The sequence below is a fragment of the Mesorhizobium sp. AA22 genome, from assembly GCF_001672375.2.
In the GTDB taxonomy this organism is placed as follows: Bacteria; Pseudomonadota; Alphaproteobacteria; order Rhizobiales; family Rhizobiaceae; genus Mesorhizobium; species Mesorhizobium wenxiniae.
Map to the genome: position 1 here is coordinate 2971738 of NZ_CP048406.1, position 57671 is coordinate 3029408.

Here is a 57671-nt window from a genome sequence, read left to right on the forward strand (position 1 = left end):
TACCGGCCGTTATGGACTTCTCCTGCACGGTCATGCCTGGCGAAGCGATGGGCATCGTCGGCGAATCCGGCTGCGGCAAGTCGACCGTGTCGCTCGGCATTATGCGCGACCTCTCCAACATCGGAAAGATCGTCGGCGGTCGGATAAAGTTCCAGGGCAAGGACATGGGCGAGCTGTCCGACGAGGAACTGCGCGCCATCCGCGGCAACAAGATCGCGATGATCTACCAGGAGCCGATGGCCAGCCTGAACCCGGCGATGAAGGTCGGCCAGCAACTGATGGAAGTGCCGCTGATCCATGATAAGGTGTCGAAGGAAGAGGCTTATAGACGCGCGCTGGAAATGGTGCGCGCGGTCAGGCTGCCCGATCCCGAGCGCATGATGCGCTCCTTTCCGCACCAGCTTTCCGGTGGCCAGCAACAGCGTATCGTCATCGCCATGGCGCTGCTGTCGAAGCCGGCGCTGCTCCTGCTCGACGAGCCGACGACGGCGCTCGACGTGACGGTGGAAGCCGGCATCGTCGACCTGGTCAAGGGGCTCGGCGAGAAGTTCGGCACCTCGATGATCTTCGTGTCGCATAATCTCGGCCTGATCCTGGAAACCTGCGACCGCATTACGGTGATGTATTCGGGCGAAGCGGTGGAGACCGGCAAGATCAAGGATGTCTTCGACCGGATGCGCCATCCCTACACGCAAGGCCTGTTCCGCTCGATCCCGCTGCCCGGCGCCGACAAGAATTCGCGGCCTCTGATCTCCATACCGGGGCAATTGCCGCTGCCGCACGAGCGGCCGAAGGGCTGCAATTTCGGCCCCCGCTGCCACCATTTCGTCGAGGGCGTCTGCAACGCCGCCGAAATCCCGATGATCGCGGTCGACGGCCATGAAGGCCATTTTTCGCGCTGCGTGCGCTTCAACGAGATCGACTGGGAAGCGCTGCCGCCCGGCGCCAAGAAGGTCAACGAGCGCGTCGAGCCCGGCGCGCCGGTGCTCAAGATCGAGGATCTCAAAAAGTACTACAAGGTCGGCGGCAGCGAGGTGTTCGGCTCGAGCGAGGGCCGCGTCGTCAAGGCCAACGAGACGATCTCCTTCATGGCGCGCGAATCCGAGACCGTCGCCATCGTCGGCGAGTCCGGTTGCGGAAAGTCGACGCTGGCCAAGGTGCTGCTCGGACTTGAGACGGCAAGCTCGGGCAGCGTGACGCTCGGCAACCAGCAAATCCAGTCGACCGGCGTCGAGAAGCGCAGTGTCGAGACGGTGTCGTCGATCCAGATGGTGTTCCAGAATCCGTTCGACACGCTCAATCCCAGCCATACGGTCGGTTCGCAGATCATCCGCACGCTGGAAAAGTTCAATGTCGGCAACACGGTCGCCGATCGCCGTCAGCGCATGCTGGAGCTTCTCGACCTGGTGAAGCTGCCGCGGGCGTTCGAGACCCGCAAGCCGCGCCAGCTCTCAGGCGGCCAGAAGCAGCGCATCGGCGTGGCGCGGGCCTTTGCCGGCGACGCCAAGGTGGTGGTGGCCGACGAGCCGGTTTCGGCGCTCGACGTGTCGGTGCAGGCGGCGGTGACTGAGCTCCTGATGGACATCCAGCGCAAGAACAAGACGACGATGCTGTTCATCAGCCACGACCTGTCGGTGGTGCGCTACATCGCCGATCGTGTCGTCGTCATGTATCTCGGCTATATCGTCGAGCAGGGCACGACCGACCAGATATTTTCGCCGCCCTATCATCCCTATACCGAGGCGTTGCTGTCGGCGATCCCGATCGCCGACACCAGCGTGATCAAGAAGCACATCGTGCTGGAGGGCGACATTCCGTCGGCGATGAACCCGCCAACCGGCTGTCCGTTCCAGACGCGTTGCGGCTACAAGAAGCTGGTGCCGGACAATCTTTGCGAGACGCAGGTGCCGCCGGTGAAGAATCTCGGCGACGGTCATTTGAGCCTGTGCTGGCTTGCCGACGACGTGCTGGCGAAAATGGAGCCGGTGATCAAATTCGACAAGGAGCATGCCGCCCATGAGGGGTTGCCGGACGACGTGCCGCAAGGCATCGGTCCTGGTTTTGCCGGCGCTCCGCCCAAGCGTCCGCGCGGCAAAAGGCCGAAGCTGACGGATGGCTAGATCCTTGGCTTCATCAACGCGCGCATTGGCGTAGCTGCGCGGCATAATCCCGAGCCATCTTCTCGGTGGCTCGCGCATAGCGCTGCACGCCGGCATCGCCGCGATTCCCGCGGCCATAGGCCGTCCAGCCGAGATAATAGGCCAGATAGAGGTTGTAGGTGTCGTTGCGGGCGACGCCGAGCGTGTCTGATGTCTTTGAATGATACCAGCCGACGAAATCGACGGCATCGGCAAAGCTGGTGCGGCGCGCCGCCCAGCTGCCGGTCTCGCTTTGATACTGCGCCCAGGTGCCGTCGAGCGCCTGCGAGAAGCCGGTGGCGCTGGAGACACGTTTCCAGGGAATGAAGCCGAGAAGCTTGGTGCGCGGCGGCCTGGCGTTGCTCTTGAAACCAGATTCCTTCCGCACCGTCGCCATCAGCACGGGAACCGGCACGCCGTGCTTCTGTTCGGCGCGTTCGGCCGCCGCCTGCCAGTTGTCGAACCAACCGTCATTCTGGTCGAACACGGCGCAGACATCGTTGATATGGCGTGGCGGCGTCGCGCAGGCCGACAGCGCCAGCGACACGGTAACAGCTATAATTTTACTAAAACTCGACTTACCCATTGGAACAGGATTAGGCCGAAAACATAAAAGGAATCTTGCTGCGTTCCTTAATGGCCCATCGGCCGCTTTGGTCGCGGCAGAGCGAGGATAGATATTCCGACGTTTTATGTCGCTTTTGTCGGCGTGAAATTCCCGATATGCCGCCTTGGCTAAAATCACGCCCGCGGGTGGCGGATTTCTGACAGCCCGATCCTCGGGCCGGCGCTTTGATGCCCCGCATGAACGAACCGAGACGCAAGCGCGGCGCCGAGCGAACCAGCAACCGGGGACTGGCCGCCATTCCGCAACTGCCGTTGCGCCGCGTGACAAATCCCTATCCGCCAATGGCGATGCTCTCGGCCGACCAGATCGAGGCTATCCACCAGGCGTCGATGCACATTCTGGAGAATTTCGGCATCGAGGTGATGAGCCGGCGGGCGCTTTCGCTGTTCGAGAATGCCGGGGCCAAGGTCGATCAAGCGTCGATGACCGTCCGCATCGACCGCGGTATGGTCGACCAGGCACTGCGGACGACGCGGTCGAGCTATACGCTGACGCCGCGCAACCCGGACCGTACCGTTCATCTCGGCGGCAACACCATCAATTTCACACTGGTCGCCGGGCCGCCCAATGTGCATGACATGGAACGCGGCCGCCGCGCCGGAAACCTGCGCGACTATTGCGATCTCACCCGGCTGGCGCAGCATTTCAACTGCATCCACATGCTGGGCAATCAGGTCTGCGCTCCGGTGGAGCTGCCGGCCAATTCACGCCACCTCGACACCTATTTCGCCAATCTGACGCTGACCGACAAAAGTTTTCACGTCTCGGCGATCGGCCGCGGCAGGGCGCTCGACGGCATCGAAATGATGGCAACCGCGCGCGGACTGACGCTTGATGAGATGCGCGACGACCCCGGCGTCACCACCATCATTTCGGTCAACTCGCCGCGCCGCTTCGACGAGATGATGGCCGAAGGGCTGATGACCATGGCCGAGTTCGGCCAATCGGTCGCGGTGACGCCGTTCACGCTGATGGGGGCGATGAGCCCGGTGACGCTTGCCGGCGCGCTCGCCCAACAGAACGCCGAGGCGCTGTTCGGCGTGCTCTTGACGCAGCTTGTCCGCCCTGGCGCCCCGGTCATGTATGGCGCCTTCACCTCCAATGTCGACATGAAGTCCGGTGCACCGGCGTTCGGCACGCCGGAGAACACCAAAGCCAACATCGCCTCCGGGCAGCTGGCGCGGCGCTATGGACTGCCCTACCGGACGACGCCGGGCTCGGCCTCCAACGCCGCCGACGCGCAGGGCGCCTATGAGACGCTGATGGCGCTGTGGGGCGCGGTGCTCGGCCACGGCAATCTCGTCTACCACGCCGCCGGCTGGCAGGAGGGCGGGCTGACCGCGTCGTTCGAAAAGTTCATCATCGACGTCGAGATGATCCAGCACATGATGGAGTTTTTGCGCCCGATCGAAGTCAACGAGGCCGAACTCGCCGTCGAGGCATTGGGGGCGGTGCCGACCGGCGGCCATTTCTTCGGCGAGCCGCACACGCTGGAGCGCTACGCCACCGCCTTCTATCAGCCGATGCTCTCCAATTGGCAGAATTACGAGGCCTGGCAGGAGGCCGGCGGGCTCGATGCCACGGCGCGTGCGACGCGGCTGTGGAAGAAAGCGCTGGAAGATCATGTCGAGCCGGCGATGGATATTTCCGTGCGCGAGGCGCTGGAGGCGTATGTGGCAAAGCGCAAGGAAGCGATCGGGCAGGGCGAGCCGTGATGTTGTGTCCTGCGTCCTCGAGAACCCCCTCTGGCCTGCCGGCCAGAGGGGGTGATTTAGCTCCTTCCATCCCGATTCACGTCACCCGTCCAACCCACTGAAATAAACGAGAAAATCCATGAAATCGCATGCAAAGGTCGTGGTCATTGGCGGAGGCGTCGTCGGCTGTTCCGTGCTGTTCCATCTCGCCCGTCACGGCTGGACCGACATTTTGCTTCTGGAGCGTGACGAGCTGACCTCCGGCTCGACCTGGCATGCGGCCGGCGGCATGCATACGATCAATGGCGATCCCAACGTCGCCAAGCTGCAGAAATACACGATCTCGCTCTATAAGGAGATCGAGGAGCTGTCCGGCCAGGCGACCGGCGTGCATCTGACCGGCGGCGTGCTTTTGGCGGCGACCGAGGCGCGGCTCGACTGGCTGCGCGGCGTCGTCGCCAAGGGACGCTATCTCGGCATCGACCTCGAGGAGATTTCGCCGAACGAAGCGGCCGAACTGATGCCGCTGCTCGATCCAAAGCAGTTCGTCGGCGCCGTCCGCAACAAGGAGGACGGTCATCTCGATCCATCGGGCGTCACCCATGCCTATGCCAAGGCTGCGAGAAAACTTGGCGCCGAGGTTGAGCGCTTCACCAAGGTCGAGGGCATCGTGCGCCGCCCCGACGGGCTGTGGCGCGTCATCACCAACAAGGGCGACGTGGTGGCCGAGCATGTCGTCAACGCCGGCGGTCTATGGGCGCGCGAGGTCGGCCGCATGATCGGGCTGGAACTGCCGGTGCTGGCCATGGAGCACATGTACCTGATCACCGAGGACATGCCGGAAGTCGCCGCCTGGAACCAGAAGACCGGCACGGAGATCATCCACGCGGTCGATTTCGACGGCGAGCTCTATCTGCGCCAGGAGCGCGGCGGCATGCTGATGGGTACCTATGAGAAGGCCAATAAGCCATGGTCCGAATTTTCCACGCCGTGGAATTTCGGCCACGAACTGCTGGAGCCCGACATCGAGCGCATCGCGCCGTCGCTGGAAGTCGGCTTCAGGCATTTCCCGGCCTTCCAGAACACCGGCATCAAGCAGATCATCAACGGTCCCTTCACCTTCGCGCCGGACGGCAACCCGCTGGTCGGACCGGTGCGGGGCCTGCCGGGTTTCTGGGTCGCCTGCGGCGTCATGGCGGGTTTCTCACAGGGCGGCGGCGTCGGCCTGGCGCTGGCGAACTGGATGATCGAGGGCGATCCCGGCGCCGACATCTGGGCGATGGATGTCTCGCGCTACGGCGACTGGGCGACGATGGCCTACACCAACGCCAAGGTGCGAGAGAATTATTCGCGGCGTTTTTCCATCCGCTTCCCCAATGAGGAGCTGCCTGCCGGGCGGCCGCTCAAGACCATGCCGGTCTATGACCTTTTGTCGGCCAAGGGCGCGCAATGGGGCGTGGCCTATGGGCTGGAAGTGCCGCTGTGGTATGCGCCCGAGGGCGTTAAGGACGAGTTCTCGTGGCGGCGCTCGAGCAATTTCCAGCATGTCGCAAAAGAGGTGAAGACGGTGCGGACACGTGTCGGCCTGTCGGAAATCTCGTCATTCGCCAAATACAGGGTGACGGGCGAGGGCGCGGCGGGCTGGCTCGACCGCCTGCTTGCCTGCAAGCTGCCAAAACCCGGCCGCATGACGCTGGCGCCGATGCTGAAGGAAGACGGCAGGCTGATTGGCGACTTTTCGCTGGCCAATCTCGGCAGTCCCAATTCCAACGGGGAGGACTGGTTCCTCGCCGGCTCCGGCATTGCCGAGCAGTATCACATGCGCTGGTTCGAGGCGCATCTGCCGCAAGATGGCTCGGTCCGTATCGAGGCGCTGGGGGCGAAGCTGACGGGCCTGTCGATCGCAGGACCCAAGGCGCGGGACGTGTTGGCCAGAGTTACGCGGGCGGATGTGTCGAATGCGGCATTTCCGTTCATGGCTACGGCCAAGATGGATGTCGGCATGGCGCCGTGCCTGGTCGGCCGCGTCAGCTACACCGGCGATCTCGGCTACGAGATCTGGGTGGCACCGGAGTATCAGCGTGCCGCGTACCAGACCTTGATGGCGGCGGGCGAAGAATTCGGCATCGGCCTGTTCGGCTCACGCGCGCTCAACGCGCTGCGGCTTGAGAAGAACTACGGCTCGTGGGCGCGCGAATACCGGCCGATCTACGGGCCGCTCGAAGCCGGCCTCGACCGTTTCGTCGCCTATGGCAAGGAGGCCGATTTCATCGGCAAGGAGGCTGCAGTGGCCGAGCGCCAGCAAGGCGGCAAGCTGCGGCTGCGTACCTTTGTCGTTGATACGGCAGACGCCGACGTCATCGGTGACGAGCCGATCTGGTTCGACGGCGCCGTGCGCGGCTGGGTCACGTCAGGCGGCTACGCGCACCATTCGGAGACGTCTGTGGCCATGGGCTATGTCCCGAAGGAAATCGCCGATGAGGCCGACGGTTTCCAGATTGAGCTGTTGGGCAAGCGCTTTCCCGCGCGCGTGCAGCCGACACCGCTGTTCGACGCGAATCTCGAGCGGATGCGGGGGTAAAGGCGCCGCTGGTGGCGGCTCAAGCACTGCGGCGGTTGTCCAGCGCCAAGGCGCCGGGACCGGCGAACACAAGATAGAGGAAGATGAAGCAGAAGGAGATTGCCGCATCGCCGCCATTGTTGACCGGGAAGAAGTCACGCGGCATGTGGGCCATGAAATAGGCGATCGCCATCTGGCCGCTGAGAAGGAACGCGACCGGCTTGGTGAACAGCCCCAAAACCAGCAGGATGCCGCCGACGAATTCGAGGACGCCCGCGGTGAGCGATAGGCCGCTCAGGGTGCCGGCATGATCGCTGACCGGCAAATTGAACAGTTTCTGGGTGCCGTGCTCCATAAACTGCAGCGCCGTCATGATGCGCAATGCCGCGAGAGCCTGCGGCTGGTATCTGGCGAGACCGTCAAAAAACTTCAAACCCCTCGGGATCGGCCATAAATTATGGCCAGGCAATGGACCACTCACTTGCCATGGCCTGCCATCAACAATCGGTGATTGGAAATGATTTACCTCATATATTTTTTCTCTCTATGGTTGCATTTATATCTCTGTGGTTGTATTGATGTGTAGCTCCAAACCATGCGGGTTACCTTTGCCATGAAAAAAGTCGTCGTCAGCCTATTTGCAATCCTTGCAGGCACGAGCGTCGCCATAGCCGACAACGCCAGCTGTGCTGCTTTCAAATGGCCGGTGACGCGCGAGCAGGCCCTGTTTGCGGCAGCGCCCGCCGCGCAGTCCGGGGCTGACCTTTCGGTCGGCGAGGCTGCAGATGTGGCGTTGGCGCCGGTCGACACGATCAGCTTCACAGTTCCGCCGGAACGCGCGCCGGCAGCCGGTACATTCGGCGCGACGGCAAGCGTAGCCGTGCCCCCTGAGGGAGAGCTCCAGATCAGCCTGTCTGATGAGGCCTGGGTCGATGTCGTTCAGGACGGCAGGGCCGTGAAGTCGGCGGCTTTCAGTCGTATGAAGACCTGTCCGGGGATTCGCAAGAGCGTGCGCTTCAAGCTGGCCGCCGGTCCGGCCACCGTGCAGTTCAGCGGCGCGAAAAAAGAGACCCTCAAGGTCGCGGTGCTGACGCCGGAGTAATTCTCGAAGGGGCCGGAAGGACAGGGCTCCTCCTTGTCCTGCCGGACATCTCCCCCAATTGGGGGAGATCGGCCACTGCTGCCGACGTTGTTACCGCACCGGCGCCGTTAGCGCGAAATGGGCGCCTTGCGGGTCCGTGCACATTACGATCCAGCTTCCACCCGGAACCTCCATCGGGCCCACCAGGATTTGACCGCCATTGTCGGTCACGCGCTTGGCCGCCGCGTCGATGCTAGGTACATTGAAATAGAACTGCCAGACCGGCACGGGGATCTGCTCGGGCTTGTTCATCATGCCCCCAATAGGTTCGCCGCCGGCGGTAAAGAGCTGGTAGATGCCCATCGGCCCCATATCCATGGCATCGCCCGTTTCCCAGCCGAACTGGTCGGAGTAGAAATCGAGGGCCGCCTTCCAGTCTGATGTATAGAGCTCATGCCAGCCGATACTGCCAGGAGTGGTGGCCGGCAGGGCAGGTTGGTCCGGACCGTCGGGCTGCAGGAAATTGAACACCGCGCCTTGCGGATCGGCGACGACGGCAAAACGACCGACACCGGGGATGTCGTCGGGTTCGCGGTGAACAGTGCCGCCCGCCGCCTTCAACGACTTCGTCGCAGCGTCGACATCCCTGGTATGGATGTAGCCGACCCAGGCCGGCGGCATGCCCGTCTTGCGCACTTCTTCTGGCTGCGCCATCAGCCCGGCAACGCCGCGCTCGCCGACATTCATGACCATGTAACGAGGCATGCTTGGCGCCCCGTCGAAAACCTGCGCTTTCCAGCCGACCACATTCGTGTAGAAGGCCTCGGCAGCGTCGAGATCGGTGGTCATTAGCTCGTACCAGAAGAAGGGCATGGGGGTTTCTGGCATCGTCGTGCTCCTTGCGTTTCTGTCGTTGATCGTGTGCGATCCATCCTAGGACGATCTTCGCGACGTGAATCCGACACTTGGGTCAAGAACCGACCGAGGCAAGGCACCGCCGTTCAAGTCTTGCGTACTTCGCGGTTTTCGCCTTTCCTTTGGTCAACGAGGGGTGTTGGTCCATGCGCCGGATGTCGCTCACTTCAGAGCTTGTCGCGCTATGCCATCGGGAGGAGGCCGATCCCGGTCCCGATGGAAGCTGGACGCAACTGAACGATGAGGATTTCCAGACCCTCGCGTCGCGGCTATCGAGCGAAGCAGGCGCGCGCCCCTTGTGGGTGTTCGCCTATGGCTCGCTGATCTGGAAGCCGGCTTTCGAGTCCGTCGAACGACAGCGCGCTACCGCTTTCGGCTGGCACCGGTCCTTCTGTCTCGACATTGCCCGCTGGCGCGGCAGCGCTGCGCAGCCGGGACTGATGATGGCGCTCGAACGAGGTGGCCGATGCGATGGTGTGATCTACCGCTTGCCGGAGGGGGAAAAGCCGCTGCAGATCGAAAAACTGTTGCGGCGCGAGATCGACGATCACGAGAGTGTCGGCTCGGTCAGGTGGCTTCCGGTGCGTACGGCTCAAGGCACGCTCAGCGCGCTGGGCTTCTGGGTCGGCGTAACCGGCAGGGGGCACCTCGCTCAATCAGCCCTTGGAAAATGTGGCGCGGGTGCTGGCCAGGGCATGCGGGCATGTCGGGTCCGGCGCCGAATACCTCTACAACACCGTAAGTCACCTGGAAGAAATTCGGCATTCGTGACCGCAATTTGTGGCGGCTGCAGGAACTGGTCGCGGACGAGATCAGGTCGATCCATGGCCGCACCCCCGGGAAGGGCCTCCTCTCCACACAGTGATCGCGTGAAATCTCGATAACATGAGTTATTTTATCATATTTTATTGTGGGTTTTCAGCGGCTTGCGTCGAAAATTGACCAATTGATAAAAAAACAAAACGTGTTAGCCTTCCTCAAAACCACAAGAATGGGGAGCGGAATGGCGACTGGTCATTTCAAGCAGGGCATTGCCGGCGGCCGGCTTTCGCCCGAACAGTATGCCGATAATTTTTCCGACCTGCATCCGCCGCTCGATGATCACGAGGCGCTGGTCGAGTCCGATCGCTGTTATTTCTGCTACGACGCACCCTGCATGAACGCATGCCCGACCTCGATCGACATCCCGCTGTTCATCCGCCAGATCTCGACAGGCAATCCGATCGGCTCGGCCAAGACGATTTTCGACCAGAATATTTTGGGCGGCATGTGCGCCCGCGTTTGCCCGACCGAGACGCTGTGCGAAGAGGTCTGCGTGCGCGAAGTGGCGGAAGGCAAGCCGGTGCAGATCGGCCGCCTGCAGCGCTACGCCACCGATGTCGCCATGGCTGAGAATAAGCAATTCTATGCGCGCGCCGCCCCGACCGGCAAGACGATCGCCGTGGTCGGCGCCGGACCGGCCGGCCTTGCCGCGGCCCATCGGCTCGCCCGCCATGGTCATGACGTGACCATCCTGGAAGCCCGCCCGAAAGCCGGCGGTCTCAATGAATACGGCATCGCCGCCTATAAGAGCATCGACAATTTCGCCCAGGCCGAGGTCGATTATATCCTGTCGATCGGCGGCATCGACATCCAGAACGGCAAGGCGCTCGGCCGCGACTACCAGCTGTCGGACCTGACCAGGAATTACGACGCGGTGTTTCTCGGCATGGGGCTTGGCGGCGTCAACGCCCTGCGCGCCGACGGCGAGGAGGCGCAAGGCGTCACCAATGCGGTTGAGTTCATAGCGGAGCTTCGCCAGGCCAGCGATCTTGCCAGCCTGCCGGTCGGCCGGCATGTCGTCGTCATCGGCGGCGGCATGACGGCGATCGATGCGGCGGTGCAGTCGAAGCTGCTCGGCGCCGAAGAGGTGACGATCTGCTACCGGCGCGGGCAGGAGCACATGAACGCTTCCGAATTCGAGCAGGATCTGGCTGCCGCCAACGGCGTCGTCATCCGTCACTGGCTGCAACCGAAGCGGGTCATTGCCGAAGGCGGCAAGGTGTCGGGCATCGAACTCGAATACACGGCGATGGATGGCGACAAGCTCGTCGGCACCGGCGAGCGGCTGACACTGGTCGCGGACCAGGTGTTCAAGGCGATCGGCCAGAGCTTCGTCCCGGCTGCGCTCAACGGCAGCGGTGCCTTGCTTGCTTTGGAGGGCGGCCGCATCAGGGTCGATGTCGAAGGCCGCACTTCGTTGCCAAACGTCTGGGCCGGCGGCGACTGCATCTTCGGCGGCGACGACCTGACAGTCTCCGCCGTCGCACAGGGCCGCGACGCGGCCGAATCGATCCACCGGGCACTGACCTCAAACGGGAGGGCATGAGCATGGCAGATATCAGAAACAATTTCGTCGGCATCAAATCGCCGAATCCGTTCTGGCTGGCTTCGGCGCCGCCGACCGACAAGGCCTACAACGTCATCCGCGCCTTCAAGGCGGGTTGGGGCGGCGTAGTGTGGAAGACGCTCGGCGAAGAGGGGCCGCCGGTGGTCAACGTCAACGGTCCGCGCTACGGTGCGATCTGGGGCGCCGACCGCCGCCTGCTCGGCTTGAACAACATCGAGTTGATCACCGACCGCGACCTGCAGGTCAATCTGCGCGAGATCAAGCAGGTCAAGATGGACTGGCCCGACCGCGCCATCGTCGTCTCGCTGATGGTGCCTTGCGAGGAGCATGCGTGGAAGGCCATCCTGCCGGTGGTCGAGGAGACGGGGGCCGACGGCATCGAGCTCAATTTCGGCTGCCCGCACGGCATGTCGGAACGCGGCATGGGCTCGGCGGTCGGCCAGGTGCCGGAATACATCGAAATGGTGGTGCGCTGGTGCAAGGCCAACACCCGCATGCCTGTTATCACCAAGCTGACGCCCAACATCACCGATGTGCGCAAGCCGGCGCGTGCCGCCCTTGCCGGCGGCACCGACGCGGTGTCGCTGATCAACACCATCAATTCGATCACCGGCGTCAATCTCGATAGTTTCGCACCGGAGCCGACAATCGACGGCAAGGGTTCGCATGGCGGCTATTGCGGCCCGGCGGTGAAGCCGATCGCCATGAACATGGTGGCCGAGATCGCCCGCGATCCGGAAACGCACGGGCTGCCGATCTCCGGTATCGGTGGCATCACCACGTGGCGCGACGCCGCCGAATTCATGGCGCTCGGCGCCGGCAATGTGCAGGTGTGCACGGCGGCGATGACCTATGGCTTCAAGATCGTGCATGAGATGATCGCCGGCCTGGAAAACTGGATGGACGAGAAGGGCCATGCCTCGCTGGACGACATTATCGGCCGCGCCACGCCCAACGTCACCGACTGGCAATATCTCAACCTCAACTACGTCGCCAAAGCGCATATTGACCAGGACGCCTGCATCAAATGCGGCCGCTGCCACATCGCCTGCGAGGACACTTCGCACCAGGCGATCACCGCAATCGTCGACGGCGTCAGGCATTTCGAGGTGATCGAGGCGGAATGCGTCGGCTGCAACCTCTGCGTCAATGTCTGCCCGGTCGAGAACTGCATCACGATGGAGCCGCTGGCGGCTGGCGTGATGGACCAGCGCACCGGCAGACCGGTGTCGCCGGTCTACGCCAACTGGACGACGCATCCGAACAATCCGATGGCCAAGGTGGCGGCGGAATAGGGCGCAGCCTGTTGTGGAAAGCGGCGCCTGCGGGCGCCGCTTTTCAAATCGCTATTGCAGATAATAAATATCCACGATAATATGTATCCATGAATTGGAGATCAGCACAATGAAGCTGGGCGAGGGCGTCGAAGCGGCCATCCACTGTGCCGCGATGCTTGCCGGCATGGAAGGCGAGGCGACCATGCCGGGTGCTGCCATGGCGGAAGCGTTCGGCCTGTCGCCGAGCTATCTCCTCAAGCATCTCAACGCGCTGACGGCGTCGGGCATTCTGGAATCGGTGCCGGGGCCATCGGGCGGTTACCGACTGGCGAGGCCGGCCGCGCGGATAACGCTGCTCGACATCGTGCTCGCCGTGGAAGGAGGCGAACCGGCCTTCCGCTGCGGCGAAATCCGTCAGCGCGGGCCGGTCAGGCTCGATGCCTCGGTCTATGTCAAACCCTGCGGCATCAACGTCGCGATGCTGAAGGCTGAGCGCGCCTATCGCGCCGCTCTTGCCGAGGCGAGGCTGTCCGACATCGTGGCGGGATACATGAGCGATGCCGATCCTCGTTCAGTCGCCGCAAACTGCGCCTTTGTCGAGCGCCATCAACGACCGCAGAAATCGAGTGCAACCAAGCAAGCATGAAAGGTAAAGCGATGAAACAGAGGCTGCAATTTTTCGGTGCGGCGCCGGCGATCATGAAAGCGGTGTCGGCGCTCAACAAGACGGTCGACGAATGCGGGCTCGAGAAAAGCCTGTTGCACCTGATCAAGCTGCGGGCGTCGCAGATCAATGGCTGTTCGTATTGCGTCGAGATGCACAGCCGCGAGGCGCGCCATGACGGCGAGACCGAACAGCGGCTTTATCTCGTCTCCGCCTGGAAGGAATCGCCGCTGTTTTCCGCGCGCGAACGCGCTGCCTTCGCCTGGACCGAAGCGGTGACGAAGATCGCCGATAACGGTGTCTCGGACGAACTCTATGCGCGGACGCTCGAGCATTTTCCGGAAGAGGAACTGGTCAAGCTGTCTGTCGCGCTTGGCATGATCAACACCTGGAACCGGCTTTGCATCCCGTTCCAGGCTATTCATCCGATGCCAGCGGCGAACGCCGCCTGAGCGGTCGAACCGGCGCGCGGCCTTGCGCCGCGTGCCGTTTTTGTTTGGAGATCAATAAGATGTTGGCGAATTTTGAGAATGAGATTCTGTTTGCCGCCCGCCTGCTGCTTGGCGGCGCGTTCGTCTTTGCCGGTCTGCGCAACATCCAGAATGCAGGCTTCCTGACCAAGTTGATGGCGACGCGCGGCGTGCCGCAGGCGCGGCTGATGCTGTGGCTGGGGATCGTCCTGCAGATCGTCGCCGGAGTTCTGGTGTTATCAGGTGTCTGGACCGCCGCCGCCGCTCTGTGCCTGGTGCTGTTCCTTGTCATCGCTACGCCGATGTTCCACAATTTCTGGGATCATCAGGGGCCCGAGCGCGCGTCCCGCATCAACGGCTTTGTCGGCAATGTCGCGCTGACCGGAGGATTCCTAGCGCTGATGGGCCAGGCGCTTTAAGGAGAATCGCCCAGCCGATATGGTATGAATTGGCATCTGCGCATTAATCGCTCCGTTGCGATTGGCTCGTATGATTGGCTCAGTTTCGCTTGTCGGAGCCTTTATGGAGCAAAGCTGGAATAGCTTCTGGGGAAGCGTTTCGCAGGCCTTTCACCTCGCGCTCTCGCCGCTTCGGGCGCTTGCCGAAACATTCGGCTATTTTCCGAGCGATATCCAACTCTGGTGCTTCGTCTGCGGCCTCTTTTTCCTGGTGCTTGTCGTACCCCACACCTATGGCGATCTCGTGCTTCGGCACCGTCGCGTCTATGTGACAGGCAAGGTGGTGGAGATAAAGATGTCCGACGACTCGCCCAGAACGCCGACCATCGAATTCGCCGATCGCCTCGGCAAGATCTGGCGCTTTGAATCGCATTTGCCGGTCAATAACACGACCGGTTCGGTCGGAGCGGCGGTAAAGGTCATGTATGACCCCCTGCATCCGAACCGGGCACGGGAAGTGGGGCGGCCGATCATGACGGCAACCCATACGGCGGTCTGGTATGCCATTATCGCCGGGCTAATGGCGCTTGCCTTCTGGCCCGGCCTGACATCCGACTGAGCCATTTCGAACAGCGTTCCATACCGCTTGTTTTTGCATGTCGTTATCCCAAACCGCTGCCCACCCTCGGGTCAAAGCCCGACGGCAGGTTTGGGCGACATGCACTATGCGGCAAATCGCAGGCTGGCCCCGCCAAGGCTGCGCCATGCCCCCTTGAGCCGGTGATGGTCACCTTCATACCCGGGCCAAGCAGCTTCCGCGCCGAGGCTGATGCTGGACGAGCCGCCGACGATCACGGCATTTCTCAGTCATGAATGCCCTTCCTTCATATCGGGGAGGGGCGCCCGACGAGGTCAAGGCTCAGTGTCCGCAATTGTTGTCTTGCCTTTGCGTCATAGGCTTGCGCGTTGGCGCGAGATTCATTCTGGCCGTCGAAATAGAGGCCGCTCCGCTCTTCGAGCGCTGGCGATGTCGCGAGGTTGAGGATAGCGTCGGCGCCCGTCTCGACCGAGTTCCACGGCGTGATGCCTGCCTGCCGGACCATGGTCGTGTTCATGTAGCTTGCGGGATGCAGGCTGTTGACGGTCACATTGGTGCCCTTCAGTTCCTGCGCCAGATCGATGGTGAACATGATCTGCGCCAGCTTGCTCTGGCAGTAGGCGCGGACGCTGTCGTAGTTGCGGGTCAGCATGACATCGTCGAAATCGATCGCCTGCTGGCCGGCCGAGGCGACGTTGACGATGCGCGCCGGCGCGCTCGCCTTGAGCAGCGGCAGAAGCTCCGATGTGAGCAGGAAGCCGGCGAGATAGTTTACGGCAAAGCGCAGTTCGTAGCCGTCGGCGCCGACTTGTCGTTTGGTGCCTGCGGTGCCAATGCCGGCGTTGTTGATGACAATGTCGAGTCGGTCAGTCCTGGCGCGCACGGCCTCGGCGAGGCGGCGGACCTCGACCAGGGACGAGAGGTCGGCGACGAGAAGCTCGGCCTTGCCACCAGCGGCTTCGATCTCGGCGACCGCCGCCTGGCCCCGTGTCGCATCGCGACCATGCACCAGGACCCGCGCGCCGCCGGCGCCGAGCCTTTGCGCGACCAAGCGGCCGACGCCGTCGGTCGATCCGGTGATGAGGACGGTCTTGTCTTTCAGTTCCATGCTCGGAGCCTCCATGTCATTGCTCTGAGTGGAAGATGGGACGTCCGGCACCGGTCAAACAGGTCAAACTTTATCCTGGTATCGATACTGCCTATATGCCGATGGGTCCCCCGACGCATTCAGCCGATGCTGGCCGCAGCCCGTCAGCTTCGTCATCCTCAGGCGCAGCAAGGAGCGGAGCGACGCAGCGCAGACCCCAGGATGGCGAAACGAGAGTTAGCCCTTCGGCTTCAGCCCGTCGACGAACAATTGCTCGAGAAACCTTGCCGCATCCTCGAAGCGGCCGTCGCCGCCGCGGTCGGGGCCGAGCACGGCGCGGACCTGAACGTCGAAATCGGCGTAGTGCTGCGTCGTCGCCCAGATCGAGAAGATCAGGTGCCAGGGGTCGGTGCGGGCGATCTTGCCGGCGCGCATCCAACCCTTGATGATGGCGGCCTTCTCGTCGACCAGAGTCTTCAGCTCGCCTTCAAGCATCGGCATGATGCGCGGCGCGCCCTGCAGGATCTCGTTGGCGAACAGCCGGCTTTCCCTAGGAAAATCGCGCGCCATTTCGAGTTTGCGCCTGATGTAGCTGCGCAATTCGGTCAGGGGATCGCCGATGTCGTCCAGTTCGCGCAACGGCGCCAGCCAGGTGTCCAGAAGCCGCTGCATCAGCGTCCCGTGGATATCCTCCTTGCGGCGGAAATAGTAGAGCAGGTTCGGCTTCGACATGCCGGCGGCTTCGGCGATCTGGTCGATGGTCGAGCCGCGAAAGCCATTGGTTGAGAAGACCTCGAGCGCCGCCTCCAGGATGAGCTCGCGCTTTTCCTGCTGGATGCGGGTGCGGCGCGGGGCAGGGGTGTCCATGCCTGTCGTCATCCCCGCAGGACATTGCCGCGAGGGTCATCTGGACCAATTCTCTGGACCAGTTTTTCTCCGGCCTGTGGAGCGCGCCTCAGCTGCCGCATTTCCGCTAGTAATCCTTGACCGCCGACAGGGCGGTGCTAACGTTTGTCCGATCGGTCAAAAATTTGCGTAGCACGAAAACGCAGCAGAGACCAAGTGTCGGGAAGACCAAGCGTTAGCCGCACCGAAACAGGTTACAAGGGGAAGTCTTGGTCATGTCCAACCGGCTGAAAGTCACGCCGAACGATCTCAGCGCATTCTGGATGCCGTTCACGGCGAACCGGCAATTCAAACAGGCGCCCCGCATGATGGTGTCCGCCAAGGACATGCATTACACGACCAGCGACGGGCGCAAGGTTCTCGACGGCACCGCCGGCCTGTGGTGCGTCAATGCCGGCCACTGCCGGCCGAAGATCACCGAGGCGATCCAGCAACAGGCCGCCGAACTCGACTATGCGCCGGCCTTTCAGATGGGCCACCCGATGGTCTTCGAACTGGCGAACCGTTTGGTCGACCTCGCGCCGAAGGGCATGGACCACGTGTTCTTCACCAATTCCGGATCGGAATCGGTGGAGACTGCGCTGAAGATGGCGATCGCCTACCATCGCGCCAAAGGTGAGGGCTCACGCACCCGCCTGATCGGCCGCGAGCGCGGCTATCATGGCGTCAATTTCGGCGGTATCTCGGTCGGCGGGATCGTCACCAATCGTAAGATGTTCGGCACGCTGCTCGGTGGCGTCGACCACATGCCGCACACGCATCTTCCCGAGAAGAATTCGTTCACCAAGGGCGTGCCCGAGCATGGCGCGGAATTGGCCAACGAGTTGGAGCGCATCGTTGCGCTGCATGATGCCTCGACCATCGCGGCCGTCATCGTCGAGCCGGTGGCCGGTTCCACCGGCGTCATCCTGCCGCCGAAGGGCTATCTCGAGAGGCTACGCGAGATTTGCACCAAGCACGGCATCCTGCTGATCTTCGACGAGGTCATCACCGGCTTCGGCCGCCTCGGCACGCCGTTTGCCGCCGACTATTTCGGCGTCACCCCCGATATTATGACGACCGCCAAGGGCGTCTCCAATGGCGTCATCCCGATGGGCGCGGTGTTCGTCAAGAAGGAAATCCACGACGCTTTCATGACCGGTCCCGAGCATATGATCGAGTTCTTCCACGGCTACACTTATTCGGGCAATCCGATCGCCTGCGCGGCAGCCCTCGGCACGCTCGACACCTACAAGGAAGAGGGCCTGCTGACCCGCGGCGAGGAACTGGCGCCGTATTGGGAAGACGCGCTGCATTCGCTGAAGGGCGAGCCGAACGTCATCGATATCCGCAACATCGGCCTGATCGGCGCGATCGAGCTGGCACCCATCCCCGGCAGTCCGACCAAGCGTGCCTTCTCGGCCTTCGTCAAGGCGTTCGAGCGCGGCGCCCTGATCCGCACCACCGGCGACATCATCGCGCTGTCGCCGCCGCTGATCATCACCAAGGGCCAGATCAACGAATTGATCGATCATGTGCGTGAAGTGCTGAGGGCGGTGGACTAGATACTCCACAACGTATAGGGCGGCGACGGGAACCGTCGCCCTATACGTGAATAGATGAGAGGAACTTGAATGGCCGCTCCGGGCGAGAATCTGCGAATCAATTCAGACCGTTTGTGGGATTCGATAATGGAGATGGCGAAGATCGGCCCTGGCATTGCCGGCGGCAACAATCGCCAGACGTTGACCGACGAGGACGGCGAGGGGCGGCGTCTGTTCAAGCGCTGGTGCGAGGCAGCCGGCCTCGAAATGGGCCTCGACGAGATGGGCACGATGTTTGCCCGCCGCGAAGGCACTGACCCTGATCTGCCGCCGGTCTATGTCGGCAGCCATCTCGATACTCAGCCGACCGGCGGCAAGTATGACGGCGTGCTCGGGGTACTCGGCGGGCTGGAGATCGTGCGCTCGCTCAACGAACTCGGCATCAAGACAAAACATCCGATTGTCGTCACCAACTGGACGAACGAGGAAGGCGCGCGCTTTGCGCCAGCCATGATGGCGTCCGGCGTCTTCGCCGGCGTGCTCGATCAGGCCGACGTCTACTCGCATGTCGACAAGGACGGCAAGAAATTTGGCGAGGAGCTCGAACGCATCGGCTGGAAGGGCACCGAGAAAGTCGGCGCGCGCCAAATCCACGCCTTCTTCGAGCTGCATATCGAGCAAGGTCCGATCCTCGAGGACGAAGGCATCGACATCGGCGTCGTCACCCATGGCCAGGGACTGAAATGGCTGCAGGTGACGTTGACCGGCAGGGAGGCGCATACCGGCTCGACGCCGATGCCGAAGCGCCGCAACGCCGGGCTCGGCATGGCGCGGGTGATCGAGCTGGTGCACGAGATCGCCATGGACTACCAGCCCGATGCCGTAGGCGCGGTCGGCCACATGGAAGTCTATCCGAACTCGCGCAACATCATCGCCGGACGCACCGTCTTCACCATCGACATCCGCTCGCCGGAAAAGGAGGTGCTCGACGCGATGGACGCGCGCATCCGCGAAGGCATCGACACGATCTGCGAGGCGCTCGATATCAAATATCAAATCGAGCAGGTCGGCCATTTCGATCCGGTCGCTTTCGATGCGGGCTGCGTCAAGGCTGTGCGGGATGCGGCGGAGCGCCTGGGTTATACGCATCGCAACATCGTCTCCGGCGCCGGCCACGACGCCTGCTGGATCAACCGCGTCGCGCCCACCGCAATGGTGATGTGCCCGTGCGTCGACGGGCTGTCGCATAATGAGGCCGAGGAAATCACCAAGGAATGGGCGGCGGCCGGCGCCGACGTGCTGTTCCACGCGGTGGTGGAAACAGCGGTGATTGTGGAGTGAACTAGAAACCAAGCTTCCGAACGCCGCTCACCAAGAAGCGCGAGAAAAACAAGGGAACAAAAATGACCAAAGTCATCAAGAACGGCACCATCGTCACCGCCGACCGCACCTGGAAGGCCGACGTGCTGTTCAAGCACGGCAAGATCATCGCCATCGGCCCGGACCTGCATGGCGACCACGAGTTCGATGCCACCGGCTGCTATGTCATGCCAGGCGGCATCGATCCGCACACCCATCTCGAAATGCCGTTCATGGGCACCTATTCGGCCGACGATTTCGAGAGCGGCACGCGCGCCGCCCTTGCCGGCGGCACCACCATGGTCGTCGATTTTTGTCTGCCGGCGCCGCAGCAGTCGCTGCTCGAGGCCTTGCAGATGTGGGACAATAAAACCTCGAAGGCCTCCTGCGACTATTCCTTCCATATGGCGATCACCTGGTGGGGCAAGCAGGTGTTCGACGAGATGGCCACCGTCGTCGACAAGGGCATCACCTCGTTCAAGCACTTCATGGCCTACAAGGGCGCGCTGATGGTCGACGACGACGAGATGTATTCGTCGTTCCAGCGATGCGCCGACCTTGGCGCGCTGCCGTTGGTTCATGCCGAGAATGGCGATGTGGTGGCGGCGCTTTCGCAGAAGCTTCTGGCTGCCGGCAACAACGGCCCGGAGGGGCATGCCTATTCGCGCCCGCCGGAGGTCGAAGGCGAGGCGACCAACCGCGCCATCATGATCGCCGACATGGCCGGCGTGCCGCTCTATGTCGTGCATGTCTCCTGCGAGCAGGCTCACGAAGCCATTCGGCGGGCGCGGCAGAAAGGCATGCGCGTCTTCGGCGAGCCGCTGATCCAGCATTTGACGCTCGACGAGAGCGAATATTTCAACAAGGACTGGGATCATGCGGCGCGCCGCGTGATGAGCCCGCCCTTCCGCAACAAATTGCATCAGGATTCGCTGTGGGCCGGCCTGCAGGCCGGATCGCTGCAAGTGGTGGCGACAGACCATTGCGCCTTCACCACCAGCCAAAAGCGCAACGGCGTCAGCGATTTCACCAAAATCCCGAACGGCACCGGCGGACTCGAGGACCGCTTGCCGGTGCTGTGGACGACGGGCGTCAACTCCGGCCGGCTGACGATGAACGAATTCGTCGCCGTGACCTCGACCAACATCGCCAAGATCCTCAACATGTATCCGAAGAAGGGCGCCATCGTTGAAGGTGCGGACGCCGACATCCTCGTCTGGGACCCGAAGCGCAAGAAGAAGATCACGGCCAAAAAGCAGCAGTCGGTGATCGACTATAACGTCTTCGAAGGTTTTGAGGTGACCGGCCTGCCGCGCTATGTCTTCTCGCGCGGCGAACTGTCGATCCAGGAAGCTGAGGTCAAGGCGAAGCCCGGCCATGGGGAGTTCGTCGCTCGCGAGCCGAATGCAGCGGTCAACCGGGCGCTGTCGACCTGGAAGGAAATTTCCGCACCGCGCAAGGTGGAACGCACCGGCATTCCGGCGACCGGGGTGTGAGCTTGGCGCGTTCGGCAGCGATCGCCTCACTGGTTGTGGCGAGCATTACCGGCGTACCGGCAGCGGCTGAGGTTCTTGCCGGTTCCTATGGCAATGATGTCGGTTGTGCCGGTGCATGGCTCGGCTATCAGGACAGCGATGCCTATGTCGTGCTGACCGCCGACGGCGTCGAAACCTATGGCAGCGGCTGCCGGTTCGCGCGGCAACTGGTGACGGCGCCTGGTACGCAGTCGTTGAGCTCGACCTGTTTCGCTGAAGGCGAGGAGGGAACGAAGACTGAGACCGTCAAGGTCACCAACAAGGGAGCTGACGGTTTCTTCGTCACCATTCCCGGCCTTGAAGAGATAGGGCCGTTGAAATCATGTTCGTGACGGTGCCGATGATGGCCTCTCCGCCGATGCCGACCTCAGGCGACCAGCCCATCCAGTTCCGGCAGCAGGACGACACTTTCCTGTTCGTTGGGATCGGTGCGGGCGATGACAGCCGAGGCCGAACTGTCGCTCAGATTGGCCGGCAGATGCGGCACCCCGGCAGGAATGTAGAAGAGGTCGCCGGCCTTGACCACGATCTGCTGTTCGAGTCGGTCGCCATACCAGGTATGAACCTCGCCGGAGAGCACATAGATCGCCGTTTCATGGCTTTCGTGCATATGCGCCTTGGCGCGGGCACCGGGCGGCATGGTCAGCAGGTGCATGCAGATGCCGGTCGAGCCGACCGTCTCGGCGGCGATACCGGTGAAATAACTCAGTCCCTGCTTGCCTTCATAAGAGCTTTCAGGGCGGATAAGATGACAAGTGGGTTTGGACGACATCTGGGATGCTCTGGGCGTCGATCGAGTGGGAACTCTCAGTCGGATAGGACGGGGCGAGTGGAAAGCAATATCGCGGCAAAATCAACCGGATGCCGCCCGGCGCAGCAGCGGCGTGAAAAGGCAGGCTGCGGCCTATGACGGGAACAGCGCCAGCCGTCGTTTCGGCAAGCAAGCTCGGCCTGACCTTCCAGACCAATGACGGCCCGGTGCAGGCGCTGTCGAATGTCGACCTGACCATCGGCAAAGGTGAATTCGTCTCCTTCATCGGGCCGTCCGGCTGCGGCAAGACGACCCTGCTGCGGGTCATCGCCGATCTGGAAAAACCGACATCGGGAAGCATCTCCGTCAACGGCATGACGCCGGAGCAGGCGCGCCAGAGCCGCGCCTATGGCTATGTCTTCCAGGCGGCGGCGCTTTATCCGTGGCGTACGATCGAGCGCAACGTGGCGCTGCCGCTGGAAATCATGGGCCTGTCGAAGGCAGAGCAGGCGGCGCGGATCAAGCGCACGCTCGACCTCGTCAACCTGGGCGGCTTCGAGCAGAAATACCCGTGGCAGCTTTCCGGCGGCATGCAGCAGCGCGCCTCGATCGCGCGGGCGCTGGCCTTCGACGCCGATCTCCTGTTGATGGACGAGCCGTTCGGCGCGCTGGACGAGATCGTGCGCGACCATCTCAACCAACAGCTTCTGGAGCTTTGGGAACGGACCAACAAGACCATCTGCTTCGTCACCCATTCCATTCCCGAGGCGGTCTACCTCTCGACGCGGATCATCGTCATGTCGCCGCGTCCGGGCCGCGTCAGCGACGTCATCGAATCGACGCTGCCCAAGCAGCGACCGCTCGACATCCGCGAGACACCGGAGTTCCTGGCGATCGCGGCACGCGTGCGCGACGGGCTCAGGGCAGGACACAGCTATGATGATTGAGGTGAAGCGGCACTGGCTTGCGCCTTCAACGCAGGAGGTGCATCGCCGTAGCGAGGCAGACGCTAACCGTGCTTTCGTCATCCTAGGGCGGAGCCGCCGCGAAGCGGCGTGCGCAGACCCTAGGATCCATTCCGTGACTTCGGCCGAAAGGCCCAAACGGTTCAGAATGTCCGCCACGCAGGCGACGACGGCTGACGTTTTCTTCAGGTCGGGAGCATTGTTCGGCACCGTTGCGGAGCGCGAAAGTTACGGCATGGATCCTAGGGTCTGCGCCGCGTCGCTTCGCTCGTTGCTTCGCCCTAGGATGACGAAGGCGTGGTTGGCCGCTCCCTCTACGCACGCCGCTTTCCGGCTCCGCCCTAGGACGACGAAGAACAGGCATGGCCACATACGCTGCAGCGCTGCCAGCAGAGGGTGGTTGGCGGCGTTGCAGCCGAAGTCACCCGACCTCCGCTTCGCTCCGGCCACCCTCTCCCCGTTGGGGAGAGGAGGGGGCCAACCTCGCGAGGATCGCTAGATGGACTCCTTCCGCGACAAGATCGTTCCGGTGACCTCGATCCTCGCGGGCGTGGTGGTCTTCTGGTATGTTTTCGCCGTCATCCTCAACGCGCCGTTCCAGCGCGATCTCGACCGCCGTGCCGGCGAGACGCCTGATGTTGTGGAATTCATCGGCAAGACGATGTCGCAGCCGAAGCCGACGCTGCCGGCGCCGCATCAGGTGGCTGTGAATTTCTTCGAGAACACGTTTCTGCGCAGCGTCACCAGCAACCGCAGCCTTGTCTACAATGCCTGGGTGACGTTGTCCTCGACGCTGCTCGGCTTTGCCTTCGGCACGGCGCTCGGCATCGTGATTGCCGTCGGTATCGTGCATGTGGCGACGCTCGACCGCAGCCTGATGCCTTGGATTATCGCCTCGCAGACCATTCCGATCCTGGCGGTGGCGCCGATGATCATCGTCGTGCTGGCGGCGATCGGCGTCACCGGGCTGATCCCGAAGGCGCTGATCTCGACCTATCTGTCGTTCTTCCCGGTGGCTGTCGGCATGGTCAAGGGTTTGCGTTCGCCCGAGCTCACCCATCTCGACCTGATGCACACCTACAATGCCAGCCCCTCGCAGACCTTTTGGAAATTGCGCGTGCCGGCGTCGGTGCCGTTCCTGTTCACCTCGATGAAGGTGGCGGTCGCCGCCAGCCTGGTCGGCGCCATCGTCGGCGAACTGCCGACCGGCGCCGTCGCCGGCATCGGCGCCAAGCTGCTTGCCGGCGCCTATTACAGCCAGACCATCGACATCTGGTCGGCGCTGGTTGCCGGCTCGGTCGTGGCAGCCCTGCTGATTATGGTGGTCGGCATGGCCGGGCGCATCGTCGACCGCGCCATGGGCGGGAGGCCGGCATGAGCGATCTCCTCAGCCTTTCGTCGATCACGCCTCGTTCCTGGCAGGGGTATGCCGCGCTTGTCCTTCTTGCCGGAGCGCTGCTTCTTTGGCCGCTTGTCAATGCCACGCCCGGCTATGCTGTCGCCACCGTGGCTTTGATTCTCCTTTTGCTGCTTCTGGCAATCGCGGCCGATAATTTCCCACCGGTGATTGGGGTGGTGTTGCTCTTCCTTGGCGCCCACGGCGCGGCGTGGATGCTGCTCGCCGGCATAACCGGCAATGAGGGGACCGCTCGCGCATCCTTCTATTTGCTGCTTGCCGCGGCATGGCTTCTGGCCTGGCGCTGCGTGACAGGCCTGTCCGCGCTTCGCCCGACCTCGCGCTGGGCGGCGACCGCTTTGAGGCTGATCATTCCGGCGATCTTCGGCGCCTGGATCCTGATCATCTGGGAGGCGGTGACGCGCGGCGCGGGCATCCCCTTCATTCTGCTGCCGCCGCCAAGCGCCATCGGCGTGCGCATCGCCAATTCGCTGCCGGTGCTGGCCGCCGACGTGCGGCAGACCATCTTCAAGGCGGTGATCTTCGGCTATGTGGTTGGCAGCGGCGCCGGCTTCCTCGCCGCCGTCGCGGCCGACCGCGTGCCGTTCCTGCGGCGCGGGCTTTTGCCGATCGGCAACATGGTGTCGGCGCTACCGATCATCGGCGTGGCGCCGATCATGGTCATGTGGTTCGGCTTCGACTGGCAGTCGAAGGCCGCCGTCGTCATCATCATGACCTTCTTCCCGATGCTGGTGAATACGGTCGCAGGCCTTGCCGCCTCCGGCCACATGGAGCGCGACCTGATGCGCACCTATGCGTCGAGTTACTGGCAGACGCTGTTCAAGTTGCGGTTGCCGGCGGCAGCCCCTTTCATCTTCAACGCGCTGAAAATCAATTCGACGCTGGCGCTGATCGGCGCCATTGTCGCGGAGTTCTTCGGCACGCCGGTGGTCGGCATGGGCTTCCGGATTTCGACCGAAGTCGGGCGGATGAACATCGATATGGTCTGGGCCGAAATCGCAGTTGCAGCACTTGCGGGTTCGGTCTTTTATGGCGTGGTCGCTCTTTTCGAGAGAGCCGTTACGTTTTGGCATCCCTCCGTCCGTGGTGGATAGAGCGGTGGCGGGTTTGGAATCAGGAGCGCATTGAAGGTCCTGATCCTAAAGGGTGAACACTTAACTTCAGAGGGTAAAAACATGAAAAGACTTGTTATTTCGATGCTGGCCGGCGCGATGTCGCTTGCCGCGTTCCAGGCGATGGCCGCGGACAAGGTGACGCTGCAGCTGAAATGGGTCACGCAGGCCCAGTTCGCCGGCTACTACGTCGCCAAGGACAAGGGGTTCTACGAGGCCGAGGGCCTCGACGTCGAGATCAAGCCGGGCGGCCCCGATATCGCGCCGGAGCAGGTGATCGCCGGCGGCGGCGCCGACGTCATCGTTGACTGGATGGGCGGCGCGCTCGCCGCCCGCGAAAAGGGTGTGCCGCTGGTCAATATCGCCCAACCGTTCAAGAAAGCCGGCATGCAGCTGGTCTGTCCGAAGGATGGCCCGGTCAAGACCGAAGCCGACTTCAAGGGACATACGCTCGGCGTCTGGTTCTTCGGCAACGAATATCCGTTCTACGCCTGGATGAACAAACTCGGCCTGAAGACCGACGGCGGCCCGGACGGCGTCACCGTGCTGAAGCAGAGTTTCGACGTGCAGCCGCTGATCCAGAAGCAGGCGGATTGCATTTCGGTCATGACCTACAACGAATATTGGCAGCTCATCGATGCCGGCTACAAGCCGGAAGAGCTGATCGTTTTCAACTACTCCGCCATGGGCAACGACCTGCTTGAGGACGGGCTCTATGCCCTGGAGGACAAGCTCAAGGATCCGGCCTTCGAGGACAAGATGGTGCGTTTCGTGCGCGCCTCGATGAAGGGCTGGAAATACGCCGTCGACAATTCCGACGAGGCGGCCGGCATCGTCATGGACAATGGCGGCCAGGACGAGAACCACCAAAAGCGCATGATGGGCGAAGTCGCCAAGCTGATCGACAATGCCGACGGCAAACTCGACCCGGCGACCTACGCGCGCACCGCCAAGGCGCTGCTCGACCAGAAGATCATCACCAAGGAGCCGACCGGCGCCTACACGACTGCCATCACCGACAAGGCGATCAAGTAGGGCAGGGCCATCAATAGGGCGGTCGGGTAGAGGCGATCAACCTGGCCTCTGCAGCCAGCAATTCGGAAGGGGCGGACCGACCGGCCCTTTTTGCTGGGATGTAAAATAGCCGTTACCGGTGGAAACATCCGCTCGCCACAACCGTTGTTCCAGTGCATCCAGCTTCAGCGGATGTCACCGCCACAACGGAGATTCCCATGCGCATGCAATCCTTCTCGCCGAAGCTTTCGGCGCTGGCCGTTTCGGCTTCCGTCCTATGCGCTTCACCGGCTTTGGCCGACATGATGAAGATGAAGGCGACGCTCGATGGCGCTCAGCAGAATCCGCCCATCACCACGGAGGGCAAGGGTACCGCCGCTCTCGTCTTCGACACCGCCACGAAACAGCTCACCTGGAACGTGACGTATTCAGGTCTCAGCGGCCCGGCGACGGCCGGACATATTCACGGTCCGGCGGCAAAGGGTGAAAATGCCGGCGTCGCCGTCCCGTTCAAGGGCGCTCCGAAAAGCCCGTTCAAGGGGGCGGCGATTCTGACCGACGCGCAGGCTGCCGACCTGATGGCCGGCAAATACTACATCAACATCCATACGGCGGCCCACAAGGACGGCGAGATCCGCGGACAGATCGAGAAGGCGGCGACGATGTAGCCAAGTCTTGCGCCAACGGAAAGGGCAGCCCTTCCTATCGGATCACGACCTGTCTCTTATCTGGGTCATCGTGCGGGTTGGCGTGATGGCCTCGGGGTCGAGCCTGATCTCGACAATCGACGGCTTGCCGCTGGCACGCGCGCGTTCGAAGGCCGGCGCGAAATCGGCCGTCTTCTCGACCGTTTCGCCATGGCCGCCATAGGCGCGGGCCAAAGCCGCAAAGTCGGGATTTCGCAGATCGGTGGCGACGACGCGGCCCGGATACTCGCGCTCCTGATGCATGCGGATGGTGCCGTAGATGCCGTTGTTGACGACGATGACGATGATCGGCAGATCGTATTGCACGGCGGTGGCGAACTCCTGCCCGTTCATCAGGAAGCAGCCGTCGCCGGCAAAGGCTATCACATCGCGCTCGGGGAACAATTCCTTGGCTGCGACCGCTGCCGGCGTGCCATAGCCCATCGAGCCGGAGGTGGGGGCGGCCTGCGTGGCAAAGCGCCGGGACCGGTGGAAACGGTGCACCCAGGTGGCGTAGTTGCCGGCGCCGTTGGTGAGGATCGCGTCGTCGGGCAGCATCGTTTCGAGATAGTTCATGATCGGCCCCATCTGGACGGAGCCGGGACCACTTTCGGGCGGAGTCGACCAGTCGAGATAGGCTGCGTGCAGCTTCGGTGTTTCATCCGCCCAGACCGGCGTGGCGGCCGGCTTGCGCCCGGCGAAGGCTTCGACGAACGCCGAAGGCGAGGCGTTGATCGCCAGCGTCGGCCGGTAGACACGGCCGAGCTCGCCGGCATCGGCGTGGATATGGACCAGCATCTGGTCGGGATAGGGGCTCTTGAGCAGCGTGTAGTCGGAGGACGGCATCTCGCCCATGCGGCCGCCGATCAGCAACACGAGGTCGGCCTGCTTGATCGCGGTGGCCAGCTTCGGGTTGATGCCAATGCCCACATCACCGGCATAGTTCGGGTGGAGATGATCGAACAGCATCTGGCGGCGGAAGGAGCAGCCGACCGGCAGCGACCAGGCTTCGGCGATCGTCCGCATTCGCGCGACGGCCTCCGCATCCCAGCGCGTGCCGCCTAGGATAACGAAAGGGCGCTGCGCCTTGTTGAGGAGCTTTTCGAGAGCATCGAGCTCGGCCTCGCCCGGCCGCGTTTCGACCGGCGTGTGGGGCAGGGCTTCTGGCGCCTCGGCAAGGCTGGTCAGCATGTCTTCCGGCAGCGAGATGACGACCGGGCCGGGGCGGCCGGACGTCGCCACCGCGAAGGCGCGCGTGACGAATTCGGGAATGCGCGAGGCATCGTCGATCTCGACCACCCATTTGGCGATATCGCCGAAGAACCTGACATAGTCGACCTCTTGAAAAGCCTCGCGCCCCTTGGCATGGCTGGCGACCTGGCCGATGAACAGGATGACTGGAACCGAATCCTGCATGGCGATGTGGATGCCGGCCGAGGCGTTGGTGGCGCCGGGTCCGCGGGTGACGAAGCAGATGCCGGGCTTGCCGGTCAGGCGGCCATGGCAGTCGGCCATCATTGCAGCACCGCCTTCCTGGCGGCAGACGATGGTGCGGATCGTTGAATCGTGCAACGCGTCGAGCACCGCAAGATAGGATTCCCCGGGCACGCAATAGATGCGGTCGGTGCCGTTGGCTTCAAGCGCATCGACGATCAGTTGTCCGCCGGTCTTCATTTTCCTGATCTCTCCAGTTCGGCAAGGATTTCTTCGGTGTGTTCGCCGAGACGCGGCGAGGGCCGCTCATAGACCAGCGACGTGCCCGACATGACCATCGGCGCGCGCACCGAGGGCAAGAGATTGCCGTGGCCGTCGTCGAGGTCGAGCCGCATGCCGCGCGCGATGGTCTGCGGGTCGGCGAACATCTGCCCGATCGTGTTGATCGGGCTGGCAGGCACACTTGCCGCCTCCAGTTTAGCCAGCAGCGGATCGCGATCGAAGGTTTTCAGCGCCTCGATTATATGCTCGCGCAGCTTCGCCCGGTTGGCGACCCGGGCGGGATTGGTGGCGAAATCGGGGTTCGATGGCAGATCGTCCAAGCCGATGGCCGCGCAGAATTTAGCGAACTGGCCGTCATTGCCGATCGCCAGGATGATATGGCCGTCCTTCACCGGCACCACTTCGTAAGGCGCAATGTTCATATGCGCGTTGCCCATCTGCACCGGCGATTTTCCGGAGACCAGATAATTGAGGTTCTGGTTGCCGAGCGCCGAGATCTGGGTGTCGTAGAGCGCCATGTCGATATGCTGGCCTTCGCCGGTCTTCTCGGCATGGCGAAGTGCGGCCTGGATGGCAATCACCGAATACAAGCCGGTGAAAATGTCGGAGACGGCGACACCGGCCTTTTGCGGCTCGCGGCCGGCCTCGCCGGTGATCGACATCATGCCGGCCATGCCCTGAATGATGAAGTCATAGCCGGCGCGCGGCGCATAGGGCCCGTCCTGGCCGAAGCCGGTGATCGAGCAATAGATCAGCCGCGGGTTTATTTCCCTGAGGCTCTCATAGTCGAGGCCGTATTTCTTCAGGCCGCCGACCTTGAAGTTTTCGATCAGAACGTCCGATGTGGCGACCAGCCGGCGCACTGTCTCGGCGCCCTCGGGCGTCGAGAAATCGATGGCGATGGAGCGCTTGCCGCGATTGCAGGAATGATAGTAGGCGGCCGAGAGGTTTTCGCCGTCATGGCTCATGACGAAGGGCGGACCCCATTTGCGGGTGTCGTCGCCGCCATCCGGGCTCTCGACCTTGATGACGTCGGCGCCGAGATCGGCAAGCATCTGCCCCGCCCACGGTCCGGCCAGGATGCGGGCGAGTTCGATTACGCGGACACCTTTCAGCGGAGGCTCAGTCATGGATCACCGTGATTGATCGGAAACCCAGCCTGTATCAATCCCGCGTGATGCTGTCACGGTTCTTGCAATGGGCCAAACCCGATCTTGTTGATGTCGATCATCGTTGTTTCAGCACGCTGTCGGCCCATGCGGCGAAATCGTCCATGATTTTATCTCGATTCACCTCGTTCAGACTTTCGTGGCGGGTCTCGGCGTAAACCTTTGAAACGAGATTCGAAAAACCTATCCTGTGCAGGCGGCCAGCGAGATGGCTGACCGCCCTGCCGCCGTCGGTGGCGGGGTCCTTTTCGCCGCCGACCAGGCAGATCGGCAGGGTCTTGCGGACACCGGAAAAATTAGTGTCGTCGGCACCGTCGAAGACGAACCCGAACAGGTCGCGCCACATCGACACGGAGGCATCCCAACCGCATAGCGGATCGGCGATATACTTGTCGACTTCGGCTGCGTCGCGCGACAGCCAGTCGAACGGCGTGCGGTGATCGGGGACGGCTTTGCCCCAGGCCTGGAAGGTCAGTCGCGGCAGCATACGCGACGGCATGTCGGAGCCGAGCCGGAATTTTTCCCAGGCCAGGATGATTTGCACGGCACGGCTGGCGAGCCCGGCGGAAAAATTAGCGTTCCAGATGGCGGCGGCGTGCAGGCGGCTCGAATGATGAAGGATGAAATTCAGCGCGACAAGGCCGCCCATGGAATGGCCGAAGACGATGACGGGCAGGCCGGGGTGGTCGCCGGCGATCAGGTCGTGCACAGCGGCGACATCGGCAACGACCTTGGCGCCGCCGTGTTTTTGAGCGAACCTGCCGAGTGGGGCATCGGGCGCCTTGGTTGCGCCATGGCCGCGATGATCATGGGCGTAGACATGGAAGCCGCGCTCACCCAGAAAGGTAGCGAAGCGGACATAGCGCGCGGCGTGTTCGGCCAGCCCATGATTAATCTGGACGACCGCGCGCGCGCGGCCCTCGGCACGTTTCACATAAAGGTTGAGCTGGGCGCCGGTCGGCGATCGGAGCACGCGCTGCTGGCTGAATGACATTGTCGCTTCGTCTCCAACGCGTCTTTCACGCCTGCGGACGTTTGTGTGCGCCGACGCCGGTTTTGCGTCAATCCGTTGGCCTTGTTTTCCGCAGTGCTGTTCTTGCGTCGCAACGCGGGTATCGCAATTCTGACATGGAGAATTTGATACCAAGAGAGGCGGCAGTCTGTTGCCGCAGCATTTTTCACCGGGGTATTTTCGTGCATACGCGGACAGGTCTGGTTTTCGAATTTGCGCTTGTCGCCGCGTTGCTAACGGGTGCTGCTCGGGCCGAGGTGAAGATGAGCGGCTCCTTCGTGGCCGACGCCACCTGTCCAGCGACACAGGCCATCAAGAACGGCAAAAATCCCGGCAACATCTCGACCGATGCGGGACAGAGCTATGAGCTGCTGGCTGGCAACAAGGATGCTCCCACGCACTATCTGATCCGAGTGCCGGGCGCCGACCCGAGCGCCGCTGGGTGAGGATCGACTGCGGCCATGTTTCGGGTGGCAGCGCATCCACGGAACCGGCAGCACCCGCGCCGGTCGACCGGGAGAAGTCCGCTGCGCCGATCTCGGGAAGGCCCGAATATGTCCTCGCGCTGAGCTGGCAGCCGGCGTTTTGCGAAACCAAGCCCAGCAAGACCGAATGCAAGGCGCAGACGGCTGCCGGTTTCGAAGCGAGGCATTTCGCCTTGCATGGGCTGTGGCCGCAGCCGAACGGAAATTTCTATTGCGAGGTGGCAGCGGCCGACAGGGCGAACGACAATCCGGCGCACTGGCGGGACCTGCCGCCGGTCGAGCTCGAGCCGAACACGCGGTCGGAGCTCGATCAGGTGATGCCAGGCACCGCATCTGATCTCGACAGGCATGAGTGGATCAAGCATGGCACCTGTTACGGCAAGAGCCAGCAGGAGTATTTTTCCGATGCGCTGAACCTGACGCGCGCGGTGAATGCTTCACCGGTGCGTGATCTTTTCACACAAAACGTTGGCCGGGATCTGACCTCCGACCAGATCCGCAGCGCCTTCGATAGTGCTTTCGGTCCCGGCGCGGGCGAGCGGGTTCGCGTCTCCTGTCTGAACGACCATTCGAGCGGCAGGCGGCTGATCGGCGAACTGACGCTCGGCCTGGCCGGCCCGATCGGTCCAAACCCTTCGCTCAGTGAGCTGTTGCTGGCATCGGTGCCGACGAACAATGCCGGCTGTCCGAAAGGCACCGTCGATCCGATCGAGTTCCAGTGACACGCCGAGCCGGTCTGGATGCTATGCGCCGATGCCGCGTCCTGATCTGGTCCACGCGGTGAGGCTGTCAACCTCGTGGCCGCCCGGTTCGCCGACGACGCGGTCGCGTCCGGTCGATTTGGCTTTGTAGAGGCGCTGATCGGCCAGCGCAAAAACATCGGCAAGGCAGCGGGTCGTCTCGCTGACAGTGGAGATGCCGGCGCTGACGGTGATGTCGAACCGGCTCGTGCTTGCGGATGCCTTGACCGCGTGCCTGATGCTTCGCCAAGCAGCCTGGCGACCGAATGCGAACGTGAGCAGAGGATGGCGAATTCCTCGCCGCTAATTCTGAACACCTGATCCTCTGGACCGACAATCTCGCCAAGCAGGGCGGCGACGGATTTCAGCACCTTGTCGCCCTCGGCGCGGCCGAAGCGGTCGTTGATCGATTTGAAGTGGTCGACATCGATGACCAAGAGGCTGAGCGGCTTGGCCGTCCGCAGGCTGGCCGCAACAGCGGCTTCGCCGTCGCTGTCGAAGCGTCCTCTGTGCAGCAGACCGGTGAGGCCGTCGCGGTCGACATGCTCGACCAGCGCCTCATGGCGCTCGCGATAGGTCAACGTGTCGAAGATGTCGGATAGTCCACGCGGCGCCGGGATCTGCCGCGCCTCGAACCATCTGATATAAGCGACCAGCATGATGCTGTAGGCAAGCGCCGCCCCCATCTTGGCGAACCAGCCGCCGAAGAAAACCGCGATCGGCGCACCGGTGACGAAGTGCAGCGCGGTGAAAAATCCAGTCTGGTCGAAAGTGAGCACGCAAGCGACGGAGATCAGGATGCGAGAGAACAGCGCCTTGCGGAGATAACGCCCCGAGCTTTTTGTAAAGCAGGATGATCAGGATGGCGTCGAGGAAGAGCAGCGTCGTGCCCCACACCATCAGCCAGCCCATCTGGTCGATGAGGCCGATGTCGGGACGTCTGCCGAATGGTTAACCGCAGATTTCGCCGGACTGTCCAGCGAACCGAAAGCGGCGCCAGTTCAATGAGCGTCTTCGGCCCGAATGCAGGCGTGAGGCGCCAAAACAGTTTGCCGTTCGGCGCGGCATCGCCTACATAGCGCCCAACTTCCATTCAATCCGACATTACAGTCGACTTTTCAGGGAAAGCGCGCGTGGCACGCCAGTTCATCTATCACATGGCCGGCCTCAACAAGGCCTATGGCACCAAGAAGGTGCTCGAGAACATCCACCTCTCCTTCTACCCGGACGCTAAGATCGGCATCCTCGGGCCGAACGGCGCGGGCAAGTCGACCATCCTCAAGATCATGGCCGGCATCGACAAGGAGTGGAGCGGCGAGGCGTGGCTGGCCGAAGGCGCCACCGTCGGCTACCTGGCGCAAGAGCCGGCACTCGATCCGAGCAAGACTGTGTTCGAGAACGTCATGGAAGGCGTCGCCGCCAAGACCGCGATCATCGAGCGCTACAACGAATTGATGATGAACTATTCCGACGAGACGGCCGACGAGTCGGCCAAGCTCCAGGACGAGATGGACCGGCTGAACCTGTGGGATCTCGAACAGCAGGTCGAAATGGCGATGGAAGCGCTGGGCTGCCCGCCCAAGGAAGCCGACGTCACCAAGCTGTCGGGCGGCGAGCGCCGGCGCGTCGCGCTATGCCAGCTCCTGCTGCGCCAGCCCGACCTCTTGCTGCTCGACGAGCCGACCAACCATCTCGACGCCGAGACGACGGCCTGGCTGGAAAAGCATCTGCGCGCCTATCCGGGCGCGGTGATGATCATCACCCACGATCGCTACTTCCTCGACAATGTCACCGGCTGGATCCTGGAGCTCGATCGCGGCCGTGGTATTCCCTATGAGGGCAACTACACCAAATATCTCGAAGCCAAAGCCAAGCGGCTCAAGCAGGAAGGCCGCGAGGACGACGCGCGCCAGCGGGCGATCGGCCGCGAGCGCGAGTGGATCCAGTCCAGCCCAAAAGCCCGGCAGACCAAGTCGAAAGCGCGCATCCAGGCGTTCCAGGATCTGCTGGATGCGGCCGACAAGCGGCGCCCGACCGACTCGCAGATTGTCATTCCGCATGGCGAGCGGCTCGGCAATGTGGTGATCGAGGTCGAGGGCCTGTCGAAGGGCTTTGTCGACACGCTGTTGATCGATGATCTCGAATTCAAGCTGCCGCCCGGCGGCATCGTCGGCGTCATCGGCCCGAACGGCGCCGGCAAGACGACGCTGTTTCGCATGATCACCGGCCAGGAAAAGCCGGATGCCGGCACGATCCGCGTCGGCGAGACGGTCAAGCTCGGTTACGTCGATCAGAGCCGCGACGCACTCGACCCAACCAAGACAGTGTGGGAAGAAATCTCGGGCGGCGCCGAAGTGGTCAAGCTTGGCAAATACGAAGCCAACACCCGCGCCTATTGCTCCTCGTTCAACTTCCGCGGCCAGGACCAGCAGCAGAAGGTCGGCAACCTTTCCGGCGGTCAGCGCAACCGCGTGCATCTGGCCAAGATGCTGAAGACCGGCGGCAATGTGCTGCTGCTCGACGAACCGACCAACGATCTCGATACGGAAACGCTGGCGGCACTCGAAGACGCGCTGGAAAACTTCGCCGGCTGCGCCGTCATCATCTCGCACGACCGCATGTTCCTCGACCGGCTGGCGACGCATATCCTTGCCTTCAAGGGCGATAGCCATGTCGAATGGTTCGAGGGCAATTTCGAGGATTACGAGCAGGACAAGATCCGCCGGCTCGGCCCCGATGCCGTCAATCCGCACAGGATGACGTACAAGCGGCTGACACGGTAAGGTTCTTATTTTAGGGCGGCGAATTCTCAAATGATCTGAGGAGCTGAAATGGCCGACTGGTCTGCCGCCCAATATCTCAAATTCGAGGACGAGCGAACGCGGCCGTCGCGGGATCTGGTCACGCAGGTGCCGGTGGAGGCACCGCGCCGGGTGGTCGACATCGGCTGCGGGCCGGGCAATTCGACGGAATTGCTGGTCGAGCGCTGGCCGAGCGCGCAGGTCACCGGTTTCGACACCTCGCCTGACATGATCGACGAGGCGAGGGCACGCTTGCCTGATGTAACCTTCGAGTTGGCCGATGCGGCGGCGTGGCAGCCGGCGGAGCCTGTCGACGTGATCTTCGCCAACGCAGTGTTCCAGTGGCTGCCGGAGCATCCGGCGATCTTCCAGCGGCTGATGGGATTTTTGGCGCCGGGCGGCGCGCTTGCCGTGCAGATGCCCGACAACATGAGCGAGCCCTCGCACCGGCTGATGCGCGACACGGCGGCCGAAATGCCGTTTGCCGAAAAGCTCGCGGGTGCTGCGCGCGGGCCGCTGCCGCCGGTGTCGTTCTACTACGATCTTTTGTCGCCGTTCTCCGATCGGCTCGACATCTGGCACACCGCCTACAATCATCCGCTGGCCGGTGCCGAAGCAATCGTCGAGTGGCTGAAGTCGACCGGGCTGAAGCCGTTCCTCGACCCGCTCGACGAGGCCGAGCGCCGGCTTTTTCTCACGCGCTACATAGCTGGGATAACCGAGGCCTATCCGAAGACGGCGAACGGCAAGGTGCTGCTGCGTTTCCCGCGCCTTTTTATCGTCGCGCGGCGATCCGCTTAGCCACACCGAGAGGCAATGCCTGGCTGCGCTTGACCCGGTTTTGCCGCCAGCGCATTTTCAGCGGTGCAAGATCGGGGTCTTTTGCCTCAGGCACTTGATTTAAGCCGGCATAGACAGGCTAGCGGTGAAAACCTAACGCTTGGTGCCCGAAACGAAATACCGCTCTCGACCCGGTGCAGACCGTCCCTTATGGGAGGTCAAGGGATAGTCATGACCCTATTGGCGTCCATCATTGTCCGCGTTTCGAACGGCAGCTCTGCGCCCCCCAATATCGGCCGGTGAAGTCGAGTCTCCGGCCGCCTGAAAGCGGACATTGCCGACGACCGCGCTGGAGGTTACGGTTGCGCCAATAGCGAACACCGACTTTCACGCGTAAAAAGCTGAATGGCCGCGAAAAGAGCGTCCATTGCTAGAGATCCACCTGTTTGCCAGTCTTTGGGTCGTACTTGACCTCTACAGCCACCATCTGATCCGTCGGTAAAACCTCGACCCACTGGTCGAAAATCTCGAAGTATCCATCAGGGTTCTGGGGATCGTTTTTGCTCGGCGTGGCGCGAAATCCACCCTGTAGCGGGTAAAAGCCGTGTTCGTAGACCCGGTCAACCGGAGTAGCGCTTACCTTGTTGTCATCATCAAACTCCTCAGGGGGGTACTGGCCAACGGCATTGGCTGCGTCCTGCTTCGACTTCACCTTGTCCGCTAGGATTTCAAGAACCTGCAACATGGTCTTGCCTTGAAGCGATGGCTCGTTACCGGAGTACATATCCGCCGGGCCAATCCCATTCATTCCCTCGACTTGCTTCAGCCAGTTCAGGGCTGCTTTGTTCTTCCCGGGGCGAATAGGGATGACCGCCTTAACCCAAGGCGCATTGAGGAAGGCATTGCGTTGGTTATCGCCATCAAGCTGGAGGAGCCAACCCAGCGAAGCCCCGAGCTTGGCCACGTCCGAATCTTCGGTGATGTAATAGTTGTCCTGTCTCTTGGAATCGGCGCCGCCCCAGCTGACCAACGCATCCTTGCTCAGCGTGGTTGACGGTGGACGGCGCTTGCCGAGTGTTTTGATCTTGACGCCCGGTTGCGGGATAGCTGCGGCCGCTGCGGACGGCTTCGGTGTCGGCGCGGCCAGAAACTGGCCGTAGTGCGCGCGCGGCTTCCACCACTCCGGAGCCACGAAGTAGAGCATCTTGTCGACGTCGAAAATGGAATCGAGAAGTTCGGACACCGCATGCCGCGACGCGGAGTCCTTCATCACGATGCCTTTTGTAAGCATGGTCTGGATCAGCGCGCGGTAGACCACAATTCGTTCCTCTTCGCGCAGGTCGTCGTACCGGCGAGACGTGATCTTGCTCGCCAGCTTTATCCGCTCGCGTGCCGCCGTCAGATATTCTTTCCGATTGAGCTCGGCTTCCTTTTCAGTGAAGTCGTTGGCCCTTTTCTCATTTTCGGCGGCCACTTGTTTGAGCAGGCTATCGAGTGGAAGCCAATTGAGTTTCGCCGTGATCCTCAATGGGGAGTTGCCTTTGAAGTTCACGTAGTCGAGATGAACGGTGAATTTCACCTCGGTTATCGACGTGGCTGTCTTTGGGTCGGCTTGCTGGAAATCCTTGATCGAAACGTTGACGTCGCTACCGCCCTTGTCGATCCCTATCGTCGGATCAAGATAGTAGCCTGGCTGCGGCGGTATGGCCTTCTGCGGGAAGTCGGCGCGAATGGTTTCGATGTCGCCTTCGTTGAAGTCGGTGTCGACCTCCCGGCCATCGCGATACGCTTCGTCGAGATCGCCGACGTCCTCCGAGGTTTGTTCGAAGGGAATCTCGATCGTGACGTCGACCGGGATGGGCTGGGGCGTGGCGAGGCCCTCGGGATGAGCCGGAAGGGAATCTGGTGCCTTGGCGACATGGACGAGTTCTGAAATGCCGAGTTGCTGTCCAGGCTCGTCGACATAGGTCTGCCAACATAGATAAGTTCCGACGTCCTGCACCTGGACACCGACTTGGCGCATTTTTCGACGAATCTCATAGTTCGCCAGCACGTCCTTCGCGTTGCTGAGAACATATCGCTTGCTGGTGGTGTCAGTATTTTCTGTTATCACCTTCAGCGTACTCTTGTAGTTTTTGCGAATTTCGGTCGACAGCTTCTCGGATTGCTCACGCATGTGCTTGTGGGCGTGTTCTCGGGCGGTCTGCTGTGTTTTTGACAGATCAAAACTGGCGCTCTGGTTTGCGCTCCCCCAGATCCATTTCTGTTCGCCTTTGACATTCGCGCCGAACTTCGTCTCTGACCGATTGTCCTCTTTCACGGCGTCGGAAATCTCGTCCTGATCGGTCGTGCTTTTCTCAGCCTTCGTGGTGGTTTCGAGGACCTGTTCCTCGTAGCGCTCCGTGTACGTTCGACGTGTGCTGATTTCGACCAGTTCCACTGTCGAGCCCGGGCTCAGCCAGATATGACCGACAGGAGATCCCAGGAAGGTATCGAACTCGAAAAAGTATTGGCGGAAAAGATGCACGATGCCGATGGGGGAAAGCCCGACTCTGTCGAGCTGCTTCTTCGGATCGATCACATCGAAGGGGTCTTCATAAGCAAAGGCAGCGGCCACGTCTGATGGATCGGCCAGTTGGGGGTAGAACAGGTCAACCAGCTGGGCGTTCGCTCCGGCATTCTTCAGGGCGAGAAGCATACCGGCCGTGATGGACTCCTTCTGGATCTGGCTCTCGACGTAGGCAATGCTGATCTCCGTATCACCGTCATTTTCACGACGGAGGAGTTGCTCATTCTCCTTGAACCAATGCAGGTACCATTCGCGCACCTCCCCAAGGAGCAGGCGCTGCAAATTATCCTCGTTGAGAACATCGGCCCACATGGAAGGGTCGTAGCCTTCGAGCGGTGGCAGCTGAAGGGCTATGCGTTGCATCAATACTGTGTCGAACACCCTTGGACGCCCAGGCTTGCCCGGTTCGAGGCGCGGGATTGCCGTCAACATGCGGTCGGCGTTGACCTCGAGCTCGTAGGCTGGTTGGAACTTGGTGCGCAGCTTGCCGAACGAATCGAGGCGTTCGGCCGACACCCCTTTGACGAAGCGCATCTCGGCGCTCTTGGCCCGCCAACCGAGGAGAGGTTGGTAGACGCCAAAAATCTCGCTCGCGTAAGGCAGGCTTTCCTTGAACCGCTCGATCATTGCATCGCGCTTCATCAATGTCCTCTCGAGTTAGACTATAACGCGGCGTATTCGCTGCAAAGGCAACTGAAAGATTGCCTGTGCTTTATCTATAGGTCAAGGCTTGCAGTGCCCTGAAATCAAGACCGAAATTGTCTGAATTAACACTTATCATCACTTGCTCTTTTGATGTTCGATCGGCATTTAATATCTTTAGATCGATGGAGACTGCTATGTCGGGTGCGACCTCGGCGGCTGAATTGAAACGGCTTAAGGAGAAATGGTTTATCAATCCCAAGAGGCCCGAGAGCGTTTTTCCGCCGGTCGTTCGCTATCCCGGAAGTACGATTGGCGCATTCTCGGATGGGAATCGGGTCACCATGTTGGTCGACGGAGCAGCCCATATGCAACGTTGGGCCGATTCCATTGTTGCGCTGAAAGGAAGTTCACCTCAGCTGTGGCATGCCGGACTTGCCCTCGATGACGTCGGCGTTCGCGGCAAGAACCAGCCCGGTTGGAATGCATTGAGCAAACTCTACGAAGCGCACGAAAGGGGCGTTCAGATCCTCGGATTGCTGTCGGATCACGGTTACTATGGGAATGAAGAAAACAAGGCGACAATCGAATGGTTGCGGAACCACGGGGTCTACGACATCCGACGTGATCCACGCTACCCCAACCTGGCAGCGGGAGGCCTTTGTTGCGGGAGCAATCATCAGAAGTTCACCTGTGTTCGGGACCGCTCGGGTCCGCACGTTCTGCTCGGGTCGGCTGACATTCACTCCGGGCGATGGGATACCCAAGAGCATCGCTCTCCCAACCCTGACCGATACGGCAAGCCGACACATGAGGTGAGTGTTCGAATCGACGGCCCGGCCGTTGCGGACCTCGAGCAGACCTTCATAGAGCGCTGGAACGACCCGACCCGCAGCCGTCTTTCACCCAAGACACCTTTGCCGCCGACAATTCCAGCCGGAGCGGTCTCGAAGCCGGCCGCAGCCGGAACACACTGTATCCAAGTTCTGCGAACCTACGGTCTCACCAAGAACGGATATAGCTGGTCTGGCGACGGCGAATTCACGGTCTGGGCGTCTCACATCAACGCCATTTCGAAGGCCGCTCTCTATATCTACATCGAAGACCAATATTTCATGCCGTTTCGATTTCCGCCCTGCTTTCAGGATCAGCCTGGGCCGGCCCGCAACAGCGATATCGTTTATCAGCTCGGGGAGGCGATCGTACGCGGTGTCAAAGTGATCGTCATCGTGCCGGCCCAGACCGAAGAGACTGGAGTCTTGCCGAGATTTCAAAAATATCAGCGGGACATCGGTGTCGCGTACCTAAAGAACGTCGCCATGCGGGCGCAGAAACAGGACGGCTTCACCATCGCCACATTGCATAATCGGACCGAGGGGATCTACGTGCATGCCAAGCTGCTTGTCGCCGACGACGAGTTTGTTTCGCTTGGATCGGCCAATGTAAACCAGAAGAGTATGACCCACGATTCCGAGCTCAACGTCGGCGTGGTCGATGCCGACGGCGCGTTCGTCAAGGAGCTTCGGAAGGGCATTTGGTCGGAGCACCTTGCCGTTGACCCTTCTGTCATCGATGACCCGCTGGCGGGGTGCGCTTTGATGAGGAAGGCGGCCGGCAGGTCCCAGCCGACGGGCCGTGTCCGTTCCTACGACTTGGATCTTTCCCAGCCTTTCGGGCACGCGAAGGCTATCGCGCGCATCGACCCCTATGCCGGACCGGTCCGGAACTAACAATTTGGGTCGATGGCAGACCGCTTGACAGTTGAAGGCCGGGCTCGATCACTTCGAGTTTGAGGCTCGAACCTACGGAGTCACGATCTTTCTGCGTGTAGAAAAGGTTGATTGCACACGGCTGGCGACGACATCTAAGCAATAGATTGGTTCGGCGCAGAACCTGGTCGGTAGTCTTGCGCGCCGTTTCCAAGAGGCTAACCGGTAGTTGCCTGCGGTAAGCGGCCTTGAGCTTCAAAGGGCGGCTCGTTGCATTCTCCCGATCAAGCGGCTGTCTGTGGGTTCTTGAGAGAGGCAGAGACCCGCAACTCTGTTGCGACGAGTACCGCGCAAAACGTTGACGAAAACAACCGTCAGCTTTCGGAACAACTGGTGAGGTCGCCAGTTGCAGCCAGTCCGCTATTGATGCGGTGGACGGCTCTCCTCCCTCCCTGCGGTATGATCGCGGGATTAGAGCTGGAGGAGCGCTATGATGAGCAACGTTGCAACGATCGGTCTGGATATCGCGAAGTCCGTGTTTCGAGTCCACGGCGTGGATGCGGCTGGGGAGATTGCCGTTCGCAGAAAGCTTACGCGTGGGCGCGTGCTGGCATTCTTCAAGAGCTTGCCGCGATGCCTGGTCGGTATCGAGGCGTGCAGTTCGTCGCATTACTTGGCTCGTGAGCTCATCGCACTTGGCCACGATGTGCGGCTGCTGCCGGCACAGTATGTGAAGCCATATCTGAAGCGGCAGAAGAACGACGCTGCGTACGCAGAGGCGATCTGCGAGGCCGTGACACGGCCGACCATGCGCTTCGTGCCGGTGAAGTCGCCCGAGCAGCAAAGCGTTATGATGCTGCACCGGGTCCGGTTGATGCTCAACCGCCAGCGCACTCAGATATCGAACGCGCTGCGGTCCCACCTGTCCGAGTTCGGGTCGTGGCGCCGATCGGCCGCAATGGAATTGAGCAATTGCTCGTGGTCGTCAACGACGAGAGCGACGCCAGGATACCTGCTGACGCACGGTTATGCCTGAGGATGCTGGAGGCGCAGCTCAAGGTCGTGAAAGAACAGATTCTTGAGAATGATCGCCGGGTCCGGGCGAGTGCACGAGAGACCGAGCTTGGCCGCCGGTTGATGGAGATCCCGGGCGTGGGTCCACTGCTGGCGAGCGCGTTCGTCGCAACCATCGCCGATCCGCACGCATTCAAGTCGGGCCGATGCCTCTCCGCCTGGATCGGACTCGTGCCAAAGCAGAACTCGAGCGGGGGCAAGGAGAAGCTCGGCAGCATCTCCAAAGCCGGCAATCGCTACCTGCGCCAGCTACTCGTCGTCGGGGCAATGGCGGTCATCCGCTATGCCGAGCGGAACGGAACCAGGCGGCCATGGCTCGTGCAGTTGATGGCACGACGAACGACCAAGGTCGCGGCGGTTGCGCTGGCTAACAAGACAGCCCGCATGGTCTGGGCATTGATGACCGGCGGCGAGCGTTACAGGGAGCCGGTCATCGCATAGAACGAAACAAGGCGCACGACCCCCGACGAGGTTGGAAAGGGCGGACAGGAGCTAATGCACTAAGCCGGTTGAAACCGCCGGATCAGGAAAACCCACTGGGGCCGTGCACTTCGAGTGCGAGCTTACGATCGGGACCTGAGCCGCGCGAATGGCATTATGGCCAGCGGCATATGAAAGGCCGCACCTATAGGTCGGATACATGGCCGCACCAACCAGCAACTGCAAAAGCCGAACGAACCCCCTTGCCAACGGAGAGCCGTCCATACACGGCCCCAAAATGACCATGAACAGCGAGGTTGGTGGAAAACGGAACGTCCGCTGTCGGCGCACCATCCAGCAAATTTCCACCACATCCCAGAACTAACGATCGCTTCATCGGGATTGGCTGATAGCTTCGGCACGTCTTGGCATGACATGATTGCGGGAGGATGCCCCCTTGAGAATGAGATATCTGCTAGCAGCCTCACTCGTTGTGGCGATCGTCCTGACGCTCAGATGGGAATGGCGGGAGCCCCATCACTTCGAGGATGAGGTCATGCGAGCCGCGCTGGCGGAGGAAGTTCGCCGGGACGACACCCGTTGCCCGCTCAGCAGCAAAGCTGTGGAGCAGGCTCGGCCATGGGTTCTTGCAGCCTGCGCGGCAGGCGGGCTCGGCTGGCATGAGGCAGCGGCGAAATATGGCGACGATGCAGCCAGAGTGTTCCTCGTCTATGGCGAGGATGCGGATTTCGTGGAGGTTTTCGACCGTCTCGGCCATCCGGTCGTGCCGGTGATTGCTTACTTCGTGAAGAATGGATCGTCGCAGTACTTGTTGCAGGAAACCGTCGGTCAGGGCCTCTCGAGCCTGTGGGACGACCGGCAGGTGGGATTCGGCCTCGCCGAGATTTCGCCGGAGCAATATGGGCTTATTGCCATTCACGAGCTCAAGGATCGCGGGCATGAGATGCTGTCGGAGTTCGAAATCGTTGACGGAACAGCAGTCCGCAGACAGTTCACCCGCACGCTGCTTGGTGCGAAGAACATAGTCCTGGGCGGCGTTTCCGATCTGGAAGGGGTGATCACCCGCGGCGAGCGGCTTCCGACCTGGGGCGAGATGGGTTGGGCGGCCTTCGATGCGGCAATCGTCGTCGGGGGCATGGGCGCCGCAGCCAAGGCATTGCGCGTTGCGAGGGCACCGGTGGCCGCAGCTGGTCGCGGAACTGTGCGGATAGCACATCTGAGGGCTGCAGGCAAAGGTGCGTTCCAATCGCTTTCCGCCGTCGGTACCGCAGCCGGTGTCGCCGCCGTCGTCGCACTTCCCTATGTGGCGATCACGCGACCTCACCTTCTGATAAACGCCGCCGGTTGGATAGCCGAACAAGCAGGTATCCCGGCCTGGCTCGGCGCCTTTGCGGCCTACCTTATACTCTGTCTTGTCCTGGCTTCTCTGCTGAGGATGGTTCTGGCGCCGCTGGCCTGGACGCTGCGAACGCTGAGCAAGATCGTTGAACGACTCGCCGGGCGCCGGCGGTGTCCGATCCCCGGCAGCCTAAATCCCGCGCACATCGCCAATGGCAGGTTATAAATGGTGGAATGCTAACCCTTCAGTCTGGAGTCGCGATCTTGAATGCCTTCAGGTTTTAGAGGAGATTAAGCCGATGATGAAAGCGGATACTCCGTTCGCCCTTATGCTGGAGATGCACGCCGTGGTCCTAGGCGTTCCAGCGCTTATTCTGCTGGCTCAGCCGCAATCGTTGCGTTGATACGCCCTTGGCGCTTTTCTTCATCGGTCGGCTTGGCTTGCAAACTGGCTTCAGGAGTTGGCATCATGGCTGTGGCAGTTGTGCTCGCACAGGAAGCATTTCTTCTCGGCTTTGGCACGTTGTTAGAGGATCCACGCTATCGTTCTCACTTCGTCTGTGAACCCTGTTTTTGAGTCCGCAAAAGGGGCCGTCAACAGAACGGCCGCTTTGTTGCGCCGCTTCCTGATAGCTGCCGGACTGCTTACGGCCAACTATGCTCTCGAGCAGCAATGCGCCCCTTACCGGACATTGAGACCAGCGTCCCTGAGCGCTCAGAAACGGACCCTCGCGATCCAGAATCGGCAGCTGGATGGGGACCAGCAAGCGCGCCGACGAGCAAGCGCGCCGAGCAGCAGACGCGCTCGGCCGAAGAGTCTAGCACCTGGGCGGTGATCGGTCGGGTCCCAAGCCAATTTCCTCCTGCCGCGCTCCACTTTATTGCAAGACGGTCAAATTTGAGCTTCCGCATTCATGCTTTGTCGAGCGTATCTCTTAGAGTCGCTTAAACCTTCTGCGCCGTAAGTTTTAGCCGTGCTGAATCGCCGTCAGCGAGGATGACGACGAAATAGGAGAACGCAATGACTCGCAATCACGTTGAACGTCTTGAAGAGTTCAGGGAAATCCTGGTCGCGACTCGACGCGAAGGAGTCCGTAACGTGCACCATACCCGCGACGCAATGCGGGCAAGTGGCTTTCAGATCGGGGACAGCGACGGCTCCAGCTACGGAGCCGAGCTAAAGGAGCTCCAAGAGGAAATCGAGGCAGTCGATCGCGCCATCGAAGACGAGAAGCGGCTGGCCTTGGCCCTTGAGAGTGCGGCTCAATCCCGCCGACCAATTAAGCCGAGAGTCGTGAAGGGAACATAGAGTCGGGGACGGCCCTTGGTGCCCGTCGCGTGGATTCGCCTGCGACATCGTGTCGGGCTCGTCGCCGCCGTGCTACGGAGCCCTCAACGTCATCCGTTGCCATCAAACGTGGGGCAGGGGTGGCCGAACCCGCCCTGTGTCGATGTCGACCTCGCTGTGTCCATCGTTGTCGATGCCGTCGCTACCCTCGCCAACGGCGTTCTTCAGGTATCCGATCTGAAACGCGATATTTGGACATGAAATCACGGAGGCCAGCTTTGGCGCAAAGCGGTCGGCACTACCCTGGATGAAAAGGTCGGCTTTCTAGCCCCATCATCCCGAAAGCGGACGTTCCGCTTATGATGCGGTGGACGGCTCTCCTCCGCCTTGCGGCTATAGTCGCTGGGCCAGAGCTGGAGGAGAGCTGAGATGGACAAGGGTACGACGATTGGTCTGGATATCGCGAAGTCCGTGTTTCAAGTCCACGGCGTAGATGCCGTGGGCCAGGTTGTCATTCGAAGGAAGCTGACCCGTGGGCGAGTGCTGGGGTTCTTCGAGAAGCTGCCGCGATGTCTGGTCGGGATCGAAGCCTGCAGTTCCTCGCACTATTGGGCGAGAGAGCTGACCGCACGAGGTCATGATGTGCGACTGCTGCCGGCACAGTATGTGAAGCCCTATTTGAAGCGACAGAAGAACGATGCGGCCGATGCCGAGGCCATCTGCGAGGCGGTGACCAGGCCGACCATGCGCTTCGTCCCGGTGAAGTCACCCGAGCAGCAGAGCGTGATGATGCTGCACCGGGTTCGGTTGATGCTCAACCGCCAGCGCACGCAGATATCGAACGCGTTGCGGGCCCATCTGTCCGAGTTCGGAGTCGTGGCGCCGATCGGGCGGATCGGGATCGAGCAACTGCTTGTCGTCATTAACGACGATAACGACACGAGGATACCGGCTGACGCGCGGCTCTGTCTGCGGATGCTCGAGGCGCAGCTCACAGTCGTGAAGGCACAGATCCTCGAGAACGATCGCAGGGTGCGGGCGAGTGCACGAGAGACCGAGCTGGGTCGCAGGTTGATGGAGATACCAGGGGTGGGCCCGCTGTTGGCGAGTGCGTTCGTCGCGACCGTCGCCGATCCGCTCGCATTCAAGTCGGGGCGATGCCTCTCGGCCTGGATCGGGCTCGTTCCCAAGCAGAACTCAAGCGGGGGCAAGGAGAAGCTCGGCAGCATCTCCAAAGCCGGCAATCGATACCTGCGCCAGCTGCTCGTGGTCGGAGCGATGGCGGTCATCCGCTATGCCGAGCGGCACGGGACGAGGCGACCCTGGCTCGTGCAGCTGATGGCCCGACGAACGACGAAGGTGGCGGCGGTCGCGCTCGCCAACAAGACCGCCCGGATGGTCTGGGCACTGATGACGAACGGCGAGCGCTACAAGGAGCCGATCATCGCATAAATCGAGATAGGGCGAGTGATCGCCGACGAGTTGGAAAGGGCGAACAGGAGCTAATGCACAGAGCCGGTTGAAACCGCCGGATCAGGAAAACCCACTGGGGCCGTGCACCTCGAGTGCGAGCTTTCGATCGGGACCTGAGCCGCGCGAATGGCATTATGGCCAGCGGCGCGTGAAAAGCCGCACTTACAGGTCGGATACATGGCCGCACCAACCAGCAACTGCAAAATGCTCAAATAAACCCTTGCCAACGGAGAGCCGTCCATACACGGCCCCAAACAGGTCGTTCCATGGCACCGGTTTGAACTACCGTTCCTGGCGCCACTTGCTCGTTCCCATCGACGGGACGAACGGCAAAGAACCACCCGTCCCGGTCCTTCAGCACGGGGACCAAGCGTTAGATTTTCACCACTGGATGCGAAAACTGTTGCGCCGAGCCTTCGCGGCGTCCAAATGAAGCCGAAACGCCTGCGCATGGGGTGAAAATGCATCGCGTCATCATCAGCGGCATCGGCGTTGAAATCCCCGAGCCTTCAATCACCAATGAAGAACTGGTCGACAGCTTTAATGCCTGGGTCGACACGGAGAATGTCCGCCGCGAGGCTTCGGGCGAGACACTGCTGCAGAAGTCGGACAGTGCCTTCATCGTCCATGCTTCGGGCGTGCAGACCCGCCATGTGATCGAGCGCGAAGGCATTCTCGACCCGACCCGCATGGCGCCGCGCATTCCGGCGCGGCCGGACGATGCGCTGTCGCTGGAGGCCGAGTTCGGCATCGCGTCCGCCAGGAAAGCGCTCGACCATGCCGGCCTGGAGCCTGGGGATATCGACCTGGTGATCTGCTCGGCCTCGCATCACCAGCGGCCCTATCCGGCGATCGCCGTCGAGATGCAGCAGGCGATGGGCACGAAGGGCGCTGGTTTCGATATGGGCCTTGGCTGCTCATCGGCGGCGGCGGCATTGCACATTGCGGTCAATCTGGTACGGGCCGGCGCACACAGGCGCGTGCTGGTCACGACGCCCGAGATCATCACCGGCCATCTCAATTTCCGCGACCGGCAGACGCATTTCATCTTCGGCGATGCTTCTGTCTCGATGATCGTCGAGGGGCTTGCCCAGGGCGACAAGCGGCCGGGACGCTTTGAGGTGCTCGACACGCGGACCTGGACGCAGATGTCCAACAACATTCGCACCAATCTCGGCTATTACACGCGCACCGCCCAGGACGATTCATATATGATCAATCTGGAAGGCAATCTGATCAAGCAGGTCGGCAACAAGGTGTTCAAGGAAGTCACCGTCGCCGGGCACAAGTTCATCGTCGAGTTCCTGGCCGAGCACGGGCTGACGCCGCAGGCGATCCGGCGCTTCTGGCTGCATCAGGCCAATGCCCGGATGAACGCCATGATCCTGAAGCTGTCGTTCGGCCACGAGGTCGGCCATGACCGTGCGCCGATGGTGCTGGAGCGCCTCGGCAATACCGCAGGCGCAGGCGCGATCGTCGCCCTGTCGGAGAACCACGCCGACATGAAGGCCGGCGACTATGGCCTGCTCTGCGCCTTCGGCGCCGGCTATTCGATTGGCGGGGCGCTATTGCGCATGCTCTGATTTGTCTTGGCGCGAACGGCACCAGCATTAGCGGGCGCCGGTTTGTAATCGCATCAGTCTGCTTGATTGGAGCATCAGTGCTTTAGACTGGACCTGGTGAGCTCACTGCGGCTAATTGCCTGTCATCACGCACGGAGCGAAGCCTTATGCTGGATCTCTTCCCCGAGACCGAAAACCCGGTCGAAATCATCCCGGCGCGGAAGCTTGCCGCGCAGGTGGCCGCGCTTTACGTCGCGCCATCAGACCATTTCGAGACACGCCCGGTGGATGAATTGCGGCTCGGCTTCAACGGCATCGCCGGCGATTTCCACGCTGGCGCGACGCGGCGCTCGGGCGGGCGCGAGCCCTGGTATCCACGCGGCACCGAGATGCGCAACGAGCGGCAGCTGTCGATCGTGGCGACGGACGAGCTGGCGATCGTCGCCCAGCGGATGGGCATCGCCGATATCAAGCCGGAGTGGATCGGCGCCAATCTCTTGATCGACGGCCTGCCCCATCTCTCGATGCTGCCGTCCGGCACGCTGCTGTTCTTCAAGGGCGGCGTCTCCATCAAGATCGACGCGCAGAACGGGCCTTGCCGCATCGCCGGGCGATCGGTCGCCGAAAATGCCGGCATGGCCGACCACGAGGGCGGCGCTTTGCTGTTCCCGAAGGCGGCAAAGCGGTTGCGCGGCCTCGTCGCCTGGGTCGAAAGACCAGGCCGCATCACGACCGGCGAGGAGATTTCGGTGCGTGTGCCCGAGCAGTGGATTTACCGCGCGTAGCCACGCTCGGGTCAGGGATAGCGCACCAAGCTGGACCAGGCCGGGTCTTCGTGCTTTTGCCAATAGATCGCCGTGAGGCGCCTGGTAATCGCGCCGACCTTACCGTCCGCGACCGGAATACCGTCGATCATCGTCACCGGCATGATGCCGCCGGCAGTCGAGGTGATGAAGACCTCGTCGGCCTGACGCAGCGCAGCGACGCTGACATCGGCTGCTGTGACGGCAAGCCCGGCCTCCGCGCAGAGATCGAAGACGGTGCGGCGGGTGATGCCGGGCAGCACGCCGACAGCCGGGGTCGACAGTTTACCGTCATCCACGCAAAAGAGGTTGAAGCCGGGGCCTTCCGCGACATTGCCGTTGAAATCGAGGACCAGCGCGGTCTCGGCGCCGCGCTCATAGGCGTCGTAGAGGCCTCGCACCAGGTCGAGCCAGTGATAGTTCTTGATCGCCGGGTCGATCGAAGCCGGTGGGATGCGCAACTTGTCGCTGATCGCCACATGCAGGCCGCGCTGCAATTGTTCGGCATTGGCGACCGAGCCGAAGGGAACGGCGAAAGCCATGAAGCGGTTGACCGCGTCGCGCGGGTCGCGGCTGAAGGTCGGCGAGGCGCCGCGCGTGCACAGCATCTCGACATAAGCGGTGCGATGACCCGACAGCGACACGCAATTGTGGAGGATTTCGGCGACGCCTTCGCGGTCGAACGGGATCGTCATGCGCAGCTTTTCCAGCCCGCCGAAGAAGCGATCGAGATGCAGGTCGAGGCGGAAGAAGCGGCCGTCCCAGACATGCACCGTGTCGTAGGTAGCGTCGGAATGCAGGAAGCCCCAATCCAGCACCGAGATCTTGGCTTGCGACATCGGCAGATATTGCCCGTCCAGGAAGGCAACGCCTTCCGGATAGGAGTGCGGGTCTATGTGACGGGCGAAGAGCGAGGGCAGTGGTTTAGTGTGCCGATCGGCCGGCTTGCTCATCACGTCCTCCGTCAGATCGTTTTTCGCCGATCAGATGGCGGGATAGAGCCGCAGAGTACAAGACACAGGCTGGGCTTGCCGCTGGGCCATCGAGAGAAGTTGTTAGTCCTCATCGTCATCCTCGAGCAGACGGGTGGCGCGCCAGCGGGTCAGGACGATGTTGGTCTGTTCCATGACGAAGAAGCGCGCGGAGTCGCGGTCATAGCCTTCGGCCAGCAGTTTTTCGTAGTCGGTGTGCACATGACGGATATGAGCTGTCGTCGCCAGCCACACGGCGATCGTCGGCGGCAGGCTCTTCATATGCACCGCGCCGGCGTCGGCACGGATCTTTTCCATGTCAGCATAGGGCGCCAGCGGTAATAGCGCCGTCAGCGCCTTGGCGATGGCGCGGCGACGGCCGGTCGGCGCGCTCATCTCCCGTCCTGTCCGGGCTCGTCCCGCCCGGCAATGGTTGCGTCCGCAAAGGCATCGGTCGACGCGAAATAAGGCTTGATGTCGATGACCGGCGTGCCGTCGAGCACGTCGATCGCATCGATATCGATACGGCCCGTGTCGATGTCGAGGGCGACGAGCTTGGCGATGTGCAACCCGACAGGGTTCGGCCGGGCAGGGGAGCGCAGCGAAAAAACGCCTTTCGGTTCAGCCGCATGGCGGGGGTTCTGGACAATCAGGGTCCGCGGCGCATGGTGCAGCCAGGACAGGATGATGATGTGGCTGGCGCGCTCCAGGCCGAGCAGGCCGTTACGATAGGGCTGGTCGATCGTGAGAACCGCCGGCTGTCCCGTTTCCCGCGCGGATTTCATATTCTTGGGGCAAGTTTCCCGCGCGGTCCAGGGCGAGGCGATGCGGCCGATGAAGACGACATGGCCGTCCGGCGGCATAACAGCCGGATCGGTTTCCAGAAGCTTTTCGCCGTTGCGCGTTTCGAACATGGTTGTCCCCGATCATGCTTCCGGCTTTGCGCGATCCACCACGCATGCGTCATTTTCTTGTCCGGAAGCGACATAGCGCTTGCAAGGCAATCAAAATCGACATAAACATATGTTTATATCTTTTTCAAAGAGAATGCTCGCATGCATGTCGCACTCGATACCATGGTAGATACATTGAAGGCGGCGGCCGAATCTAGCCGGTTGCGCATCCTGGCGTTGCTGTCGCGCGGTGACCTGACCGTTTCCGATCTCACCGAAATCCTCGGCCAGTCGCAGCCGCGCGTCTCGCGCCACCTGAAGCTTTTGCTGGAGGCGGGACTGATCGGCCGTTACCAGGAGGGCTCATGGGCCTTCTTCCGGCTGTCGGATTCGGATGCGGCGCGGGATTTCGTGCTCAGGCTGGTCTCCGGCATCCGGGCTGCCGATCCGCAGGTCGAGCGTGACCTCGAGCGGTTGGCGGCGGTCAAGCGCAAGCGGCAGGATCGCGCCGCCGAATATTTCTCCGTAAACGCCGCGAGCTGGGACCATATCCGCTCGCTGCATGTGCCGGACCGCGCGGTGGAGGCGGCGCTGCTCAAGCTCGTCGGCAAGCGGCCGTTCCAGTCGATGCTCGATCTCGGCACCGGCACCGGGCGGCTGCTCGAGATCTTTTCGCCGCTCTACCGGCGCGGCATCGGCATCGACATGTCGCGCGAGATGCTGACGGTGGCGCGCGCCAATCTCGACAAAGCCGGCGTTTCGAATGCGCAGGTGCGCCAGGGCGACATTTTTGCGCCGCCGGTCGAGCGCGATGCCTTCGATCTCGTTACAATCCACCAGGTGCTGCACTATCTCGACGATCCCGCCCGCGCCATCCGCGAGGCAGCAAGGCTGCTGCGCCCGGCAGGCCGGCTGGTGATCGTCGATTTCGCTCCGCACGCGCTGGAATTCCTGCGCGACGCGCACGCGCATGTGCGGCTCGGCTTTTCCGACCGGCAGATCACCGAGTGGTTTTCCGATGCCGGGCTCGACCTCGAGGACAGCCAGGAATTCGAGCCGCGCGGCGGCAACGAGGCCAGCCTCACCGTAAAACTGTGGCTCGGCCGTGACCAGCGCATGCTGATCGCCGATCCCTCCAACCACGCACAACCGGCCTATCCGATAGGGGAAACCGCCTGATGAACCAGTTCCGCTTTTCCCGCCGCCCTGACATTGGCGACAAGATCCGGGTTTCGTTCGAGTTCTTCCCACCGAAGAGCGATGAAATGGAAGCACGGCTGTGGGACACAGTTACCCGGCTGCAGCCGCTCAAGCCGAAATTCGTCTCCGTCACCTATGGCGCCGGCGGTTCGACCCGCGAGCGCACGGCACGCACGGTCAAGCGCATCCTCAACGAAACGGCGCTGACGCCGGCGGCGCACATGACGTGCGTCGATGCGGCGCGTCACGAGGTCGATGAGGTCATTCAGGAATTCGCCCAGATGGGTGTCACTCGCTTCGTCGCCTTGCGCGGCGACCCGGCCGAGGGCGTCGGTGCAGCCTATCGTCCGCATCCGGACGGCTATGCCAATGGCGCCGAACTGGTGGGGGCGCTGAAAGGCGTTGGCGATTTCGACATCTCGGTCTCCGCCTATCCGGAAAAGCATCCGGAGAGCCCGGATTTCGCCACCGACATCGACATGCTGAAGCGCAAGGTCGACAATGGCGCGACGCGGGCGATCACCCAGTTCTTCTTCGACAACGACCTCTACGAGCGCTATGTCGAGCGGGCACGGCGGGCCGGCATCTACATCCCGATCGTGCCGGGCATATTGCCGGTTCACAATTTCACCCAGGTCGCCAATTTCTCGTCGCGCTGCGGCGCGCTGGTGCCGGCATGGCTGGCCGAGCGCTTCGACGGGCTGCAGAAGGACCCGCAGACGCATGCGCTGGTGGCATCCGCGGTGGCGGCCGAGCAGGTGCTGGACCTTGTCGAGCGCGGCGTCGGTGATTTCCATTTCTACACCATGAACCGGGCCGATCTGGTCTTCGCCGTCTGCCACATGATCGGCATCCGCTCGCATGAGGCTGAAGCTGCGGGGTCTGCTGCGGCGTAAGTCTCGGTCGAGCCTTGGAAATGCAAAAAAGGCCGGGTAAAAACCCGGCCTTTTCAGTGACTTGGACTATTCGGTGCTGATCTTCCGTTGCTTTGGCGGGTCTACGGAAGAAAGCCCATAATGAGGGCTCCGATGAATGCAAACGCAGCACAGATCATCAATGCGTTGATTGGCCTCGTGAGTCCCACGTCATAGCCTCCTCTTAAAGAGCTATGGCCAGAGTCTAGGGTCATTTGTGCCACAGGCAAGCGGAAAATATGCTGCAATGCGACGACATTGTGGAATTCACGACCGGCCATTTGCCGTTAGGTCTTGAAACTCTTCGGCAAAATCCCGCTTCGGACCTGTGCATAAAATGTGACGAAGCTGGGGCGAGGATGGATATGACAGCGCTACCGTAGCCGAAAGTCGGAATCGATTTTCGGGTCGATGCGAAGTTCAATGAGTTGGAGCGTCGTTTGCGCGTCCAATACGAAGCTCTAATGCTGGCGGCCGAACAGGCGGCCGTCGATGGTGACGAGGCCCATCGCGATCAGTGCCATGCCGCCGAGCTCGAACAATTCGAGCCGCTCGCCCAGGAACAGAAAGCCGAGCAGGATGGCACTGGCCGGCACAATCAGCGTGACCAGCGAGGCGTTGGTGGCGCCGGCCGAGGCGACGAGGTTGAAATAAAGGATGTAGGCGAAGGCGGTGGACAGCAGGGCCAGCGCCAACACCGCTGCCCACACCGGCGGCGAGGCCGAAAACAGGTTGCCAGTGCCGTGGCTAAGCAGCACGATCGGGATCATGATAATGGTCGAGGCGGTCAATTGTCCCGTGGCGATGACCGATGAAGGCACGCCCTTGAAGCGGCGGGCAATCATCAGGGCGACCGCATAGGACAGCGACGCACCGACCAGCGCGAATTTCGCCCAGACCGGTCCGCCCAGCCCGGCAAGCAGGCCGGGACCGATCATCACCGCCGTGCCGACGATGCCGAGCGCGATCCCGGCAAGCTTGTTCCAGGAGAGTTTTTCGTCTGATGTCAGCGCGTTAGCGAAGATCAACGTCCAGAACGGCGTCGTCGAATTGAGCACCGAGGCGACACCGGCGCCAAGTTCGGTCTGGCCGGCGAAGATCAGCGAGAAGGGAATGACGTTGTTGACGAGCGCCAGCAGGATGAACAGACCGGCATGCGGCAAGGCGAGGCGGAACGACGGACCGCGCTGGCCGAGATAGAGATGCAGCGCCAGCGCCGCGATGGCGACGCGAAACAGGACCAGCACCAGCGGGGGAATCTCGGCAACCGCAATGCGGGCAAAGAAGAACGAGCCACCCCAGATCGCACCTAACAGCAGAAGTTGTGCCCAGTCTTTCAGGGCCATAGGTCCGCGCATTGCCATGGATCGTCCTCCCAGATGGCTCTGAATCAAGCCAATCAGGCGTCTGTTCAGGTCATATCCTGTTCGACGGCAAGGGCCACCCGAAACCAGATCGGTGGGCTAGCATTCCCATCATCTAGCGTAGCGCCGCGGCGTTCGGGCCGCGAGACACAGAATTGTTTTCATTCCCGCATAGGTTGGATTAATTGTGCGCAGTCTAGGTCAAGGGATTCGTCCATGCAGCGATTCGAAAATGCGCGCGAAGCGGCGCTGGCGCTTCGCCCGGACGATCCGATTTATTGCTTTCGCCCGCAGGTGCTGAAGGCGGACGCCGCGCAGTTCATGGGCATGTTTCCCGGCAAGACCGCCTATGCGGTCAAGACCAACGGCGAGCAGATCGTGCTGAAGGCGCTGGTTGAGGCCGGCGTCGGCACTTTCGACGTGGCCTCGCCCGGCGAATTCGCCGCCGTGCGCGCGGTCTCGCCCGACGCCGAGATGCTCTACATGCATCCGGTCAAGGCACAGTCGGATATCAAGCTGGCGCTGGAGAAATATGGCATCCGGGTCATCTCGCTCGATCATGAGGACGAGATCACCAAGCTGACCCGCGTGGTGCGGGCGCTCGATATCGATCCGGGTGCGATCACTGTGTTCGTGCGCATCCAGACGAAAGGATCGGCCGCCTACGAACTGTCGAAGAAATTCGGCGCCGGACCGGCCAATGCGGTCGAGCTGGCCGAACGGCTGAACCGGACGGGCTACAAGGTCGGGCTGTGCTTCCATGTCGGCAGCCAGATCGAGGATCCCGACACCTATGAGCGGGCGCTGGCCTCGGCCGACTGGGTGCGCAACCGCGTCAGCTTCGACATTGCCGGGCTCGATGTCGGCGGCGGTTTTCCCGCCGAATATGGCCATGATCCCAACCGCAAGCTGATCGAGATGCCGTCGCTCGGCCAGATCATGTCGCGGCTGTCGGGCGACCTGAACGAATACCAGTTCGACCAGATGCCGCTGGTGGCGGAGCCGGGCCGGGTGATCGTGGCGCGCTGCCTGTCACTGATCGTGCGCGTGCTGCTGCGCAAGGGCAAGCGGCTCTACATCAATGACGGCATTTGGGCGTCGCTGTCGGATTCATGGACCGGCAAGATCACGCTGCCGGCGCGCTTCATCCCAGACCCGGCGATCCGTTCGCGCAATGGCGAGGAGAAGACCATTGTGCCGTTCAAGGTCTGCGGCGCGACCTGCGATTCCGTCGATATCCTGTCGCGGCCGTTCTGGCTGCCGGAAACGGTCGATACCGGCGACTGGATCGAGATCGGCCATATCGGCGCCTATTCGCTGTCGCTGAGGACACGCTTCAATGGCTTCTATCCCGACACCTTCGTCGAAGTGACGACGCCGTTCGACGAAGGGGACGCGCCGCAAGGGTTTGCCAGCCTGGAGACGATGGCGGATTAGGCCATGTAGGTCAGGCCACTCCGCCGCCGGCCTGAATGTTCTCGCCGGTCAGCCAGCGGGCTTGGTCGGAGGCGAGGAAAACCGCAACATCGGCAACGTCGCGCGGCGCTCCGATCCTGCCGAAAGGCGACATGCCGGCGGCGATCGCGCGATCTCGCTCGGGCAGCAGGTCGGTGTCGGTAAAGCCTGGCGAAAGCGCATTCACGGTGACGCGGCGCGGCCCGAGTTCGCGCGAGAGGACGCGGACGAACTGCTCGACGGCTCCTTTGCTGCCGAGATAAAGGGCCGTCTGCGTGAAGAACATCTTGGTTCCACCGGTGGAGACGGCGATGATGCGGCCACCGTCGCGCACGCGGCGCGCCGCTTCCTGAAGCGTGAAGAAGGTGCCTCTGGCGTTGGCGCCGAAGACGTGGTCGAAGTCGGCTTCGGTGGCCTCGACCAGCGGCTTTATAACGGCGACGCCGACATTGGCGACAACGATGTCAATCGCCCCCATCTGCTTTTCGGTCTCATCGAACAGCCGGCGGATGTCGGAAACGCTGGAGATATCGGCCTGAATGGCAAGAGCTTTTCCGCCACTCTCGCGGACGGCGGCAACGGCTTCCTGGGCGGCTGTCTCGTTACCGACATAGTTGACGACGACGGTCGCCCCGTTTGCCGCTAGCCCCTCGGCGATGGCGCGTCCAATGCCGCGCGAACTGCCCGTCACGAGCGCGGTTTTGCCTTCAAGCGAATGAGACATGAAGCATTCCTTTCGACTGGTGTTGCGGCCGTTTCAATAGAGCGACGGTTCCATCTGTCGAAAGCTAGGAGCATGCTATTGATCAAATAATGGGCTATTAACTAAGTAACTCGTTAAGCTAGAGGTACATAATGCGAGGAACGGAGTTTTCCGAGCTCAAGGCGTTTGCAGCGATCGTCGAGGAGGGCAGCTTTGTCCGCGCCGCGGCCAGGCTCAGGGTTTCGCCGCCAGCGCTGAGCCAGACGATCCGCGGGCTCGAAGAGCGTGTCGGTGTCCGGCTGCTCAACCGCACCACCCGCAGCGTGTCGCCGACCGCAGCAGGCGAAACGCTGTTTGCCCGCCTCGCTCCGGCATTCAGCGAACTCGAAGGCGCTGTCGCCGACGCTCATGCATCACGCGATCGGCCGGCAGGCTCGCTGCGCATCAACGTTCCACGCATCGCTGCCATGCGTTTCATTGCTCCCATCCTCGGCGATTTTCAGCGCGCCTATCCCGATATCGCGCTGACCGTCATCATCGACGATATGCTGACCGACATTGTCGAGGGGCGGTTCGATGCCGGAATCCGGCTCGGCGAGCGGCTGGAGAAGGATATGGTGGCGGTGAAGCTGAGCGAGGATTTGCAGATGGCCGCGGTGGCCGCTCCAGCCTATCTCGAGAACCGGACCATACCTCGTCATCCGCAGGAGCTGCATCAGCACCGCTGCATCAATTTCCAGTGGCCCGGTGGCGGCAACATCTATCGATGGGAGTTCGCGCGAGGCCAACGCGCTTTGGAAATAGCCGTCAACGGCGGTTTGACGGTCAACGACACGGAACTGATGATCAGGGCGGCCCTGGATGGGGTCGGCGTGGCTTACATGCTGGATTACCAAGTTCGGCCGTGGATCGAAGCCGGCAAGCTCATCCGTTTTCTCGAAGCCTGGTCACCCCGATTTCCGGGCTTTTACCTATATCATACGAGCTCTCGGCAGGTTCCAACGGCCCTGCGCGCCTTTATCGATTTCCTGCTTGCCAGGCGATGACCCGCTTTAAAGCTTCGCAAGAAGCTCCGGTGTCGGCCAGCCGTCGACTGGCAAGCCTAGCCGCTTCTGCTCCTTGCGGATCGCCTCGCGGGTATTGGTGCCCAGGATGCCGTCGACCGTTCCCACGTCATAGCCTTTGGCCTCGAGCTTTGTCTGCAATGCCCTCATCTGATCGCCGTCGAGGCCGGGTTCGGGATTGCGCGGACCGAATTGCGGCGCACCCGCCAGCCGCGCGGCGAGATTTGCCGCAGTCAGCGCATAGGTGAAGGACTGGTTCCACTCGAGGTAGACGTCGAAATTGTCGTAGACGAGGAAGGCCGGCCCCTTGCGGCCCATAGGCAGCGCCAGGCCTGCCT

The 57671-nt window shown here is 61.9% G+C and carries 48 protein-coding genes and 4 pseudogenes (2 of these 52 only partly in view); 34 read left to right on the forward strand and 18 right to left on the reverse strand.

Annotated elements, in window-relative coordinates; genetic code table 11:
- Positions 1-2120: the 3' portion of an ABC transporter ATP-binding protein gene (locus A9K68_RS14425; RefSeq protein WP_065009894.1), read on the forward strand. The gene continues 85 nt to the left of window position 1, outside the view; only the last 2120 of its 2205 coding nucleotides appear in the window; its start codon lies off the left edge, out of view; it ends in the stop codon at positions 2118-2120.
- A gap of 13 nt (positions 2121-2133) precedes the next feature.
- On the opposite strand, the gene A9K68_RS14430 is transcribed toward A9K68_RS14425, so the two are convergent.
- A complete protein-coding gene (locus A9K68_RS14430) occupies positions 2134-2724 on the reverse strand; it encodes a hypothetical protein (protein WP_065009895.1) in 591 nt (196 codons plus the stop codon).
- Between the two features lie 218 nt (positions 2725-2942).
- On the opposite strand from A9K68_RS14430, the gene A9K68_RS14435 reads away from it, so the two are divergent.
- Both A9K68_RS14435 and A9K68_RS14440 read left to right on the forward strand, forming a co-directional pair.
- Complete coding sequence (locus A9K68_RS14435; RefSeq protein ID WP_065009928.1) at positions 2943-4481, forward strand: trimethylamine methyltransferase family protein; 1539 nt, start codon at positions 2943-2945, stop codon at positions 4479-4481.
- A 118-nt stretch (positions 4482-4599) separates the two neighbouring features.
- Positions 4600-7041 (forward strand): FAD-dependent oxidoreductase, encoded by a 2442-nt coding sequence (locus tag A9K68_RS14440; protein ID WP_065009896.1) that lies wholly within the window; start codon positions 4600-4602, stop codon positions 7039-7041.
- A 19-nt stretch (positions 7042-7060) separates the two neighbouring features.
- Here A9K68_RS14440 and A9K68_RS14445 read toward each other — a convergent pair whose 3' ends face one another.
- Positions 7061-7453 carry a DoxX family protein gene (locus tag A9K68_RS14445; protein WP_065009897.1) on the reverse strand — a complete coding sequence of 131 codons (393 nt, stop codon included), beginning with the start codon at positions 7451-7453 and terminating at the stop codon, positions 7061-7063.
- 180 nt (positions 7454-7633) lie between these two features.
- Here A9K68_RS14445 and A9K68_RS14450 point away from each other — a divergent pair, with 180 nt between their 5' ends.
- Positions 7634-8122: a hypothetical protein gene (locus A9K68_RS14450; protein WP_246811377.1), complete on the forward strand. Its 489-nt coding sequence runs from the start codon at positions 7634-7636 to the stop codon at positions 8120-8122.
- Between the two features lie 90 nt (positions 8123-8212).
- Here the strand turns inward: A9K68_RS14450 and A9K68_RS14455 are convergent, their stop codons facing one another.
- Positions 8213-8989, reverse strand: a complete 777-nt coding sequence (locus A9K68_RS14455) for a VOC family protein (RefSeq protein ID WP_065009899.1) — start codon at positions 8987-8989, stop codon at positions 8213-8215.
- A 173-nt stretch (positions 8990-9162) separates the two neighbouring features.
- Here A9K68_RS14455 and A9K68_RS14460 point away from each other — a divergent pair.
- The 7 genes and pseudogenes from A9K68_RS14460 (at position 9163) to A9K68_RS14490 (ending at position 14833) form a co-directional block, all read left to right on the forward strand.
- Positions 9163-9881 (forward strand): annotated as a pseudogene (locus A9K68_RS14460) (gamma-glutamylcyclotransferase).
- Between the two features lie 138 nt (positions 9882-10019).
- Positions 10020-11384 carry an NAD(P)-dependent oxidoreductase gene (locus tag A9K68_RS14465; protein WP_065009901.1) on the forward strand — a complete coding sequence of 455 codons (1365 nt, stop codon included), beginning with the start codon at positions 10020-10022 and terminating at the stop codon, positions 11382-11384.
- Between the two features lie 2 nt (positions 11385-11386).
- Positions 11387-12700 (forward strand): NAD-dependent dihydropyrimidine dehydrogenase subunit PreA, encoded by a 1314-nt coding sequence (gene preA, locus A9K68_RS14470; RefSeq protein WP_065009929.1) that lies wholly within the window; start codon positions 11387-11389, stop codon positions 12698-12700.
- A gap of 109 nt (positions 12701-12809) precedes the next feature.
- Positions 12810-13328 (forward strand): Rrf2 family transcriptional regulator, encoded by a 519-nt coding sequence (locus tag A9K68_RS14475; protein ID WP_065009902.1) that lies wholly within the window; start codon positions 12810-12812, stop codon positions 13326-13328.
- 11 nt (positions 13329-13339) lie between these two features.
- Positions 13340-13798, forward strand: a complete 459-nt coding sequence (locus tag A9K68_RS14480) for a carboxymuconolactone decarboxylase family protein (protein WP_065009903.1) — start codon at positions 13340-13342, stop codon at positions 13796-13798.
- A gap of 59 nt (positions 13799-13857) precedes the next feature.
- Positions 13858-14235 carry a DoxX family protein gene (locus A9K68_RS14485; protein ID WP_065009930.1) on the forward strand — a complete coding sequence of 126 codons (378 nt, stop codon included), beginning with the start codon at positions 13858-13860 and terminating at the stop codon, positions 14233-14235.
- 103 nt (positions 14236-14338) lie between these two features.
- Positions 14339-14833, forward strand: a complete 495-nt coding sequence (locus A9K68_RS14490) for a DUF3592 domain-containing protein (RefSeq protein WP_156768427.1) — start codon at positions 14339-14341, stop codon at positions 14831-14833.
- A gap of 265 nt (positions 14834-15098) precedes the next feature.
- Here the strand turns inward: A9K68_RS14490 and A9K68_RS14495 are convergent, their stop codons facing one another.
- Complete coding sequence (locus A9K68_RS14495) at positions 15099-15920, reverse strand: SDR family NAD(P)-dependent oxidoreductase (RefSeq protein ID WP_065009905.1); 822 nt, start codon at positions 15918-15920, stop codon at positions 15099-15101.
- A 216-nt stretch (positions 15921-16136) separates the two neighbouring features.
- Entirely contained in the window at positions 16137-16766 is a 630-nt protein-coding gene (locus A9K68_RS14500) for a TetR family transcriptional regulator C-terminal domain-containing protein (protein WP_065009931.1), read from the reverse strand.
- Positions 16767-17020: 254 nt separating this feature from the next.
- Between A9K68_RS14500 and A9K68_RS14505 the strand changes: the two genes are divergently transcribed.
- From A9K68_RS14505 to A9K68_RS14520, 4 genes are all read left to right on the forward strand, one after another.
- On the forward strand, positions 17021-18349 hold the full coding sequence (locus A9K68_RS14505; RefSeq protein WP_065009906.1) for an aspartate aminotransferase family protein: 1329 nt from the start codon (positions 17021-17023) through the stop codon (positions 18347-18349).
- A 69-nt stretch (positions 18350-18418) separates the two neighbouring features.
- Positions 18419-19669 (forward strand): Zn-dependent hydrolase, encoded by a 1251-nt coding sequence (locus A9K68_RS14510; protein ID WP_065009907.1) that lies wholly within the window; start codon positions 18419-18421, stop codon positions 19667-19669.
- Between the two features lie 62 nt (positions 19670-19731).
- On the forward strand, positions 19732-21183 hold the full coding sequence (hydA, locus tag A9K68_RS14515; protein ID WP_065009908.1) for a dihydropyrimidinase: 1452 nt from the start codon (positions 19732-19734) through the stop codon (positions 21181-21183).
- Complete coding sequence (locus A9K68_RS14520; protein ID WP_246811378.1) at positions 21180-21554, forward strand: hypothetical protein; 375 nt, start codon at positions 21180-21182, stop codon at positions 21552-21554. The genes hydA and A9K68_RS14520 overlap by 4 nt, the downstream gene beginning before the upstream one ends.
- A 35-nt stretch (positions 21555-21589) precedes the next feature.
- On the opposite strand, the gene A9K68_RS14525 is transcribed toward A9K68_RS14520, so the two are convergent.
- Entirely contained in the window at positions 21590-21994 is a 405-nt protein-coding gene (locus tag A9K68_RS14525) for a cupin domain-containing protein (protein WP_029351539.1), read from the reverse strand.
- Positions 21995-22128: 134 nt separating this feature from the next.
- Between A9K68_RS14525 and A9K68_RS14530 the strand changes: the two genes are divergently transcribed.
- The 5 genes from A9K68_RS14530 (at position 22129) to A9K68_RS14550 (ending at position 27149) form a co-directional block, all read left to right on the forward strand.
- Positions 22129-22920 (forward strand): ABC transporter ATP-binding protein, encoded by a 792-nt coding sequence (locus A9K68_RS14530; RefSeq protein ID WP_065009910.1) that lies wholly within the window; start codon positions 22129-22131, stop codon positions 22918-22920.
- Between the two features lie 517 nt (positions 22921-23437).
- Positions 23438-24316, forward strand: coding sequence for an ABC transporter permease (locus tag A9K68_RS14535; protein ID WP_065009912.1), 879 nt, complete (start codon positions 23438-23440; stop codon positions 24314-24316).
- On the forward strand, positions 24313-25449 hold the full coding sequence (locus tag A9K68_RS14540; RefSeq protein WP_065009913.1) for an ABC transporter permease: 1137 nt from the start codon (positions 24313-24315) through the stop codon (positions 25447-25449). The genes A9K68_RS14535 and A9K68_RS14540 overlap by 4 nt, the downstream gene beginning before the upstream one ends.
- A gap of 81 nt (positions 25450-25530) precedes the next feature.
- The gene (locus tag A9K68_RS14545) at positions 25531-26502 is read left to right on the forward strand and encodes an ABC transporter substrate-binding protein (RefSeq protein WP_029351531.1); all 972 of its coding nucleotides are present in this window, start codon (positions 25531-25533) and stop codon (positions 26500-26502) included.
- Positions 26503-26699: 197 nt separating this feature from the next.
- Positions 26700-27149, forward strand: a complete 450-nt coding sequence (locus tag A9K68_RS14550; RefSeq protein WP_065009914.1) for a CHRD domain-containing protein — start codon at positions 26700-26702, stop codon at positions 27147-27149.
- A 42-nt stretch (positions 27150-27191) separates the two neighbouring features.
- Here the strand turns inward: A9K68_RS14550 and A9K68_RS14555 are convergent, their stop codons facing one another.
- From A9K68_RS14555 to A9K68_RS14565, 3 genes are all read right to left on the reverse strand, one after another.
- Positions 27192-28841 carry a thiamine pyrophosphate-binding protein gene (locus A9K68_RS14555; protein WP_065009915.1) on the reverse strand — a complete coding sequence of 550 codons (1650 nt, stop codon included), beginning with the start codon at positions 28839-28841 and terminating at the stop codon, positions 27192-27194.
- Positions 28838-30013: a CaiB/BaiF CoA-transferase family protein gene (locus A9K68_RS14560; RefSeq protein WP_065009916.1), complete on the reverse strand. Its 1176-nt coding sequence runs from the start codon at positions 30011-30013 to the stop codon at positions 28838-28840. Before A9K68_RS14560 ends, A9K68_RS14555 begins: the two co-directional genes overlap by 4 nt.
- Before the next feature lie 97 nt (positions 30014-30110).
- Positions 30111-31046 (reverse strand): alpha/beta hydrolase, encoded by a 936-nt coding sequence (locus A9K68_RS14565; RefSeq protein WP_065009917.1) that lies wholly within the window; start codon positions 31044-31046, stop codon positions 30111-30113.
- A gap of 281 nt (positions 31047-31327) precedes the next feature.
- Between A9K68_RS14565 and A9K68_RS14570 the strand changes: the two are divergent.
- A pseudogene (locus A9K68_RS14570) lies at positions 31328-32271 on the forward strand (ribonuclease).
- Positions 32272-32292: 21 nt separating this feature from the next.
- Here A9K68_RS14570 and A9K68_RS32480 read toward each other — a convergent pair.
- Both A9K68_RS32480 and A9K68_RS32285 read right to left on the reverse strand, forming a co-directional pair.
- The gene (locus A9K68_RS32480) at positions 32293-32583 is read right to left on the reverse strand and encodes a diguanylate cyclase (RefSeq protein WP_348640725.1); all 291 of its coding nucleotides are present in this window, start codon (positions 32581-32583) and stop codon (positions 32293-32295) included.
- Positions 32584-32612: 29 nt separating this feature from the next.
- Positions 32613-33068 (reverse strand): annotated as a pseudogene (locus tag A9K68_RS32285) (GGDEF domain-containing protein); the annotation flags it as partial.
- 354 nt (positions 33069-33422) lie between these two features.
- Here A9K68_RS32285 and ettA point away from each other — a divergent pair.
- A complete protein-coding gene (gene ettA / locus A9K68_RS14580; RefSeq protein WP_065009920.1) occupies positions 33423-35072 on the forward strand; it encodes an energy-dependent translational throttle protein EttA in 1650 nt (549 codons plus the stop codon).
- 48 nt (positions 35073-35120) lie between these two features.
- On the forward strand, positions 35121-35891 hold the full coding sequence (tam, locus tag A9K68_RS14585; protein ID WP_065009921.1) for a trans-aconitate 2-methyltransferase: 771 nt from the start codon (positions 35121-35123) through the stop codon (positions 35889-35891).
- Positions 35892-36300: 409 nt separating this feature from the next.
- Here tam and A9K68_RS14590 read toward each other — a convergent pair whose 3' ends face one another.
- Positions 36301-39081 (reverse strand): hypothetical protein, encoded by a 2781-nt coding sequence (locus A9K68_RS14590; protein WP_065009922.1) that lies wholly within the window; start codon positions 39079-39081, stop codon positions 36301-36303.
- Positions 39082-39278: 197 nt separating this feature from the next.
- Between A9K68_RS14590 and A9K68_RS14595 the strand changes: the two genes are divergently transcribed.
- From A9K68_RS14595 to A9K68_RS14625, 7 genes and pseudogenes are all read left to right on the forward strand, one after another.
- The gene (locus tag A9K68_RS14595) at positions 39279-40811 is read left to right on the forward strand and encodes a phospholipase D family protein (RefSeq protein WP_065009923.1); all 1533 of its coding nucleotides are present in this window, start codon (positions 39279-39281) and stop codon (positions 40809-40811) included.
- A 472-nt stretch (positions 40812-41283) separates the two neighbouring features.
- Positions 41284-42305, forward strand: a pseudogene (locus A9K68_RS14600) (IS110 family transposase).
- 442 nt (positions 42306-42747) lie between these two features.
- Positions 42748-43869 carry a hypothetical protein gene (locus A9K68_RS14605; protein WP_065009924.1) on the forward strand — a complete coding sequence of 374 codons (1122 nt, stop codon included), beginning with the start codon at positions 42748-42750 and terminating at the stop codon, positions 43867-43869.
- 795 nt (positions 43870-44664) lie between these two features.
- A complete protein-coding gene (locus A9K68_RS14610) occupies positions 44665-44952 on the forward strand; it encodes a hypothetical protein (RefSeq protein WP_065009925.1) in 288 nt (95 codons plus the stop codon).
- A 408-nt stretch (positions 44953-45360) separates the two neighbouring features.
- The gene (locus A9K68_RS14615; protein WP_065010339.1) at positions 45361-46383 is read left to right on the forward strand and encodes an IS110 family transposase; all 1023 of its coding nucleotides are present in this window, start codon (positions 45361-45363) and stop codon (positions 46381-46383) included.
- A 482-nt stretch (positions 46384-46865) separates the two neighbouring features.
- Complete coding sequence (locus A9K68_RS14620; protein WP_065010338.1) at positions 46866-47987, forward strand: beta-ketoacyl-ACP synthase III; 1122 nt, start codon at positions 46866-46868, stop codon at positions 47985-47987.
- Positions 47988-48133: 146 nt separating this feature from the next.
- Positions 48134-48751 (forward strand): MOSC domain-containing protein, encoded by a 618-nt coding sequence (locus tag A9K68_RS14625; RefSeq protein WP_065010337.1) that lies wholly within the window; start codon positions 48134-48136, stop codon positions 48749-48751.
- 11 nt (positions 48752-48762) lie between these two features.
- Here the strand turns inward: A9K68_RS14625 and A9K68_RS14630 are convergent, their stop codons facing one another.
- The 3 genes from A9K68_RS14630 to tsaA all read right to left on the reverse strand — a co-directional run bounded on the left by A9K68_RS14630 (position 48763) and on the right by tsaA (position 50654).
- Complete coding sequence (locus tag A9K68_RS14630) at positions 48763-49722, reverse strand: D-amino acid aminotransferase (RefSeq protein ID WP_065010336.1); 960 nt, start codon at positions 49720-49722, stop codon at positions 48763-48765.
- 102 nt (positions 49723-49824) lie between these two features.
- Complete coding sequence (locus A9K68_RS14635) at positions 49825-50136, reverse strand: DUF2293 domain-containing protein (protein WP_065010335.1); 312 nt, start codon at positions 50134-50136, stop codon at positions 49825-49827.
- The gene (tsaA, locus tag A9K68_RS14640) at positions 50133-50654 is read right to left on the reverse strand and encodes a tRNA (N6-threonylcarbamoyladenosine(37)-N6)-methyltransferase TrmO (RefSeq protein ID WP_065010334.1); all 522 of its coding nucleotides are present in this window, start codon (positions 50652-50654) and stop codon (positions 50133-50135) included. The genes A9K68_RS14635 and tsaA overlap by 4 nt, the downstream gene beginning before the upstream one ends.
- A 141-nt stretch (positions 50655-50795) precedes the next feature.
- On the opposite strand from tsaA, the gene A9K68_RS14645 reads away from it, so the two are divergent.
- Together A9K68_RS14645 and metF are read left to right on the forward strand one after the other, a co-directional pair.
- Positions 50796-51812: a metalloregulator ArsR/SmtB family transcription factor gene (locus A9K68_RS14645; protein ID WP_065010333.1), complete on the forward strand. Its 1017-nt coding sequence runs from the start codon at positions 50796-50798 to the stop codon at positions 51810-51812.
- A complete protein-coding gene (metF, locus tag A9K68_RS14650) occupies positions 51812-52729 on the forward strand; it encodes a methylenetetrahydrofolate reductase [NAD(P)H] (RefSeq protein ID WP_065010332.1) in 918 nt (305 codons plus the stop codon). The genes A9K68_RS14645 and metF overlap by 1 nt, the downstream gene beginning before the upstream one ends.
- 479 nt (positions 52730-53208) lie before the next feature.
- Here the strand turns inward: metF and A9K68_RS14655 are convergent, their stop codons facing one another.
- Positions 53209-54111, reverse strand: a complete 903-nt coding sequence (locus tag A9K68_RS14655) for a DMT family transporter (protein ID WP_065010330.1) — start codon at positions 54109-54111, stop codon at positions 53209-53211.
- A 216-nt stretch (positions 54112-54327) separates the two neighbouring features.
- On the opposite strand from A9K68_RS14655, the gene A9K68_RS14660 reads away from it, so the two are divergent.
- On the forward strand, positions 54328-55548 hold the full coding sequence (locus A9K68_RS14660) for an alanine racemase (RefSeq protein ID WP_029351502.1): 1221 nt from the start codon (positions 54328-54330) through the stop codon (positions 55546-55548).
- Positions 55549-55558: 10 nt separating this feature from the next.
- Here the strand turns inward: A9K68_RS14660 and A9K68_RS14665 are convergent, their stop codons facing one another.
- Complete coding sequence (locus A9K68_RS14665) at positions 55559-56290, reverse strand: SDR family oxidoreductase (protein WP_065010329.1); 732 nt, start codon at positions 56288-56290, stop codon at positions 55559-55561.
- A gap of 131 nt (positions 56291-56421) precedes the next feature.
- On the opposite strand from A9K68_RS14665, the gene A9K68_RS14670 reads away from it, so the two are divergent.
- Complete coding sequence (locus A9K68_RS14670) at positions 56422-57315, forward strand: LysR family transcriptional regulator (RefSeq protein WP_065010328.1); 894 nt, start codon at positions 56422-56424, stop codon at positions 57313-57315.
- Between the two features lie 6 nt (positions 57316-57321).
- On the opposite strand, the gene A9K68_RS14675 is transcribed toward A9K68_RS14670, so the two are convergent.
- Positions 57322-57671 carry the 3' end of a lytic murein transglycosylase gene (locus A9K68_RS14675; protein WP_065010465.1) on the reverse strand. It continues 829 nt past the right edge of the window, so only the last 350 of its 1179 coding nucleotides appear in the window; the start codon falls outside the window, past its right edge; its stop codon occupies positions 57322-57324.

Excerpts from the sequence above, each read along its gene's own strand:
- A9K68_RS14430 (WP_065009895.1), bottom strand. The coding sequence starts at position 2,724 with ATGGGTAAGTCGAGTTTTAGTAAAATTATAGCTGTTACCGTGTCGCTG.
- A9K68_RS14435 (WP_065009928.1), top strand. The coding sequence starts at position 2,943 with ATGAACGAACCGAGACGCAAGCGCGGCGCCGAGCGAACCAGCAACCGG.
- A9K68_RS14440 (WP_065009896.1), top strand. The coding sequence starts at position 4,600 with ATGAAATCGCATGCAAAGGTCGTGGTCATTGGCGGAGGCGTCGTCGGC.
- A9K68_RS14450 (WP_246811377.1), top strand. The coding sequence starts at position 7,634 with ATGAAAAAAGTCGTCGTCAGCCTATTTGCAATCCTTGCAGGCACGAGC.
- A9K68_RS14455 (WP_065009899.1), bottom strand. The coding sequence starts at position 8,989 with ATGCCAGAAACCCCCATGCCCTTCTTCTGGTACGAGCTAATGACCACC.
- A9K68_RS14465 (WP_065009901.1), top strand. The coding sequence starts at position 10,020 with ATGGCGACTGGTCATTTCAAGCAGGGCATTGCCGGCGGCCGGCTTTCG.
- preA (WP_065009929.1), top strand. The coding sequence starts at position 11,387 with ATGGCAGATATCAGAAACAATTTCGTCGGCATCAAATCGCCGAATCCG.
- A9K68_RS14475 (WP_065009902.1), top strand. The coding sequence starts at position 12,810 with ATGAAGCTGGGCGAGGGCGTCGAAGCGGCCATCCACTGTGCCGCGATG.
- A9K68_RS14480 (WP_065009903.1), top strand. The coding sequence starts at position 13,340 with ATGAAACAGAGGCTGCAATTTTTCGGTGCGGCGCCGGCGATCATGAAA.
- A9K68_RS14485 (WP_065009930.1), top strand. The coding sequence starts at position 13,858 with ATGTTGGCGAATTTTGAGAATGAGATTCTGTTTGCCGCCCGCCTGCTG.
- A9K68_RS14490 (WP_156768427.1), top strand. The coding sequence starts at position 14,339 with ATGGAGCAAAGCTGGAATAGCTTCTGGGGAAGCGTTTCGCAGGCCTTT.
- A9K68_RS14495 (WP_065009905.1), bottom strand. The coding sequence starts at position 15,920 with ATGGAACTGAAAGACAAGACCGTCCTCATCACCGGATCGACCGACGGC.
- A9K68_RS14500 (WP_065009931.1), bottom strand. The coding sequence starts at position 16,766 with ATGGACACCCCTGCCCCGCGCCGCACCCGCATCCAGCAGGAAAAGCGC.
- A9K68_RS14505 (WP_065009906.1), top strand. The coding sequence starts at position 17,021 with ATGTCCAACCGGCTGAAAGTCACGCCGAACGATCTCAGCGCATTCTGG.
- A9K68_RS14510 (WP_065009907.1), top strand. The coding sequence starts at position 18,419 with ATGGCCGCTCCGGGCGAGAATCTGCGAATCAATTCAGACCGTTTGTGG.
- hydA (WP_065009908.1), top strand. The coding sequence starts at position 19,732 with ATGACCAAAGTCATCAAGAACGGCACCATCGTCACCGCCGACCGCACC.
- A9K68_RS14525 (WP_029351539.1), bottom strand. The coding sequence starts at position 21,994 with ATGTCGTCCAAACCCACTTGTCATCTTATCCGCCCTGAAAGCTCTTAT.
- A9K68_RS14530 (WP_065009910.1), top strand. The coding sequence starts at position 22,129 with ATGACGGGAACAGCGCCAGCCGTCGTTTCGGCAAGCAAGCTCGGCCTG.
- A9K68_RS14535 (WP_065009912.1), top strand. The coding sequence starts at position 23,438 with ATGGACTCCTTCCGCGACAAGATCGTTCCGGTGACCTCGATCCTCGCG.
- A9K68_RS14540 (WP_065009913.1), top strand. The coding sequence starts at position 24,313 with ATGAGCGATCTCCTCAGCCTTTCGTCGATCACGCCTCGTTCCTGGCAG.
- A9K68_RS14545 (WP_029351531.1), top strand. The coding sequence starts at position 25,531 with ATGAAAAGACTTGTTATTTCGATGCTGGCCGGCGCGATGTCGCTTGCC.
- A9K68_RS14550 (WP_065009914.1), top strand. The coding sequence starts at position 26,700 with ATGCGCATGCAATCCTTCTCGCCGAAGCTTTCGGCGCTGGCCGTTTCG.
- A9K68_RS14555 (WP_065009915.1), bottom strand. The coding sequence starts at position 28,841 with ATGAAGACCGGCGGACAACTGATCGTCGATGCGCTTGAAGCCAACGGC.
- A9K68_RS14560 (WP_065009916.1), bottom strand. The coding sequence starts at position 30,013 with ATGACTGAGCCTCCGCTGAAAGGTGTCCGCGTAATCGAACTCGCCCGC.
- A9K68_RS14565 (WP_065009917.1), bottom strand. The coding sequence starts at position 31,046 with ATGTCATTCAGCCAGCAGCGCGTGCTCCGATCGCCGACCGGCGCCCAG.
- tam (WP_065009921.1), top strand. The coding sequence starts at position 35,121 with ATGGCCGACTGGTCTGCCGCCCAATATCTCAAATTCGAGGACGAGCGA.
- A9K68_RS14590 (WP_065009922.1), bottom strand. The coding sequence starts at position 39,081 with ATGAAGCGCGATGCAATGATCGAGCGGTTCAAGGAAAGCCTGCCTTAC.
- A9K68_RS14595 (WP_065009923.1), top strand. The coding sequence starts at position 39,279 with ATGTCGGGTGCGACCTCGGCGGCTGAATTGAAACGGCTTAAGGAGAAA.
- A9K68_RS14605 (WP_065009924.1), top strand. The coding sequence starts at position 42,748 with ATGAGATATCTGCTAGCAGCCTCACTCGTTGTGGCGATCGTCCTGACG.
- A9K68_RS14610 (WP_065009925.1), top strand. The coding sequence starts at position 44,665 with ATGACTCGCAATCACGTTGAACGTCTTGAAGAGTTCAGGGAAATCCTG.
- A9K68_RS14615 (WP_065010339.1), top strand. The coding sequence starts at position 45,361 with ATGGACAAGGGTACGACGATTGGTCTGGATATCGCGAAGTCCGTGTTT.
- A9K68_RS14620 (WP_065010338.1), top strand. The coding sequence starts at position 46,866 with ATGCATCGCGTCATCATCAGCGGCATCGGCGTTGAAATCCCCGAGCCT.
- A9K68_RS14625 (WP_065010337.1), top strand. The coding sequence starts at position 48,134 with ATGCTGGATCTCTTCCCCGAGACCGAAAACCCGGTCGAAATCATCCCG.
- A9K68_RS14630 (WP_065010336.1), bottom strand. The coding sequence starts at position 49,722 with ATGAGCAAGCCGGCCGATCGGCACACTAAACCACTGCCCTCGCTCTTC.
- A9K68_RS14635 (WP_065010335.1), bottom strand. The coding sequence starts at position 50,136 with ATGAGCGCGCCGACCGGCCGTCGCCGCGCCATCGCCAAGGCGCTGACG.
- tsaA (WP_065010334.1), bottom strand. The coding sequence starts at position 50,654 with ATGTTCGAAACGCGCAACGGCGAAAAGCTTCTGGAAACCGATCCGGCT.
- A9K68_RS14645 (WP_065010333.1), top strand. The coding sequence starts at position 50,796 with ATGCATGTCGCACTCGATACCATGGTAGATACATTGAAGGCGGCGGCC.
- metF (WP_065010332.1), top strand. The coding sequence starts at position 51,812 with ATGAACCAGTTCCGCTTTTCCCGCCGCCCTGACATTGGCGACAAGATC.
- A9K68_RS14655 (WP_065010330.1), bottom strand. The coding sequence starts at position 54,111 with ATGGCAATGCGCGGACCTATGGCCCTGAAAGACTGGGCACAACTTCTG.
- A9K68_RS14660 (WP_029351502.1), top strand. The coding sequence starts at position 54,328 with ATGCAGCGATTCGAAAATGCGCGCGAAGCGGCGCTGGCGCTTCGCCCG.
- A9K68_RS14665 (WP_065010329.1), bottom strand. The coding sequence starts at position 56,290 with ATGTCTCATTCGCTTGAAGGCAAAACCGCGCTCGTGACGGGCAGTTCG.
- A9K68_RS14670 (WP_065010328.1), top strand. The coding sequence starts at position 56,422 with ATGCGAGGAACGGAGTTTTCCGAGCTCAAGGCGTTTGCAGCGATCGTC.